Origin of the sequence: Bradyrhizobium canariense (assembly GCF_019402665.1) — a bacterium.
Taxonomy (GTDB): domain Bacteria; phylum Pseudomonadota; class Alphaproteobacteria; order Rhizobiales; family Xanthobacteraceae; genus Bradyrhizobium; species Bradyrhizobium canariense.
This window is the reverse complement of sequence record NZ_VSST01000082.1, coordinates 1-54,398: the sequence shown is the minus strand read 5'-3', so window position 1 is coordinate 54,398 and position 54,398 is coordinate 1. Positions and strand designations below refer to the sequence as shown.

At 63.9% G+C, this 54,398-nt stretch carries 60 protein-coding genes and 2 pseudogenes (1 of these 62 running past the window's edge); 33 read left to right on the top strand and 29 right to left on the bottom strand.

Annotation, left to right across the window (positions count from 1 at the left end):
* The 6 genes from rnr to FXB41_RS34710 all read left to right on the top strand — a co-directional run.
* Positions 1-995, top strand: the 3' end of a protein-coding gene (gene rnr, locus FXB41_RS34735) for a ribonuclease R (protein WP_219684939.1). The gene continues 1,360 nt to the left of window position 1, outside the view; only the last 995 of its 2,355 coding nucleotides appear in the window; the start codon falls outside the window, past its left edge; the stop codon is at positions 993-995.
* Positions 989-1,423 carry a DUF983 domain-containing protein gene (locus FXB41_RS34730; protein ID WP_007603299.1) on the top strand — a complete coding sequence of 145 codons (435 nt, stop codon included), beginning with the start codon at positions 989-991 and terminating at the stop codon, positions 1,421-1,423. The genes rnr and FXB41_RS34730 overlap by 7 nt, the downstream gene beginning before the upstream one ends.
* A 32-nt stretch (positions 1,424-1,455) precedes the next feature.
* Positions 1,456-2,205 (top strand): NUDIX hydrolase, encoded by a 750-nt coding sequence (locus tag FXB41_RS34725; RefSeq protein ID WP_219684938.1) that lies wholly within the window; start codon positions 1,456-1,458, stop codon positions 2,203-2,205.
* Positions 2,206-2,452: 247 nt separating this feature from the next.
* Positions 2,453-3,778 (top strand): LLM class flavin-dependent oxidoreductase, encoded by a 1,326-nt coding sequence (locus FXB41_RS34720; RefSeq protein WP_219684937.1) that lies wholly within the window; start codon positions 2,453-2,455, stop codon positions 3,776-3,778.
* Between the two features lie 124 nt (positions 3,779-3,902).
* A complete protein-coding gene (gene rpmG, locus FXB41_RS34715; RefSeq protein WP_007603295.1) occupies positions 3,903-4,070 on the top strand; it encodes a 50S ribosomal protein L33 in 168 nt (55 codons plus the stop codon).
* Between the two features lie 256 nt (positions 4,071-4,326).
* On the top strand, positions 4,327-4,881 hold the full coding sequence (locus FXB41_RS34710) for a hypothetical protein (RefSeq protein WP_219684936.1): 555 nt from the start codon (positions 4,327-4,329) through the stop codon (positions 4,879-4,881).
* 227 nt (positions 4,882-5,108) lie between these two features.
* Here FXB41_RS34710 and plsY read toward each other — a convergent pair.
* A pseudogene (gene plsY / locus FXB41_RS34705) lies at positions 5,109-5,778 on the bottom strand (glycerol-3-phosphate 1-O-acyltransferase PlsY).
* Between the two features lie 437 nt (positions 5,779-6,215).
* Here plsY and FXB41_RS42245 point away from each other — a divergent pair.
* A complete protein-coding gene (locus FXB41_RS42245) occupies positions 6,216-6,494 on the top strand; it encodes a DUF7957 family protein (protein WP_473367965.1) in 279 nt (92 codons plus the stop codon).
* A 77-nt stretch (positions 6,495-6,571) separates the two neighbouring features.
* Here the strand turns inward: FXB41_RS42245 and FXB41_RS41830 are convergent.
* Positions 6,572-6,956: pseudogene (locus FXB41_RS41830) on the bottom strand (MFS transporter); the annotation flags it as partial.
* Positions 6,957-7,016: 60 nt separating this feature from the next.
* Between FXB41_RS41830 and FXB41_RS34695 the strand changes: the two are divergent.
* Positions 7,017-7,769: a DUF6064 family protein gene (locus tag FXB41_RS34695; protein WP_246649430.1), complete on the top strand. Its 753-nt coding sequence runs from the start codon at positions 7,017-7,019 to the stop codon at positions 7,767-7,769.
* A 66-nt stretch (positions 7,770-7,835) separates the two neighbouring features.
* Positions 7,836-8,285, top strand: a complete 450-nt coding sequence (locus FXB41_RS34690) for a DUF6789 family protein (protein WP_219684934.1) — start codon at positions 7,836-7,838, stop codon at positions 8,283-8,285.
* 13 nt (positions 8,286-8,298) lie between these two features.
* Here FXB41_RS34690 and FXB41_RS34685 read toward each other — a convergent pair whose 3' ends face one another.
* On the bottom strand, positions 8,299-9,537 hold the full coding sequence (locus tag FXB41_RS34685; RefSeq protein ID WP_219684933.1) for an MFS transporter: 1,239 nt from the start codon (positions 9,535-9,537) through the stop codon (positions 8,299-8,301).
* Between the two features lie 129 nt (positions 9,538-9,666).
* On the opposite strand from FXB41_RS34685, the gene FXB41_RS34680 reads away from it, so the two are divergent.
* The 5 genes from FXB41_RS34680 (at position 9,667) to FXB41_RS34665 (ending at position 12,324) form a co-directional block, all read left to right on the top strand.
* Complete coding sequence (locus FXB41_RS34680; protein ID WP_219684932.1) at positions 9,667-10,275, top strand: TetR/AcrR family transcriptional regulator; 609 nt, start codon at positions 9,667-9,669, stop codon at positions 10,273-10,275.
* Between the two features lie 253 nt (positions 10,276-10,528).
* Positions 10,529-10,747 (top strand): hypothetical protein, encoded by a 219-nt coding sequence (locus FXB41_RS34675; protein WP_007603284.1) that lies wholly within the window; start codon positions 10,529-10,531, stop codon positions 10,745-10,747.
* A 775-nt stretch (positions 10,748-11,522) separates the two neighbouring features.
* Positions 11,523-11,723, top strand: coding sequence for a hypothetical protein (locus FXB41_RS34670; protein WP_007603283.1), 201 nt, complete (start codon positions 11,523-11,525; stop codon positions 11,721-11,723).
* Complete coding sequence (locus tag FXB41_RS41225) at positions 11,720-11,926, top strand: GDCCVxC domain-containing (seleno)protein (protein WP_246649429.1); 207 nt, start codon at positions 11,720-11,722, stop codon at positions 11,924-11,926. The genes FXB41_RS34670 and FXB41_RS41225 overlap by 4 nt, the downstream gene beginning before the upstream one ends.
* Positions 11,927-12,051: 125 nt before the next feature.
* Positions 12,052-12,324, top strand: coding sequence for a hypothetical protein (locus FXB41_RS34665; RefSeq protein WP_219684931.1), 273 nt, complete (start codon positions 12,052-12,054; stop codon positions 12,322-12,324).
* Between the two features lie 375 nt (positions 12,325-12,699).
* On the opposite strand, the gene FXB41_RS34660 is transcribed toward FXB41_RS34665, so the two are convergent.
* The 3 genes from FXB41_RS34660 to FXB41_RS34650 form a co-directional block, all read right to left on the bottom strand.
* Complete coding sequence (locus FXB41_RS34660; RefSeq protein ID WP_219684930.1) at positions 12,700-12,846, bottom strand: hypothetical protein; 147 nt, start codon at positions 12,844-12,846, stop codon at positions 12,700-12,702.
* A 445-nt stretch (positions 12,847-13,291) separates the two neighbouring features.
* Entirely contained in the window at positions 13,292-14,665 is a 1,374-nt protein-coding gene (locus tag FXB41_RS34655; protein WP_007603275.1) for a PleD family two-component system response regulator, read from the bottom strand.
* A gap of 14 nt (positions 14,666-14,679) precedes the next feature.
* On the bottom strand, positions 14,680-15,045 hold the full coding sequence (locus tag FXB41_RS34650; protein WP_007603272.1) for a response regulator: 366 nt from the start codon (positions 15,043-15,045) through the stop codon (positions 14,680-14,682).
* A 240-nt stretch (positions 15,046-15,285) separates the two neighbouring features.
* Between FXB41_RS34650 and FXB41_RS34645 the strand changes: the two genes are divergently transcribed.
* The 3 genes from FXB41_RS34645 to FXB41_RS34635 are packed head-to-tail and all read left to right on the top strand — an operon-like array spanning position 15,286 to position 17,290.
* Positions 15,286-15,597, top strand: coding sequence for a DUF3572 domain-containing protein (locus FXB41_RS34645; RefSeq protein ID WP_219684929.1), 312 nt, complete (start codon positions 15,286-15,288; stop codon positions 15,595-15,597).
* Positions 15,594-16,883 carry a DNA polymerase IV gene (locus FXB41_RS34640; RefSeq protein ID WP_219684928.1) on the top strand — a complete coding sequence of 430 codons (1,290 nt, stop codon included), beginning with the start codon at positions 15,594-15,596 and terminating at the stop codon, positions 16,881-16,883. The genes FXB41_RS34645 and FXB41_RS34640 overlap by 4 nt, the downstream gene beginning before the upstream one ends.
* Complete coding sequence (locus FXB41_RS34635; RefSeq protein ID WP_219684927.1) at positions 16,883-17,290, top strand: ACT domain-containing protein; 408 nt, start codon at positions 16,883-16,885, stop codon at positions 17,288-17,290. The genes FXB41_RS34640 and FXB41_RS34635 overlap by 1 nt, the downstream gene beginning before the upstream one ends.
* Before the next feature lie 41 nt (positions 17,291-17,331).
* Here the strand turns inward: FXB41_RS34635 and FXB41_RS34630 are convergent, their stop codons facing one another.
* On the bottom strand, positions 17,332-17,733 hold the full coding sequence (locus tag FXB41_RS34630) for a RidA family protein (protein WP_219684926.1): 402 nt from the start codon (positions 17,731-17,733) through the stop codon (positions 17,332-17,334).
* A 64-nt stretch (positions 17,734-17,797) separates the two neighbouring features.
* Positions 17,798-18,643, bottom strand: coding sequence for a cell envelope integrity EipB family protein (locus FXB41_RS34625; protein ID WP_007603264.1), 846 nt, complete (start codon positions 18,641-18,643; stop codon positions 17,798-17,800).
* 232 nt (positions 18,644-18,875) lie between these two features.
* Between FXB41_RS34625 and FXB41_RS34620 the strand changes: the two genes are divergently transcribed.
* From FXB41_RS34620 to FXB41_RS34605, 4 genes are read left to right on the top strand one after another with little or no spacing between them, the layout of a single operon-like run.
* Positions 18,876-19,343, top strand: coding sequence for a RidA family protein (locus tag FXB41_RS34620; RefSeq protein WP_007603263.1), 468 nt, complete (start codon positions 18,876-18,878; stop codon positions 19,341-19,343).
* Positions 19,344-19,348: 5 nt separating this feature from the next.
* A complete protein-coding gene (locus FXB41_RS34615) occupies positions 19,349-20,095 on the top strand; it encodes a glycerophosphodiester phosphodiesterase (protein ID WP_219684925.1) in 747 nt (248 codons plus the stop codon).
* Between the two features lie 54 nt (positions 20,096-20,149).
* The gene (locus FXB41_RS34610; RefSeq protein WP_083870077.1) at positions 20,150-21,391 is read left to right on the top strand and encodes a GNAT family N-acetyltransferase; all 1,242 of its coding nucleotides are present in this window, start codon (positions 20,150-20,152) and stop codon (positions 21,389-21,391) included.
* 52 nt (positions 21,392-21,443) lie between these two features.
* The gene (locus FXB41_RS34605; RefSeq protein WP_007603258.1) at positions 21,444-21,872 is read left to right on the top strand and encodes an HIT family protein; all 429 of its coding nucleotides are present in this window, start codon (positions 21,444-21,446) and stop codon (positions 21,870-21,872) included.
* A 92-nt stretch (positions 21,873-21,964) separates the two neighbouring features.
* Here the strand turns inward: FXB41_RS34605 and tsaA are convergent, their stop codons facing one another.
* From tsaA to FXB41_RS34585, 4 genes are all read right to left on the bottom strand, one after another.
* Positions 21,965-22,456 (bottom strand): tRNA (N6-threonylcarbamoyladenosine(37)-N6)-methyltransferase TrmO, encoded by a 492-nt coding sequence (gene tsaA, locus FXB41_RS34600; RefSeq protein WP_007603257.1) that lies wholly within the window; start codon positions 22,454-22,456, stop codon positions 21,965-21,967.
* Between the two features lie 31 nt (positions 22,457-22,487).
* A complete protein-coding gene (locus FXB41_RS34595; protein ID WP_219684924.1) occupies positions 22,488-22,838 on the bottom strand; it encodes a branched-chain amino acid transport AzlD family protein in 351 nt (116 codons plus the stop codon).
* Positions 22,835-23,575, bottom strand: coding sequence for an AzlC family ABC transporter permease (locus FXB41_RS34590; protein WP_219684923.1), 741 nt, complete (start codon positions 23,573-23,575; stop codon positions 22,835-22,837). Before FXB41_RS34590 ends, FXB41_RS34595 begins: the two co-directional genes overlap by 4 nt.
* Before the next feature lie 117 nt (positions 23,576-23,692).
* Positions 23,693-24,640, bottom strand: coding sequence for a lytic transglycosylase domain-containing protein (locus FXB41_RS34585; RefSeq protein WP_219684942.1), 948 nt, complete (start codon positions 24,638-24,640; stop codon positions 23,693-23,695).
* Positions 24,641-24,754: 114 nt separating this feature from the next.
* On the opposite strand from FXB41_RS34585, the gene FXB41_RS34580 reads away from it, so the two are divergent.
* A complete protein-coding gene (locus FXB41_RS34580) occupies positions 24,755-25,795 on the top strand; it encodes a TRAP transporter substrate-binding protein (RefSeq protein WP_219684922.1) in 1,041 nt (346 codons plus the stop codon).
* A gap of 55 nt (positions 25,796-25,850) precedes the next feature.
* Here FXB41_RS34580 and FXB41_RS34575 read toward each other — a convergent pair whose 3' ends face one another.
* Positions 25,851-26,051, bottom strand: a complete 201-nt coding sequence (locus FXB41_RS34575; RefSeq protein WP_007603252.1) for a hypothetical protein — start codon at positions 26,049-26,051, stop codon at positions 25,851-25,853.
* A gap of 606 nt (positions 26,052-26,657) precedes the next feature.
* On the opposite strand from FXB41_RS34575, the gene FXB41_RS34570 reads away from it, so the two are divergent.
* Positions 26,658-27,296 (top strand): HAD family hydrolase, encoded by a 639-nt coding sequence (locus FXB41_RS34570; protein ID WP_219684921.1) that lies wholly within the window; start codon positions 26,658-26,660, stop codon positions 27,294-27,296.
* A gap of 5 nt (positions 27,297-27,301) precedes the next feature.
* Here the strand turns inward: FXB41_RS34570 and FXB41_RS34565 are convergent, their stop codons facing one another.
* Both FXB41_RS34565 and FXB41_RS34560 read right to left on the bottom strand, forming a co-directional pair.
* A complete protein-coding gene (locus tag FXB41_RS34565; protein ID WP_219684920.1) occupies positions 27,302-28,342 on the bottom strand; it encodes a phenylacetaldoxime dehydratase family protein in 1,041 nt (346 codons plus the stop codon).
* Between the two features lie 26 nt (positions 28,343-28,368).
* The gene (locus FXB41_RS34560; protein ID WP_219684919.1) at positions 28,369-29,385 is read right to left on the bottom strand and encodes a carbon-nitrogen hydrolase family protein; all 1,017 of its coding nucleotides are present in this window, start codon (positions 29,383-29,385) and stop codon (positions 28,369-28,371) included.
* Positions 29,386-29,581: 196 nt separating this feature from the next.
* On the opposite strand from FXB41_RS34560, the gene FXB41_RS34555 reads away from it, so the two are divergent.
* Positions 29,582-30,538: an AraC-like ligand-binding domain-containing protein gene (locus FXB41_RS34555; RefSeq protein WP_219684918.1), complete on the top strand. Its 957-nt coding sequence runs from the start codon at positions 29,582-29,584 to the stop codon at positions 30,536-30,538.
* A gap of 24 nt (positions 30,539-30,562) precedes the next feature.
* Here FXB41_RS34555 and FXB41_RS34550 read toward each other — a convergent pair whose 3' ends face one another.
* A complete protein-coding gene (locus FXB41_RS34550; RefSeq protein WP_219684917.1) occupies positions 30,563-31,465 on the bottom strand; it encodes an amino acid ABC transporter substrate-binding protein in 903 nt (300 codons plus the stop codon).
* A 19-nt stretch (positions 31,466-31,484) separates the two neighbouring features.
* Positions 31,485-32,807, bottom strand: coding sequence for an aspartate aminotransferase family protein (locus tag FXB41_RS34545; RefSeq protein ID WP_219684916.1), 1,323 nt, complete (start codon positions 32,805-32,807; stop codon positions 31,485-31,487).
* Positions 32,808-33,027: 220 nt separating this feature from the next.
* Here FXB41_RS34545 and FXB41_RS34540 point away from each other — a divergent pair, with 220 nt between their 5' ends.
* From FXB41_RS34540 to FXB41_RS34520, 5 genes are all read left to right on the top strand, one after another.
* Positions 33,028-33,933 carry a LysR substrate-binding domain-containing protein gene (locus FXB41_RS34540; RefSeq protein ID WP_219684915.1) on the top strand — a complete coding sequence of 302 codons (906 nt, stop codon included), beginning with the start codon at positions 33,028-33,030 and terminating at the stop codon, positions 33,931-33,933.
* A gap of 117 nt (positions 33,934-34,050) precedes the next feature.
* Positions 34,051-35,076: an aldo/keto reductase gene (locus FXB41_RS34535; protein ID WP_219684914.1), complete on the top strand. Its 1,026-nt coding sequence runs from the start codon at positions 34,051-34,053 to the stop codon at positions 35,074-35,076.
* Between the two features lie 86 nt (positions 35,077-35,162).
* Positions 35,163-35,324, top strand: coding sequence for a hypothetical protein (locus FXB41_RS34530; protein WP_219684913.1), 162 nt, complete (start codon positions 35,163-35,165; stop codon positions 35,322-35,324).
* 148 nt (positions 35,325-35,472) lie between these two features.
* Positions 35,473-36,894: an MFS transporter gene (locus FXB41_RS34525; RefSeq protein WP_051058504.1), complete on the top strand. Its 1,422-nt coding sequence runs from the start codon at positions 35,473-35,475 to the stop codon at positions 36,892-36,894.
* Between the two features lie 129 nt (positions 36,895-37,023).
* The gene (locus tag FXB41_RS34520; RefSeq protein WP_219684912.1) at positions 37,024-37,473 is read left to right on the top strand and encodes a PEGA domain-containing protein; all 450 of its coding nucleotides are present in this window, start codon (positions 37,024-37,026) and stop codon (positions 37,471-37,473) included.
* A 123-nt stretch (positions 37,474-37,596) separates the two neighbouring features.
* On the opposite strand, the gene clpA is transcribed toward FXB41_RS34520, so the two are convergent.
* Together clpA and clpS are read right to left on the bottom strand one after the other, a co-directional pair.
* Entirely contained in the window at positions 37,597-40,002 is a 2,406-nt protein-coding gene (gene clpA, locus FXB41_RS34515) for an ATP-dependent Clp protease ATP-binding subunit ClpA (RefSeq protein WP_007603241.1), read from the bottom strand.
* A gap of 284 nt (positions 40,003-40,286) precedes the next feature.
* On the bottom strand, positions 40,287-40,619 hold the full coding sequence (gene clpS / locus FXB41_RS34510; RefSeq protein ID WP_018455182.1) for an ATP-dependent Clp protease adapter ClpS: 333 nt from the start codon (positions 40,617-40,619) through the stop codon (positions 40,287-40,289).
* Positions 40,620-41,106: 487 nt separating this feature from the next.
* Between clpS and FXB41_RS34505 the strand changes: the two genes are divergently transcribed.
* Positions 41,107-42,408 carry a vWA domain-containing protein gene (locus FXB41_RS34505; RefSeq protein WP_219684911.1) on the top strand — a complete coding sequence of 434 codons (1,302 nt, stop codon included), beginning with the start codon at positions 41,107-41,109 and terminating at the stop codon, positions 42,406-42,408.
* 75 nt (positions 42,409-42,483) lie between these two features.
* On the opposite strand, the gene FXB41_RS34500 is transcribed toward FXB41_RS34505, so the two are convergent.
* Entirely contained in the window at positions 42,484-42,822 is a 339-nt protein-coding gene (locus FXB41_RS34500; RefSeq protein WP_219684910.1) for a phasin family protein, read from the bottom strand.
* A gap of 386 nt (positions 42,823-43,208) precedes the next feature.
* Here FXB41_RS34500 and FXB41_RS34495 point away from each other — a divergent pair, with 386 nt between their 5' ends.
* Positions 43,209-45,056: a D-alanyl-D-alanine carboxypeptidase gene (locus FXB41_RS34495; protein ID WP_219684909.1), complete on the top strand. Its 1,848-nt coding sequence runs from the start codon at positions 43,209-43,211 to the stop codon at positions 45,054-45,056.
* A 223-nt stretch (positions 45,057-45,279) separates the two neighbouring features.
* Here FXB41_RS34495 and FXB41_RS34490 read toward each other — a convergent pair whose 3' ends face one another.
* The 4 genes from FXB41_RS34490 to FXB41_RS34475 all read right to left on the bottom strand — a co-directional run bounded on the left by FXB41_RS34490 (position 45,280) and on the right by FXB41_RS34475 (position 49,073).
* Entirely contained in the window at positions 45,280-46,005 is a 726-nt protein-coding gene (locus FXB41_RS34490) for a DnaJ domain-containing protein (RefSeq protein ID WP_219684908.1), read from the bottom strand.
* Between the two features lie 70 nt (positions 46,006-46,075).
* Complete coding sequence (locus FXB41_RS34485) at positions 46,076-46,825, bottom strand: vWA domain-containing protein (protein WP_219684907.1); 750 nt, start codon at positions 46,823-46,825, stop codon at positions 46,076-46,078.
* Between the two features lie 121 nt (positions 46,826-46,946).
* Entirely contained in the window at positions 46,947-47,807 is an 861-nt protein-coding gene (locus FXB41_RS34480) for an alpha/beta fold hydrolase (protein WP_007603233.1), read from the bottom strand.
* A gap of 342 nt (positions 47,808-48,149) precedes the next feature.
* Complete coding sequence (locus tag FXB41_RS34475) at positions 48,150-49,073, bottom strand: division plane positioning ATPase MipZ (RefSeq protein ID WP_007603231.1); 924 nt, start codon at positions 49,071-49,073, stop codon at positions 48,150-48,152.
* Positions 49,074-49,354: 281 nt separating this feature from the next.
* Between FXB41_RS34475 and panC the strand changes: the two genes are divergently transcribed.
* Entirely contained in the window at positions 49,355-50,206 is an 852-nt protein-coding gene (gene panC / locus FXB41_RS34470) for a pantoate--beta-alanine ligase (RefSeq protein WP_219684906.1), read from the top strand.
* On the opposite strand, the gene FXB41_RS34465 is transcribed toward panC, so the two are convergent.
* The 5 genes from FXB41_RS34465 to FXB41_RS34445 form a co-directional block, all read right to left on the bottom strand.
* On the bottom strand, positions 50,203-50,643 hold the full coding sequence (locus tag FXB41_RS34465; protein ID WP_085395609.1) for a DUF1489 family protein: 441 nt from the start codon (positions 50,641-50,643) through the stop codon (positions 50,203-50,205). The genes panC and FXB41_RS34465 overlap by 4 nt on opposite strands.
* 42 nt (positions 50,644-50,685) lie before the next feature.
* On the bottom strand, positions 50,686-51,651 hold the full coding sequence (locus FXB41_RS34460) for a hypothetical protein (RefSeq protein ID WP_007603228.1): 966 nt from the start codon (positions 51,649-51,651) through the stop codon (positions 50,686-50,688).
* A 159-nt stretch (positions 51,652-51,810) separates the two neighbouring features.
* Positions 51,811-52,014 carry a hypothetical protein gene (locus tag FXB41_RS34455; protein ID WP_007603227.1) on the bottom strand — a complete coding sequence of 68 codons (204 nt, stop codon included), beginning with the start codon at positions 52,012-52,014 and terminating at the stop codon, positions 51,811-51,813.
* Positions 52,015-52,192: 178 nt separating this feature from the next.
* Positions 52,193-52,561 carry a YidB family protein gene (locus FXB41_RS34450; RefSeq protein WP_219684905.1) on the bottom strand — a complete coding sequence of 123 codons (369 nt, stop codon included), beginning with the start codon at positions 52,559-52,561 and terminating at the stop codon, positions 52,193-52,195.
* Positions 52,562-52,647: 86 nt separating this feature from the next.
* Complete coding sequence (locus FXB41_RS34445) at positions 52,648-53,310, bottom strand: glutathione S-transferase family protein (protein ID WP_219684904.1); 663 nt, start codon at positions 53,308-53,310, stop codon at positions 52,648-52,650.
* A gap of 124 nt (positions 53,311-53,434) precedes the next feature.
* Here FXB41_RS34445 and FXB41_RS34440 point away from each other — a divergent pair, with 124 nt between their 5' ends.
* The gene (locus FXB41_RS34440; protein ID WP_219684903.1) at positions 53,435-54,148 is read left to right on the top strand and encodes a DUF599 domain-containing protein; all 714 of its coding nucleotides are present in this window, start codon (positions 53,435-53,437) and stop codon (positions 54,146-54,148) included.
* The last annotated feature ends 250 nt before the right edge of the window (positions 54,149-54,398 follow it).

Below are 54,398 nucleotides of genomic sequence, written 5' to 3'. Positions count from 1 at the left end.
CCGACAGGCTCGACGCGCACAAGCTGATCGAGGAGTTCATGATCCTCGCCAATGTCGCGGCAGCCGAGATGCTCGAGAAGAAATCGCTGCCGCTGATCTACCGCGTGCATGACGAGCCGACCCTGGAAAAGGTCCACGCGCTCGCGGAATTCCTGGAGACGCTGGACGTTCCCTTCGCGAAATCAGGCGCGTTGCGCCCCGCTCTGTTCAACCGCGTGCTGGCGCAGCTCGAAGGCCACGACCATTTTCCGCTGGTCAGCGAGGTCGTGCTGCGCGCCCAGGCACAGGCCGAATACTCCTCGGAGAATTACGGTCATTTCGGCCTGAACCTGCGCCGTTATGCGCATTTCACCTCGCCGATCCGCCGCTATGCCGACCTCGTCGTGCACCGTGCGCTGGTTCGCGCGCTCGGTCTCGGCGAAGGCGCGCTGCCCGACACCGAGACGCCGGAAACGTTGAGCGAAGTCGCAGCCCACATCTCGGTCACCGAGCGGCGCGCGATGAAAGCGGAGCGCGAGACCGTCGACCGCCTGATCGCCCATCACCTCGCCGACCGCATCGGTTCGAGCTTCCAGGGTCGCGTCTCCGGCGTCACGCGCGCCGGCCTGTTCGTCAAGCTCGCCGAGACCGGCGCCGACGGCCTGATCCCGATCCGATCCCTCGGCACGGAATATTTCAACTATGACGAGGGCCGCCACGCCCTCGTCGGCACCCGCAGCGGCACCATGCATCAGCTCGGTGACGTCGTCGACGTCCGCCTGATCGAAGCAGCTCCGATCGCAGGCGCCCTGCGCTTCGAGCTGCTGTCATCGACGGGTGAGACCGCGCCGCGGCACCGCAGGTCCTCCGGTCCGCAACGCCGCCCCTCGTTCAAGGCGCATCCGGGGCGCAGTCCCGACAAGAAGCGCAAGCCGGACAAGCCGAAGAAGCCCGGCAAGGGGAAAAAAGCCAAAGGACAAAGCAAGGGCAAGGGTCAGAAGGGTAAGGCATGGTGAGCACAGCCCCGAAGATCTGGACCCGCGAGACCGGCCTCGTCGAGAAGCGCGACGTCTTTGCTGCGATAAGGCGCGGCTTTCGCGGCCGCTGCCCGCGCTGCGGTGAGGGAAAGCTGTTCCGCGCCTTCCTGAAGACGGCGGATAATTGCGCGGTCTGCGGCCTCGATTTCACGCCGCATCGGGCCGACGATCTGCCCGCCTATCTCGTCATTGTCATCGTCGGCCATATCGTGGTGCCCAGCATCCTCTGGATCGAGACCAATTACACCACGCCGGTCTGGATCAGCTTCGCGGCCTATCTGCCCTTCACCTTCGTCGCCTCGCTGGCACTGCTGCAGCCGGTGAAGGGAGCCGTGGTCGGATTGCAATGGGCTCTGCGCATGCATGGGTTTGACGAGAACCCGACGGATGGTATTCCGCCGGTGTAAGCAAAATAAGCAAAAGTGGTTTGGGTGAGGACATGACGGATACGTCGCAGGCAACCGACAAGGCGAAGATCCACGAGGGCAAGGAAGCCGACCATCATCCCTATTTCCGCCCGCGGGATGCGGCGACACTGATCCTGGTCGACCGCAGCGGAGCCATTCCAAAAGTCCTTGTCGGCAAGCGCCACGACAAGGTGGTGTTCATGCCCGGAAAATTCGTCTTCCCCGGCGGCCGCGTCGACAAGGACGATTTTCGCGTGCCGTGCGCGGCGCCTGTAACCGCCGAGCTGGAAGCCAATCTCGCCAAGGGCAGTCCGAAGACTCCGGCCTCGCGCGCGAAGTCGCTGGCGATTGCCGCGATCCGCGAGGCCTGCGAGGAGACCGGCCTCTGCCTCGGGCGCAAGGCCGAAGGCAAAGCGAAACTGGAAGGCCCCTGGAAGCCGTTCGCGGATGCGGGCCTGCTGCCCGATCCCTCCAGCCTGTTCCTGATCGCGCGCGCGATCACCCCGCCCGGCCGCGTCAAGCGGTTCGACACGCGCTTCTTCACGGCGGACGCCTCCGCGATCGCCCATCGCGTCGACGGCGTGATCCATGCCGATGCCGAGCTTGTCGAATTGGTCTGGGTCGAGCTCGGCTCAAAGCCGCTCGCCGATCTGCATCCGATGACGCGCAATGTGCTCAACGAGCTCGACGCGCGCCTTGCCGCCGGCCCGCTCCGCCATGATGCGCCGGTGCCGTTCTTCCATTTCTACGGCGGCAAGATGCAGAAGGATATTTTGAGCTGACTGGCCGCGCGGGCCCACGTCTCTCCTCCGTCATTCCGGGACGCGCGTAGCGGCGAACCCGGAATCCATTCAACACCGTCCTTGCTGCTCGATGGATTCCGGGTTCGCCGCTACGCGGCGCCCCGGAATGACGCGAATGTGCTGAGCGCGCATCGAAAAACAAAATAATCTTCCCGCCTCCCCCGATGGCGGAGTTCCTGGGCATGCCTATGTCTTCCGGAACGACACCAAGAACGGACACCGGGCGATGGCACAACGGCAACTCAAGCTTGGCGCGTTCATGCGCCCGATCAGCATCCACACCGGCGCCTGGCGCTATCCCGGGGCCTGGCCGGACGCCAATTTCAACTTCGGCCACATCAAGACGCTGATCCAGAAGCTCGAGGCCGGCAAGTTCGACGCCTTCTTCATGGCCGATCACCTCGCCGTGCTGAACATGCCGGTCAATGCGCTGAAGCGCAGCCACACGGTCACCTCGTTCGAACCGTTCACGCTGTTGTCGGCGCTCTCCGCCGTCACCGAGCGGATCGGCCTGATCGCGACGGGCTCGACCACGTTCGACGAGCCCTATCACGTCGCGCGGCGCTTCGCCTCGCTCGACCATCTCAGCGGCGGGCGTGCGGGCTGGAACATCGTCACCACCTCGAACCCGGATGCGGCGCTGAATTTCGGCCTCGACGACCACATGGAGCACGCCGAGCGCTACAAGCGCGCCCGCGAGTTCTACGACGTCGTCACCGGCCTGTGGGATTCCTTTGCCGACGACGCCTTCGTCCGCGATGTCGACAGCGGCGTGTTCGTCGATCCCGCCAAGATGCATGTGCTCGACCATCACGGCAAATATCTGAAAGTGCGCGGTCCCCTCAACATCGCCCGCCCCGTCCAGGGCTGGCCGGTGATCGTGCAGGCCGGCGCCTCCGAGGATGGCAGGCAGCTCGCCGCTGAGACCGCTGAAGCCGTCTTCACCGGCGGCGGCAGTCTTGCCGACAGCCAGAAACTCTATGCCGACATCAAGGGCCGCATGGAGAAGGTCGGCCGCGATCCCGAACACCTCAAGATCCTGCCCGGCGCCTTCGTCGTGGTCGGCGACAGCGTCGACGAGGCCAGGGAGAAGCGCGCGCTGCTCGACAGCCGCGTGCATTACGACAGCGCCATCGCCTCGCTCTCGGTCGTCCTCGGCACGGATGCCTCCGGCTTCGATCCGGATGGACCGCTTCCCGAAATTCCCGAGACCAACGCCAGCAAGAGCGGCCGCCAGCGAATGGTCGATCTCGCCGCGCGCGACAAGCTCACGGTGCGCCAGCTCGCCCAACGCGTCGGCGGCTATGGCGGGCTATCCTTCGTCGGCACGGCCAAAACCATCGCCGACCAGATGGAGGAATGGCTGGTCGGGCGCGGCTCGGACGGCTTCAACATCATTTTTCCGTTCCTGCCCGCCGGCCTCGACGATTTCGTCGACAAGGTGGTCCCGGAGCTCCAGCGCCGCGGGATTTTCCGGAAAGAGTACGAAGGGCCCACTTTGAGAGAGAATCTGGGCCTGCCGCGGCCGAAAAACCGGTTCTTCGAGGCCTGATTGGCCCGATTTGAGTGCTTTTCGAGCCCTAAAATCTTGACATCAGGCGGTTTCTGGCTAGGTTGCCGGCCAACGCGGGCCATTTGGCCGGCTCCAGATTCCCTTCATTCCTGAGGTACTGAACATGGCCAAAGCGGTCACCATCAAGGTCAAGCTCGTGTCCTCGGCCGACACCGGCTTCTACTACGTCGCCAAGAAGAATTCGCGCACCATGACCGACAAGCTGGTCAAGAAGAAGTACGATCCCGTCGCGCGCAAGCACGTCGAATTCCGCGAAGCCAAGATCAAGTAAGCAAGATCGCGGAACGTAGAAGACTTTTGCGGGGCCCTTTCGGGCCCCGTTTTATTTTGGCCCCTCTGTCGTGTCCCGGACGCGCAGCAGCGCCCCGTGGACGTGACGCTGCGCTGCGACCGGGGCACGAGAGCTGAGCTCGGCGCAGCGAGTCATCGCCAGTTATTCTATCAACCCTCGGTTGCCCGCCTCCAAATGTATGTTACCGTGCACTTGCCGGGCGGAATGTCCGTCCCGGCTTTGGAAGGACATGGTCATGAGATTCTCATCAAGCCTTGTCGTGCCTTCAGCCGTCGCTGCCTTGTCGACCGTCTTGCTGTGCGCGCCGGCAGCGTCGCAAATCCCAACCGGCTCCGCCGCCACGATTCCCCCCGTCACGGTCGACGCGCCGAAACAGGTGGCAAGGCCGCATCTGTCGGAGCGGGGAGTAAACACAATTGCGCCGCGTCGGACTGTATCAACAGCTCGAACGCCAACCGCGCGCACGCCTTCCTATGCGCCGGGTTCTGTGATGGGGAGGATTGCCAGCCTGGAGAAAGTCGCCAGCAGCTGCAACGGCGGCTGTGCATCAAGCTTCCGGCACGGCAACGAGCCCTGGATTGGATGCAGCGAGTCGGGCGGTAACGTGAACTATGGACCTTTCTCGCCAACGTGCCGAGACACCATCACCCATAAATCCTACGTGGATTGCGTCGAGACGAAGGTGTTCCTGGGCGAGTTTCGAAACAGAGCCCACTGGTTTTGCAGCAGCCTGCAGGCCGGCAACAGGTTCAAGGTCGCCGATCTCAAGCGGTCAGGACGCACGCGTTAGTCCATGCTGCCAGCTGGTCGCGCGCGGGCACGTCGGATTCAGCGAAGCCAAGACAAACAGGATCGCGGGATAGACTACGGACTTTCGACGGGGCCCGGTGGGCCCCGTTTTGTGCGCTCTGGTGTCCCGGGCGCGCTGCGACGCGCAAGTCACCCGCACAGCGTTCAGGCCCGTTCGACGACCGGGCGTTGCGGCACCTCAATAAGCGGCCGCCGATGAGTCCTGTGCTAAACCTGCGCTTCCGCTTTCGTACCCTGGCCATTTCGAACCAGACGCGGCTCCGTTCCCGCCAAAAGCCTTTGGATGTTGGCACGATGGCGGATGATCACGTAGAGGCCGCCTCCGATCACCAGCAACCGATACGGCAATGGGTGCTCGACCGCGCAGACAAGAACAATTGCCGTCAACGCCGCGAGCATCGAGTTCAAGGAAACGATCCGGGTCATAGCCAGCACGAAGCCAAAGGCGGCTGCAGCCCCCAATCCCACGGGCCACGACATCGCCAGCAACACACCGAGCCCGGCCGCGGCCGACTTGCCGCCCGTGAAGTTCAGCCAGATCGATCGGCTATGTCCCAACAGCACGGCAATTCCAGCCAGACAAAACAGCCCATGGCACCCAGACCTGCAGATCAGACGCTGTCGCCGGCGGGGATAATTCCGCGTACAGCCAAGGACAGAACGAACGCGCGACGATAATGGCACCCACGCCCTTCAGCACATCGCCGACGAGCACGAACAAGGCAGGCCATTTGCCGAGAGTGCGCAAGACATTCGTTGCCCCGGTGGACCTGGAGCCATGCCTTCGGATGTCGATACCCCTGAGCAGTTTCCCCGCCAGATAGCCCGTGGGGACCGAGCCGAGAAGATAGGCGATCACCAACCCAACCGTATCCAAAAAGCCATGGGTCTTAGGTCCAGTTTGAACGCTGTTTTATCCCCGACTTCGTCTGACCGCCATGGGTCTGAAGAGGCCGCGGATGCTCGTGAGCACCCGCTCCGCTATGCCGTCCGCAACACTGGCACCGCTCGGCATTGGCCCGGGGTTGCGCCTTCGCAAGTTCGCTCTCATGTCCCGGACGCGCTGCAGCGTGAAACGCTGCTGCGCAGAGCCGGGACCCAGAAAGCAACACAGCACGATGCAGCGACATGGGCCCCGGTTCTGCAGCGCACCTTCGAAGTGACGCTGCGCTGTGTCCGGGCACGAGAGCTGGGCTAGGCGGGCTCCTGAAGCTGCCGTGTCTTCTAGACGCACAGGAGACACCACTGAGATCGGATGGCTTCACGAAGCTTGTCCTGATATGAAAAAACACCAGCCGGGATGGCCTCGCCGACATGAGAAGAATCCATAAGTCCGTTTGTCTTCCCAACGATGTCGGCCGAGTCATCGTCTTCGCGTGGAACCGAAAGTCTGAGCAAGACCAAAATCTGGTCTGTATTGAACCGGACGAGCGAGTGAGGTGGAAGGCGACCCTTCCAACCAAGGACGCAGGCGATTGCTTCGTGGATGCAGAACTTGAAGGTGATCTAATCCGAGCCAATAGCTGGAGCTGTTACACCGTTTGGCTCGATCCCCTGACGGGTGAGACAGTGCGAACACAATTCACTAAGTAGTGGGCGGTCTCCCGTGGTCGGATGCCCGCTGCAGTGCATGCCGCGATGAAGGCTAAGCCGTGCGCTTCCCCCTCCCCCTACGCCGTCCGCAACACCGGCGCCGGCGGCAGCGACGGACGGATCAGCGCGAACGCCACCTGCACGATGCCACCGGCCAATCCCAGCGCGACGCCGATGCGCCAGGCCATCGTATACGAGCCGAGCGCGTCGTAGACGCACCCCTCCGCCGTACGCCCCGAGGAAGCTGCCGATCCGGTGGCTCATGAAGGCGAAGCCCTGGATCATCGCCTGCCAACGCAGGCCGAACATTTCGGCGACGGCACCCGCGACCAACGGGCCGGCGCCCATCCACAGAAAGCCCATGATGGCGCCGAACAGCAGGGTCGAGGCAGGCGTCGCCGGCAGCATGAAGTACCAGGCCAGCGCCAGCAAGCGCAGGACGTAGATGCCGCCAAGCAGCGCGGCGGCTGCGACGGACAGCCTCCATGTCGCCCCTCGGCCACGAGTTGCCCCCGAGGGACGTTGATCCTCGTCAAGCAGCGAAGCAACGCAGTCCTCTACGCTCAAACGATCGGGCACGAGCGCACCATGCTTCCCTTCACCCTTGAGCAGTTCCTCAGCGTCTTCGCGGCCTACAATACGGCAATCTGGCCCGCGCAAATTTTTGCTTATGCGCTTGGCGCCATCGCCGTCGCCGCCGTTCTCTGGAAAGGCCGTGCCTCTGATCGCGTTGTCTCAGCCGTCCTCGGATTGATGTGGCTGAGCACTGGCATTTTCTATCACGGCGTCTTCTTCTCCTCGATAAACAAGGCCGCGTTCGCCTTTGGCGCCTTGTTCGTCATAGAGGGCGTGGCACTGCTCTACACGGGTGTCGTCCGCGGCGGCCTTCGTTTCGCGATGACTTTCGGGCTTCGAGCGGTGATCGGCGCGGGGTTTGTTCTCTACGCATCTCTCATCTATCCGATGATCGGAATTGCAGCGGGGCATTCTTGGCCGACGTTACCGATGTTCGGTGTAGCTCCTTGCCCTGTTACCATCTTCACCTTCGGTCTTTTACTTATGACGACCGACCGCTTGTCCTACTGGCTCCTGGTGATCCCCTTCATCTGGTCAATCATCGGCGGGAGCGCAGCTATCTTCCTGGACGTTCGGCAGGATTGGCTGCTTCTGATTAGCGGCTTCATTGCCGTTCCGATCGTCGTCGTCGGGAACCGACATACACCTACCGTACTAGCCGAGACGAGATTGACGCCCTCAACCGAATTGAGCCCCTGATTGCAACGTGTGGCAGCGACCGCGCGCCCATGTTGGAAAGCCACTTCCGAGAATGGACGACTTGGCATGCCTTCAGGCAACATGATTTGGAAGGCAGTTGTTGCAGGATTGTGCGGAAGCATCGCGCATTCGCTGCTGATGTACTTCAAGTTTTGGGCTGGACTGCTTCCATCATTCCAGCCCTATGAAAGCCTCCAAACGACGCTGAGCCATGTGACCGGCACGGCGATCCATCCAGTGGTGCCGTGGCTACTTTCATTCCTGAATGGCTCAACCTTCGTCAGTCTCGCCTTTGGACAGCTCTATCGATGGCTGCCAGGCAATATCGGAGCGATCAAAGGAATGGCATACGGCGTGCTCGGATGGGCGACCATGGGGTTGGTGTTCTTTCCCATGATCGGGCTAGGATTTTTCGGAGTGCAGGCTGGGCTTGGCATTTCGCCAGCACTGTTCTCGCTGGCGATGCTCGTGACTTACAGCGTCATCCTGGGCATCGTTTACGACGCGCTCAATTGAAGACGCGGCCCCCCTACGCCGTCCGCAACACCGGCGCCGGCGGCTGCGACGGCCGGATCAGCGCAAACGCGATCTGGATGATGCCGCCGGCCAACCCCAGCGCGACGCCGATGCGCCAGGCCATCGTATACGAGCCGAGCGCATCGTAGAGCACCCCTCCCCCATACGCGCCGAGAAAGCTGCCGATCTGGTGGCTCATGAAGGCGAGGCCCTGGATCATCGCCTGCCAGCGCAGGCCGAACATCTCGGCGACCGCGCCCGCCACCAGCGGGCCGACACCCATCCACAGGAAGCCCATGATCGCGCCGAACAGCAGGGTCGAGGCAGGCGTGGCCGGCAGCGTAAAGTACCAGGCGAGCGCGAGTGAGCGGAAGACGTAGATGCCGCCGAGCAGTGCGAGCTTGTTCCAGCGCTGGCCGGCCCAGCCGAAGAACAGCGAGCCAAGCACGTTGAAGCCGCCGATCATGCCCAGCGTCTGCGCGCTCAGCATCGGATCGAGGCCGCAGATCGCGAGATAGGACGGCAAGTGCGTGGTGAGGAACACGAGCTGCATGCCGCAGACGAGATAGGCGCAGCTCATCACCACGAAGGACGCGTTGCCGAAAGCGGTCTTCGCTGCAATCAACGCCGTGGCATCGACGATCTCGTCAGTCGCGGGCTTCGGCAGCGGGACCGCGTCGACGCGCCCGGCATACCAGGCCGCCGGGATCATCAGCACCGACATCACCACGAAGCCGGCGAGCCCGACGCGCCACCCGAATCCCTCGTTGAGCATCTGCCCGATCGGCGCCGATAGCAACGCGCCGAGCGAGCCCGCGCCCGAGACGATGCCGAGCACGGTGGAACGCACCGTTGCGGGCACCGCGCGCGCCGCCACCGACATCGCGATCGCAGCCGCGGTGCAGGCGAGCGAGGTGCCGATCAGCACGCCGGCGCCGATCATGATGGCGACGAGGCCGTTCGCGGTTGCCATCAGCACCAGGCCCGCGATGTACATGAACGAGCCCGCGATCATGATCGGACGGAAGCCGTAGCGCGTGGTCATCGCGCCGGCGAGCGGCTGGAGAAAGCCCCAGGCGAGGTTTTGCACGGCCAGCGCCAGCGTGAAGTCGGAGATCGACAGATGGATGTCGTGGGTCAGCGGCTGCATGAAGATGCCGAGGCTCTGCCGCAGCCCCATGCTCAGCGTCAGCATGATCGAGGCGCCGATCAGGATGGGCAATGTCGGGCGCAGGACCTGCAACAGGGGCATTTTCGTCTCCCTCATCGGCGCGGCGCGAGCGCCGTCGTCTGCAATATCGGTTGATTTTGGTTACACAGACCTGTGTACTTAGGCTATGGATAGCGTGCACTGTCAAGCGAACAGGACATTCACCGCCGCATGGCTCCCCCGCCCGCCCCACAGACGATGAAAGAGCGGATCCTCGAGACCGCCGACAAGCTGTTCTATCTGCAAGGCATTCGCGCCATCGGCGTCGACACCATCGCGGCCGAGATCGGCATCTCCAAGCGCACGCTCTACAACCACTTCCCCTCCAAGGACGCGCTGATCGCGGCCTATCTGGAGCGCCGCTTCGTGCAGCCCCGCCCCTCGGACAAGCCTCCGGCCGAGCAGATCCTCGCCACCTTCGATTCGCTGCAGCGCCGCTTCGCCGCAAAGGACTTTCGCGGCTGCCCATTCGTGAATGCAGTCGCCGAGCTTGGCCCGGCGGATCGTGCCGTGAAGAAGATCGCCATCGCCTTCAAGGAAAGCCGCCGCATCTGGTTTCGCGACCGCCTCAACGAGCTCGGCGTTACGAATGCAGAGGCGCTCGCAACGCAGCTCGTGCTGCTGGTCGACGGCTCCATCGCACAGGACCTCGTCCGCGACGACCCCGCAATGGCGCGTGCCGCGAAGGAGGCGGCGGCGGTGTTATTGCGAAATGCGGGGGTGGATGTGGGAGATGAGACTGCGGTGAAGCGAGGCAAACGGCCGGCCCGGCATCCCTGAAGTAGCTACGAGATCAGAACCCGATCCGCCCGCCGCAAGAAGGCCGGGCAGGCCAGCACGCACTCCAGCGGCCAACCCGTTGGCCAAGCTTCATTTCGATCTCTTGAAGGGAGCGCGCCGGTATCCCTGAGGGAGTAGCGAAGAGCGAACAGCTGGTGCCGCAACTTATGGCCGCACTTCGTGACCGAGCCTATTAACATAGTTAAACTTGATTTAACGTATTTAATCTTTCCGCCAGCCCCGGAGAGAACCCATGCCTGACCAGGACGACCGCCGCGAATTTCTAAAGACCTGCGGAAAGTTCGCAGCCGTGACACCTCCAACTATAACGCTGCTGCTCTCCACCTCCCTCACGTCCGATGCAATTGCTAAATCGGGTGCGAGCGCGGTCCATCACCACCACGGCAACAATGGCTGGGGTAACGGCGGCGGCGATGGCAGCCCCAACGGCAAGGACGACAGAGGCCGCTAAACATTTTTCGGCGGCACCACAGTTGAAACGGCTCGCCGGTCACCAATTTTTCCGACGCCATTCTTATATCGGTAATGCAGTCCAGTCGGGCCCCAGCTCTTCCCATTGCCCCCGGAGCTGGGGCTCATTTTTGTTCGGCTAGGAACGACTTGCCGATTGCCAAGTTTTCCCGTGCCCCTCCCCAAGGGGGCAGCTGCTTCGCCAAGGCAGCTCAACAGCCCCAGCTTCACCGCCCTGAAGCTGGGGTTCCTTTTGCTGTCTCAATTGCCTTCCGCCTGGCCGCATCTTCTTCAGCGCGTCATGGACGCGCTGGCCGAAGCCGCGACCCTGAAGCAGTGAGCCTGACGTATTGAAATCCGATGTTTACCTATGGTAGATTGCCATTTTTTCCCGATAGTTCTTTTTGTGCTGGGGAGAACATCCATGCGAAGCTCTCGCGCAATCCTTTATGTCCAACAACTTAGCGAACTCACTTCTCAGCTCTCAGAATTGGAATATCTTCGAGGTCTGGTCGAAGAAGCAGAGCGAAGCGCCCGCGCTGTGCCTCCATTACGCTTGACACATCCTGCTTCGCGCCGCCTTCGAAGTCGTGAACCAGGCGCCCTGTCTGTCCGCCTCCGTCGTCGCGCGCCACCAAGCTGGAATGCAGGAGCTATCAGCCCCCCTGACAACGACAACCAAGTCGACCAGACTTTGCTGGAGCGATTCCCCGACGGATGGTGGGCTTCCCCCTAAAGCCTCTCCAAGCGCTGCCCCGACGAAGGGATTTGATCCCATGCACCACATCCAGAGTACGCATATTGCCGCGATATTAAAACTGACCGCCCGGCAGCTTGAAGCACTTCGCAGCCCCCGAGAGATCCAAAAGGAATATTCCGAAATCCTCGTTTTGAGAGAGAAGATAAAACTGGTGACCGATCAGAAGAAGGCTCGCCGGCAATCCTTGCTCGGTGTCTGCCACGCGCCTGGTAAATGATCCTGAACTCCACGATCACGTGTCCCAAGTGCGGTCACGCTGCTGCCGAGGTCATGCCGACCGACGCTTGCCAGTTCTTTTATGACTGCAAACGCTGCGGCGAGCGTCTGAAGCCGCTCCCCGGCGACTGCTGCGTGTTCTGTTCCTTCGGCACCGTTCCCTGTCCGCCGGTTCAAGAGAACGGCACGGGCTGCTCTAGCTAGCTGCCCTGAAGGGAGTGGATGCAGCACAAGAGGAGTGGTGCGAGCGTTTTGCGGCATGCTTGACACGTCACGACAACCCAAGGGAGCATCTGGCGTTTTTTTTCATTCTTTTGGAGATTGCCACGATGACTACCATCCACATGGACTCGTCCGTCAGCCAGACCGCCACCCGCGCCGTTATGAACGGAGGAGTTCTGAGCTGCACAAAGACCAGCGACAAGGATGTTTATTCTCATTCGATCTGGGCGACCGAAAGCAACATCCGGCAGTTCACGATGCACGAAGGGGACAGCATCGTCATCCCGCCCGGTTCGAGCGTGACGACATGGATATTCCGCACGCGGCCGGGAAAATCGACTTGGACCATGGACTTCGAACTCAAGGAAAAGGCTGCCTGACGCGCCATATGAAACAGCCTCTCTCGGAAATCCGGGAGCGGTCACCTGAATGACCGAACTGAAAGGAACAATCGCCATTTCGGCGTAGTTGACCTTCTTTACACCGGAGAAGGTCATGAATCGAAAATCGCTTCTTCTTACAGCCGCACTGTCCTTCGCTGTTGCCGCACCGGTCCTCGCACAAGGCGGCGGAGGTGGTGGTGGCGCGGGTGGCGCGGCCGCGAGCGGCGGCGCGTCCGGATCATCCGCGAGCTCAGGTGCAGGCACTGGCACGTCTGGCGCCGCCAATGGAGGTCCCTCGGCCCCATCCGGCATGGGCACAAACGCAACCTCAACCGGCGCTCACACCAATAACTCTCCAACCAACCCGAACGTTCAGCCCCCGACGCAGAACGGCAACACCGCGAGCACACCGGCCGCACCGGGCAGCTCGGGCGCGGGCAGCACCGCGACCGGATCGACACAGATCGGCACGCCAAACGGGAGCGACAGGTCCGGCATCACGGCGACCAATGGTGCCAACAGCGATAACAGGGACCAGATGAGCCCCGCTGAGCAAGCAAGGACGGGGATCAAGACACTTCCGCAAGATCAAACTCCAGGAGCCGTCAGTGCGCCGGGCGTTGGCGTCGGTCATGCGGCGAACGGCTTGCCGATCGGTACGCCAGGTTCGGGGACCAGCAACGTCGATCAGAAGTAACCCGGACTTTCGGTCCACATGGATTCCATCGCTTGAGCCGAGACGCCGCGGCGTACTGGATTCCCCGCCTGCGCGGGGAATGACAGCAGAGTTCGTGGGATTTTCGGAATGCTAGCAGCATGCTCCTGTTTTGCCCGACGAGTCAAACGGCATTGCGGTCCAGCATCAGCCGTTTTGCGGCCGACGTAAGCCATTGATCCGACTAGCGTCGGCTACTGTGCATGGGGTTGTTTTCGCGTTTTTTTGCGCCGGCCTGTGCGAGCGGCCTCACGCCGCGTGCGACACCACGCGATTGCGGCCGTCGTGCTTGGCGCGGTACAGCGCAGTGTCGGCGCGCTTGAGGACGTCGCCAACCGCCTCGCCCTTCTGCTCCAGCGTGGTCAGGCCGATCGAGATCGTGACCTCGATGCGCTTGGTGCCCTTGTGGATCGCAAAGGGCTCGCCGGCGATCGAGCGGCGCAGGCGCTCGGCGACCATGCCGGCGACGTGGAGATCGGTCTCCGGCATCACGATGACGAATTCCTCGCCGCCGTAGCGACAGGCAAGGTCGATGCCGCGGATCGACTTGCGCACCCGCACGGCGAATTCGCGCAGCACGTCGTCGCCGGCGTCGTGACCGTAATTGTCGTTGATCGACTTGAAGTAGTCGATGTCCAGGATCATCAGCGCCAGCGGCTTGCCGCGGGTTGCGGCCTGCTCGGCGAGCGTCGCGAGATGGCTCTCCATGTAGCGGCGATTGTGCAGCCCGGTGAGCGCGTCCGTGATTGCCATCTCGATCGAGTTCTGCACGTTGTCGCGCAGATGGTCGGTGTAACGGCGGCGGCGGATCTGGGTGCGGGCACGCGCCAGCAGCTCGATCTTGTCGATGGGACGCAGCAGATAGTCGTTGACCCCGATCTCGAGCCCACGCAGCAGCCGCGTGGCGTTCTCGGGGTCGGCGATCGCCAGGATCGGCACATGCCGCGTGCGCTCCAGCGAGCGCGCCTGGCTGCACAGCCGAAGGCCGTCGAAATTGTTGAGGTCGAGCGAGACGATCAGCAGATCGTAATTGCCCTCGGCGGCGTGGAACAGCGCTTCCGTCGGGTTCGGCTCGACGTCGATGGTGTGCTCGGCGGCGAGGATCGTCGCCAGCCGCTCATAGGAGGACTGGCGGTCGTCGACCAGCAGGATGCGGCCGCCCTTGCCGGTGTCGGAGATTGCACTGCGCTCGGGCGCCTGCATGCCGATCTCGAGCGAAGTGATGGCGCGCATGCGCAGCTCGTCGGTCATCATCTTCAGCCGGGTCAGCGAGCGGACGCGCGCGATCAGCACGACATCGGAGACGGGTTTTGTCAGGAAATCGTCGGCGCCGGCTTCCAGCCCGCGGTTGCGGTCGGCCGGGCTGTCGAGCGCGGTGACCATCACGACGGGAATGTGGTGCGTGGCCGGATCGGTCTTGAGGCGGCGGCAGACCTCGAAACCGTCCATGTCCGGCATCATGACGTCGAGCAGGATGATGTCGCATTCGGCGCGGGCGCAGATCGCCAGCGCCTCGGTGCCGTTCGCGGCGGTCATGACGTCGAAATATTCGGCGGATAGGCGAGCTTCGAGCAGCTTGACGTTGGCAGGGACGTCATCGACGACGAGAATACGCGCGGACACTGTGAACTCACTTCCTATCCGATGAAACGTCGGACCGTCTCAATGAATTTGCCGACCGAGATCGGCTTGGACAAATAGGCTTCGCAGCCGCCCTCGCGGATGCGCTCTTCGTCGCCCTTCATCGCGAACGCCGTGACGGCGACGACGGGAATGCTGCGCAGCTCCGGATCGTCCTTGATCCAGCGCGTCACCTCCAGGCCCGAGACCTGCGGCAATTGGATATCCATCAGCACGAGGTCGGGCCGCATCTTGCGAACGAGGTCGAGCGCCTCGTAGCCGTTGCTGGTACCGGTGGTCTGGTAGCCGTGCGCCTCCAACAGGTCGCGGAAGAGCTTCATGTTGAGCTCGTTGTCTTCCACGATCAGGACGGTCTTAGCCATCCCGCCCTCCTGATTGGTCCGCAGACCGATGCATGTGACGCCTCAGGCGCCGGTCGCCGGCGCTTCGAAAACTGGATTCAAACTAGCCTCGAATTCGCTTGAGTTTCGTTAAACCCGAGGACCGACTTTCTGCGATGTGGTTTCCAGTTGCTTGTCGGGGTCACAAGACTCAGGAACGAGACTCGGGCATGGTGACCCCAAAGTAGACACCGAAAGTTAACGGAAAGGCAAACCGGCCACGTGAAAAAGCCTGTTCACAACCCGCGCGAAGTCGCTGAAATCGTTGCGCTTCAGGCGCTGTCTTTTGTCGCGAGCGAACCCGAGCGGCTGGGCCTGTTCCTGGCCGAGACAGGGGTCGGCCCGGAGATGCTGCGCAATGCGGCCTCGGACCCCAATTTCCTGCTCAGCGTGCTCGATTTCGTGATGCGGGATGACGCCACCGTGAAGGCCTTTGCCAGCGCTGCGGAACTGCATCCGACCAACGTTGCCGCAGCGCGGCAGGTTCTCGGCGACGCGCTCGGCGACCCCAATTGGGAGCGCGACGTGCCGTGACCTCCCTGGAGACGGCCGGGCCCCGCTGCTTCTGCCGGGATTGTTCGGCCGATCTGGATATCGGCGTTCGGCGTTGTTCCGCCTGCGGTTCCCCCCGCCTCGCCCGCCACCGCGCACTCGCAAGCCTGACCATCGCCCATATCGACTGCGACGCCTTCTACGCGACAGTCGAGAAGCGCGACAACCCCGACATCGCCGACAGACCCGTCATCATCGGCGGGGGCAAGCGCGGCGTGGTGTCGGCCGCCTGCTATATCGCGCGCACCTACGGCGTGCGCTCGGCCATGCCGATGTACAAGGCGTTGGAAGCCTGCCCGCATGCCGCCGTGATCCCGCCGGACATGGCGAAATATGTCCGGGTCGGGCGCGAGGTGCGCCAGGCCATGCAGGCCCTGACGCCGCTGGTCGAGCCGCTCTCGATCGACGAGGCGTTCCTCGATCTCTCCGGCACCGAACGGGTGCACGGCATGATCCCGGCCAAGGTGCTGGCGCGGTTCGCACGTGACATCGAGCGCGACATCGGCATCAGCGTCTCGGTCGGCCTCTCCTGCAACAAGTTCCTGGCCAAGATCGCCTCCGACCTCGACAAGCCTCGCGGGTTTGCCGCGCTCGACCAGGAGGAAGCGCGCTTGATGCTTGCGGAGAAGCCCGTCGGTTTCATCTTCGGCGTTGGACCCGCGACGCAGGAGCGTCTGGTGCAACGCGGCTTCCGCATCATCGCCGACCTGCAGAAGGCCGACGAGATCGAGATGATGCGGCAGTTTCCGAGCGACGGCCGCAGGCTGTGGCAGCTCGCGCGCGGCATCGACGACCGCCGCGTCGAGCCCGATCGGGGCGCCAAGACGATTTCGAGCGAGACGACGTTCGAGACCGACATCCGCGATTTCGCGACGCTGGAGAAGATCCTGTGGCGCCTCTGCGAGAAGACGTCGTCTCGCCTCAAGAGCAGCGAGCTCGCCGGCCTGACCGTCACGCTGAAGCTGAAGACCGCGGATTTCCGCCAGCGGACCCGCTCGCAGTCGATCACGGCCCCGACGCAGCTTGCCGCGAAGATCTTTTCGATCTGCCGCGAGATGCTGGCGAAAGAGATCGACGGCACCGCCTTCCGTCTGATGGGCGCCGGCGTCAGCGCGTTGCGCGAGGGTTCAGTCGCCGACGACACCGACATGCTCGACCGCCGCGCCGCCCACGCCGAGCGCGCGGTGGACAGCTTGCGCAAGAAATTCGGCAGCGCCGCAGTGATCCGCGGCATCGCGTATGAGGGGCCGGAAAAGGCGCAGGAGTGATGACAGGCGAACGCGACCTCGACGCGCTGCTGAGACACGTGAAGCCGGAGATGCGGCCAGGCATTTTCGTGTTCTGCACGATCCCGACAGGCCAGTCGATTCCCGCAGCGCTCAGCCCTTTGCTGACGTTCCGCGAGCAGGAAGGGACGACGCTCGTGATCCCACGCGAACAGGCCGAAGCGGCGGGACTACGCTACGCATTCGCATCGTGCCTGATCACCCTGACGGTTCACTCCGCACTCGATGCGGTGGGCTTCCTGGCCGCAATCACGGCACGCCTCGCCGCAGCCGGCATTAGCGTGAACGCCGTTTCGGCGTTCCACCACGATCATCTGTTTGTGCCGGCTGACAGGGCACACGAAGCGATGGTTCTTCTGCAAGACATGTCCAAGGCTACGCACTCGTAGCCCGGATCAAGCGCAGCGCAATCCGGGCTACGGGAAAGATCTCAATCCGCGACCGCCACCGCCTCGATCTCGATCATCCATTCCGGCGCGGCGAGCGCCGAGACGCCGACCAGCGTGCTCGCCGGCGGCTCCATGCCTTCGAAGAAGACCGAGCGAGCCTTGCCGATGATCGGGCGCAGCTCCGGCTTGTAGTTCACGACGAAGGTCGTGATCTTCACGATGTTGGCGTAGCTCGCGCCGGCTGCTTTCAGCGCGTGCCCGAGATTCTGCATCACCTGCGTGGTCTGCGCGGCGAGATCGCCCTCGCCGACGATCCGCCCTTCCTCGTCCACCGATACCTGGCCGGAGATGTAGATCGTCCGCGCCCCCGTGGCAGTGACGACATGCGAATAAGCGGGATTGTGATGCAGGCCGCTGGGGCGGAGATGATCGAGCTTGGGCATGATGCCTCCCGGATGTTTGTGGTTGGGAGGGAGCCTAGCCAGAGACCGCGTTGCAGGCCAGCCCTCAATTGCAGGGCTTGCTGTCCTTCGCGTCGAACTTGCCCATCGCGCCCGAAATCACAAAATCGTTGTAATCGAGCACGAGCTGGCGCGAGACGCCGTTCTCGTAGAGCTCGAACGCCATCGCATAGACCGGCGTCTGCTCGCCTTCCTTCTGCTGGGCCTCGCGGTCGAAATAGCTGACGGTGACGGGCCAGCGCTTGAGCGACTTCATGTGCTCATCTGACGTCGACGGATCGGGCGAACCTTCGCGCTCGGCCGGGATCGGCTGGCCGATCACGGTCAGCGTGTTGTAGACCTTCTGGCCATCGTCGGAGCCGTCATAGACGGAGAGCTCGAGCAGCGACTTGCCCTCCTTCGCGGCGGCAATGATGCGCTGGATCTGTTCGGTCGGAAACACGATCTTGCCGTCGAGCGTGAAATTCTTCGGCGCCGGCAGCTTCAGCTTGACGTTGATGTGGTCGCCGTCGCGCTCCGCCGAGCCGTCGACCCGGCCGGCATCCGCCTCGTTCATCCGCGTCTCGATCTTGAAGCGGTAGCTTTTGCCGCCAGCGTCCTCCCAGGAATTGGAGCGGAGATCGCTGAGCGTGACCTTGCCCTCGCCACTGTCGAGCTCGGAGACCTGGCGGAATTCGGAGGTGTAGCCCTCGCACGAACTTCCGGTGAAATTGTAGAGGATGCGGCCGCGCGCGCTGTTGATCGAATTGGAGCGCGATTTCACCAGGCTCAAATCATAGAGCGCCTGATGCGCGAGGAACGGACCGTTCGCGGCTAGCGCCCCGCCTCCGGGGCCGAGAGCGGCCGCCGCGAGCGCCGTCACACCGAGCGAAGTCCGGAAAAGGTGCAGCATGTCTGGTCCCTGGGGAAAGCGCAGATTCAACATTTTAATGAACGTTCCATTGCGTCGCAACTGAGGCCGTTTCACGTAAAGTTGCGACCTTTGCGTTGAACCTCCTGCCCTGCCTCAACAAAATGCCACCCCCGAGGGTTGCTTGCATGTGGCGGCACGATGGGCGAAACAGGGCCCGCCGGGCTGCGACGGATCTGCCCGGCGGATGGATTTTTGGACAACGAGGTCGGACATGGCGGGCACGGTCGAGCAGAAGCTGGCGGAACAGGGCATCAAGCTGCACGAGGCTCCCACCCCCGTGGCCAATTACGTGCCGTTCGTGCGCACCGGTAATCTGCTGTTCGTCTCGGGCCAGGTTTGCTTCGATCCCGCCGGCAAGCTGATCGCCAAGGGCAAGCTCGGCGCCGGCGTGACCATCGAAGAGGGCGCGGCGGCCGCCCGCGGCTGCGCCGTCAACCTGCTGGCCCAGGTCAAGGCGGCGCTCGGCGACCTCGACAAGGTCGTTCGCGTGGTGCGCCTCGGCGGCTTCATCAACTCGGCGCCGGACTTCCTGGACGGGCCGAAGGTCCTCAACGGCGCCTCCGATCTGATGGTCGCCGCCTTCGGTGACAAGGGCCGTCATGCCCGCACCACCGTCGGCGTCGCCTCCCTGCCCGCGGATGCGGCGGTCGAGGTCGAAGGCGTGTTCGAGGTCGCCTGAGGCGAATGCGCGCTCCTGATTGGTTGACAGCCCGCCCGGTCGCCCATCGCGGCCTGCACGACATTTCCCGCGGCATCGTCGAGAACATGCCGGGCGCGGTGCAGGCTGCGATTGCGGGCAATTTCTCGATCGAGGTCGACATCCAGCTCTCCGCCGACGGCGAGGCCATGGTGCATCACGACCATGCGCTCGGCCGCCTTACCGAGGCCACCGGCCCGCTGGTCGAGAAAACCGCCACTGAACTGAAGGCGCTCACGTTCAAGGACACGGCCGAGCGGATGATGTCGCTCAGCGACCTCTGCGGCCTGGTCGCCGGCCGCGTGCCGCTGGTGATCGAGGTCAAGAGCCATTTTGACGGCGACCGCAAGCTGGTGAAGCGGATGGCCGAGGTGCTGGCATCCTATGACGGCCCCGCCGTCGGCATGTCCTTCGACCCGGACCTGGTGCTGGCGCTGCGCGAGCTGTTGCCCTCCCGCCCCCGCGGCATCGTCGCGCAGCGGAGCTATCAGGACGAATACTGGGCTTACCTGACCCGGGAGCAGCGCGACAGCATGCTGTACCTGCGCCACGGCTTCCAGACCCAGCCGCATTTCGTCGCCTTCAGGGTCGACGACCTGCCCGCCCCCGCCCCCTGGATCGCCCGCAATGTGTTCGGCTGCGCCCTGCTCGGCTGGACCGTGCGTACGACCGAGCAGCGGACGCGGGTCGCACAGCATGCGGATCAGATGATCTTCGAGGGCTTCGTACCGTAGGCTTGATGTTTCCCACTCTTGAAGTCGCTGCTGCAATGCACGATCTTGGGCATGATGGCACCATCCGAAATCACCCTTGAGGCCGTACCTTCCATTGGCGAAGTATCGCCGGACGACTGGGACGCCTGCGCTAGTCCCGGCAAGTCTTGTAATGGGCATGGCAAGGGAACCTCATCCGGGCTTCCAGGCGATTCTCTCGGCCTCTCAAAGCCTGCCTATAACCCCTTCGTCTCCCACGCGTTTTTATCGGCCGTTGAGAAATCGGGTTCGGCCACGATCCGCACCGGCTGGGGGCCGCGGCATCTCGTGGCCAAGATCGACGGTCGCGTCGCCGGCGTCGTGCCCTGCTACCTGAAATCGCACTCGCAAGGCGAATATGTCTTCGACCGCGGCTGGGCCGATGCCTATGAGCGCGCCGGCGGGCGGTACTATCCGAAGCTGCAGGTTTCGGTTCCCTTCACGCCGGCCACGGGACCGCGGCTGCTGGTTCGCGAAGGCGTCGACCACGAGCGCATCACGGAGGCACTGGCGAGCGGGCTGGTGGCGCTGTGCGGCGTCAGCAAGGCTTCCTCGGTGCACGTCACTTTCGCCCGCGAAGCGGAGTGGAAGCTGCTCGCCAAGCACGGCTTCCTCCAGCGCACCGATCAGCAGTTCCATTGGCACAACGAAGGTTTTGCGAGTTTCGACGATTTCCTGGCGACGCTGAACTCACGCCACCGCAAATCGATCAAGCGCGAGCGGCGCGATGCACTGGCCGCCGGGGTCACGATCCACTGGCTCACGGGCAAGGACATTACGGAAGACGCATGGGATGCGTTTTTCATGTTCTACATGGAGACCGGCTCGCGCAAATGGGGCCGGCCTTATCTGACGCGGGAATTCTTCTCGCTGATCGGCGAGACCATGAGCGATGACGTGCTGCTGGTGATGGCCCGTCGCAACGATCGCTGGATCGCGGGCGCGATCAACTTCATCGGCTCGGACACGCTGTTCGGCCGCAACTGGGGTGCGGTCGAGCATCATCCCTTCCTGCATTTCGAAGTCTGCTATTATCAGGCGATCGACTTCGCCATCAAACGCGGGCTGGCGAATGTCGAAGCCGGTGCGCAGGGCGAGCACAAGATCGCACGCGGCTACCTGCCGCGGACCACCCACTCCGCTCACTTCATCGCCGATCCGGGCTTGCGCCGCGCCATCGACGATTACCTCAAGCGCGAGCGCGCCTATGTCGCGGAAGCCGGACGTGAGCTAGCCGAGCTCGGCCCGTTCCGCAAAGGCGCCGACGAGGCGCCTTGACGGTTCGTTGCGGCTGGTGACAGTAAGCGCAAAATTCCAGGGAGCCGCCGCCATGACCGCCTACGATCCCAACAACATTTTCGCAAAGATCCTGCGTGGCGAATTCTCCTGCCACAAGGTTTACGAAGATGAACACGTGCTCGCCTTCCTCGATATCATGCCGCGGGTACCTGGCCACACGCTGGTGATTCCAAAAGCCCCTGCCCGCAACATCCTCGACATCAAGCCTGACGACTACGCCCATGTCGCCCGCGGCGCGCACAAGATCGCTGCCGCAGCGATGACGGCGTTCAAGGCCGACGGCATCACCGTGCAGCAGTTCAACGAGGCGGCCGGCGGACAGGTGGTGTTTCATCTCCACATGCACGTGATGCCGCGCCACGACGGCGTGGCGATGCTTCCGCCCGCCAGCCGCAAGGAAGACGTCAAAGTGCTGGAAGAGAACGCGACCAAGCTGATCGCGGCGTTGAAGGCGGTTTGAGTCTCAGCTCCCGTAGCCCGGATGGAGCGAAGCGCAATCCGGGACCGTTCCCGCATTCCGCTTCGCTCCATGCGGGCTACGATGACCGCCTCTTACTCCGTCTGGAAATCCCCCGGCTGCGGCGCGGCCAGTGGCGTGAACTCGCAGCGATCCGGTTTGATGTCGATCAGCGGCGTGTTGTCGAGGCAATCGAGCCCGCGCACCAGAATCGCGTTGCCCTCGATGCCGACCAGCTTCACGATCGACGTCCCGATCGGATTGGGGCGCACCGGCGAGCGCAGCGAAAACGTGCCGCGGGTCTTTTCGTTGTTCTTCGGGCTTTGCAGGACGATGTCGCGGCGCGACTTGTCGAGCCAGTAGAGCACTTCGAGATTGCTGTAGAAATCGACACCTTTGATCGCCGGCACGAATGGCTCGAAGACCTCGAGCCGGCATATCGGGCCGTCATGCCGGCCCTGCCGCGGGGTCTCCAGCCGCGAGCTCCAGGGCGTGCGGATGCGGCCGATAAAGACGAGGCCGGCATCCTGCGTCGGCGGCAGCTCGATGGAGACTTCACCCTCGCGGAGCTCGTTTTCGCGAACCATATTTCCAAATCCCTGCTGTTCGCCGGCAGTTTTAGCCCAACCACCACTTGCCGGCCAGCATGAAGACTTCGCCCGCGACCACGCCCGCGAAGATCGAGCGGCGGGTCAGCAGGAAGACGACGAGGCCGGCGCCGACCGCACCGTAGCGTAAGGCATCGGGCACGCTCGCAAGCGCCCCAGGCGGCTCGCCCACGATCTGGGCGATGACGCCGGCCAGGATCGCGGTGGCGACCGCCCGTACCCAGACCAGAAGCTCGGAGCCTTCGTCGATGCCGCCGCCGAACCACAGGCCCAGCATGCGCCATATCTGGTTGGGAACAACGCCGGCGACGAACAGCACCGCCAGCGCTTGCCAGTCGCCAATGAGTTGCGCAAAGCTCATGCACGCACCTCCCGCCACCAATGCACGCCATAGGCGATGGTGCCGGCCACGAGGCCGCTGACGAGGATGTCGAGTCCGGAGTTCATTTTCGCGGCCAGCGGATACAGCAGAACCCCTAGCGCAAGTGCGACGACATCGGCGACCTCGCGGCTGTTGCGTGCGGTCGAGAACAGGAAGGACAGCGGCGTCAGCAAAAGGATCGCCGACCCAAGCGTCTGGGTCAGATTCGCAGCAAGGAAATAGCCGACCGTGTTGGCGGTGAGACACACCGAGACAAGACCGAAGCCAAGTCCGTTGACGAAGGCGATCCGGCGTTCACGCGGCACCTGCGGCAGGAAGCGATGGCATTCGACCCACAGTGTCACTGCAGTGAGATGCGCCGCGAAAAACAGCTCGCGCCGTTTCGTCGTCGGCGTGCGCATCAGCGGCAGCACCGAGACCACCATCGGAAACAGGCGAATGGCGCTGACGGTGACCGCGATCGCCGACTGGATGACCGTCGCGCCGGAGCCGAGCGTGGTGATCAGGATGATCTGCGCCGGACCTGCCCAGACGAACAGCGTCGAGCAGAGCGCCCAGAGCAGGCTGAAATGGGTGTCGTGGGCGAGCGCGCCAATGCCGAGATAGGTCGCGAACAGGACGAGGGTGAGGATCGTCTGCGTGATCGAGCGCAGTCCCCACGCAAAGGCGCGCCAGGGACTTTGCCATTGAGGTGAATCGAGCGGAGGAAGCGCCACGGGAGTCTTGGCCGGGTGAGGAATCGTGCCTGCATAACGGGCAATACGGCGGCGGGCGTCAAGAAAGCGCGCGGCGGGGCTGGCATGCACGCGTGGTTGCCATTCGGGGCGCGTCCCCTACCCGCTCACACCGCGGTTCTTCAGCACGAAGCATGCCCCGCCCGCCTTGCGGATGCGACCGCAGAGTTCATCCGCCTCGCTCCGCGTATCGGCGCCGATGCGCACCTGGTAGAAGGCGCGCGTGCCTCGGCTGCGCATCACTGAGCTCAGCAGGCTCGGATCACGTTCGCCGATCACGGCGCCCAGCCGCGTGACCGCGCGGGAATACATCGCCAGTGCCCGGTTGCGGTCAAAGCCCGCGGCGAGCTGCACGCCCCAGATTTTTGCGGCCGCCAGCTCCACATGCTGTTCGAGCTCGGCGACGAAAGCATTTGGCGCGCGCTTCAAAAGCGCCATCAGATCGCGGCAGCTCGTCGGTGGCGCGCTCGGCGGACCCTTGCCCGTTGCGCCTACCTTGGCCCAGGCATCGATGCTGGTGCCAGTGATGGCAAGAACGTAATTGCGGGTCTGCTCCGGCATGCTGCCGGTGCCGGCGAGCCATTCCTGCACCCGGCGCGGCCCGGCATTGTAGGCGGCCGCCGCCAGGCCGAGATTGCCGAACTGGTTGCGCAGCTCGTTCAGGAATTCCGCCGACTTCGGCAGCGCCTGCACCGGATTGAAGGGATTGAGCAGCCCGCGCTCGCTCGCGGTGCCCGGCATGAATTGCGCGATCCCCTGCGCGTGTTCGCCGCTGCGCGTCATGGGCCCCACCGCATCGGCCTGGAAGCGGCTCTCCTGCCAGATCACGCGGGCGAAGAACTCCAGCGGCAGATTGGCATCGCGCGCCGCGGCCTCGACGATCAGGCAGATCGATTCCCGCGTATCGCTCTCGCGCGCATCCGCGGGCTTCGCCGGCTGCACAGCGAGTTCTTCGACGCTGGGGACGGCGACGTCGGTTTTGGCGGGCGAACTGTCCCACGCAACAACCTGTGTCACCGAGACAAGCAGCGCGGGGATGATGCACATCGCAATCTGCACCCATCGCGTGCAGGCATGACGGTGGCGCGCCTCGGCGCGGCATGCGACAGTGTGATCTGCCATGTTGTGGCATCGTGCCATGGTTCGACGAGTTGCCAATATATGCTGCCTGACCTGCTTCTCCCAATGCGTTACCCCGCCAAACGGATCCGCGCGATCCTTGTCCTCGCCGCATTCATCCTGGGCGTCGCGCCAGCCGCCGCGCAGGTGACGTCCCAAGTCACCTCTCAAGTCAATTGGCGGATGACCACGGAATACCCTGAGAATAACATCTCCGGGATTGGACTCGCGACCTTCGCAAGCCGCGTCTCCGACCGTACCCACGGTTTCGTGACCGTGACGAACGCCTTCGATAACCAACTCAAGATCAACTCGGGCGAGATGCCGCGCGCGGCGCTGGACGGCCGGATCGCGGGCGGCGATGCCTTCGCGGGCGCGCTCTCGGGCCTCGACCCTGTGTTCGGATTGTCCACCCTGCCCTTTCTCGTGCAATCGGTCGACATCGCCCGCGCCACCAATCTGCGGGCGCGCCCGCTCTACGAAAAAGCACTCGCTGCGCGCGGCCTCAAGCTGCTCTATGTGACGATCTGGCCGGCCACGGGCCTGTGGTCGGAACGGTCGCTCGAAGGTGCCGACGACCTGCCGAAACTGAACTTGCGAACCTATGATGCCAATTCCACCGAGGTCATGCGCGCGGCCGGCGCGAACGCGCAATTCATGCCGATGGACGCGGCGCTCGCCGGACTGAGGGAACACCGGCTGAATGCCTTCCTCACCTCCGGCGACGGCGGTGCGGGGCGCAAATTGTGGGACTTTCTGCCGCATTTCACGGCCTTCAACTACGCGATGCCGATCTCGATCGCCTTCGTCCGCAGCGACGCCTTTGCCGAACTGTCCGAACCGATGCAGCGCGAGGTGCTGGCCGCGGCGGCCGAGACAGAACAGAGCCAGCTCGCGCTACTGACCCACCGCACCATCGAGAACTATGCGCGCATGCGCGACAATGGCGTCCATATCGCCGAGCCGGCGCCCGCGTTCCTTGTCACGGAGCTGCGGAAGGCAGCAAAGGACGCGATCGCCGCCTGGGGAACCCGGGCAGGCGCGGAGGCGACCGCAATCGTCGAATGGGCGAGACAGCAATGAGGGAGCGGTAGCGGAATCTGCAATCAACGTCCTGCCGGTGTCGCTGCCTACCGCCCTAGTTCTTGACCGGACCCGGGATTTCGCCCCGGATGGCGCGGTCGAGGGCATCGATCAGCGCCTGGATCTCGATGAACTTGTTGCGCGCTCGCTCGGCCGTGTCGCGCACAAACGGAGCGGCCAGCACTTTCGCATGCGCATCCCTGTCCTCGATCATGCGATCACGGGCCTTCTTCAGAGTTTCAAGTCGCTCGCTCATCCGGCCTCTCCTGAAAAAAATCGTCCCGATCTCTCGTCCGGATTCGCCATTAACAAGACGCGGCGAACGAGCAACCCTCAACAGCCGCGGCAGATGTTCTTCAGCTTCGCTGCGGTTCTGGCCTCTTCCGCAACGAACGGGTCCTTGTAGGCAGCACGGGACCCATCGTTCTCCGCAGCAGCGGGCTTTCTTTCCTTTGGAGGAAACGCAGCATCGTAGCAGGCGAGACGTCCGCTCGTGCTTTCGATCGCCCGGCAGTCCGGCCCTGCCGCGACAGCGCCTTGCGACAGTGTGCCAAGTATCAATATGGCAAGCATCAATGGGACGAGAAGCGCTCTCCGGCGGATCCAGTCGACCAGACGAAATCGAGTCATACACGCTCCTGCTTAGTCGGCGGGAGCGCTGGTGACCCTCAGTCACCGGTCGATGCCAATGGAAGGCGGTGATGGCGCGACTCTACGCTTCCCTCCCGCGAATAGCGAGCTTTAAGGGATACGCGGTATCAAGAAGGCGATTTTCGGCCTGACAATGGTTGCGCGTTTGCCTTGGTCCGCGGCCTCGTTTAGGTCAAGCAATAGGCGGCGGTATCAACACAGGCGTGGCGACATGGTGACAATCTATTTCGATCTCGACGGCACGCTGACCGACCCGAAGCCCGGGATCACGCGCTCGATCCAGTACGCCCTGGAGCGGCTGAACGTCGCGGTGCCGAGCGAGGACGAGCTGACCTGGTGCATCGGCCCGCCGCTGCATGCCAGCCTGCAAAAGCTCACGGGCAGCGCGGAACTCGCCGACCGGGCGCTGCTGCTCTATCGCGAGCGCTTCAGCGATGTCGGCCTGTTCGAGAACGAAGCCTATGCCGGCATCGTGGACACGCTGACAACGCTTGCCGCGACAACACCGCGCATGTTCGTGGCGACCAGCAAGCCCGCGGTCTACGCCACCCGTATCGTCGAGCATTTTGGCCTGAAACCGTATTTCGAGCGCGTGTTCGGTTCCGAGCTCGACGGCACGCGCGTCGACAAGCGCGACCTGCTGCGCTACGCGCTCGACGAAGCCAGGGTCGATCCCGCCAGCGCGATCATGATCGGCGACCGCAGCCATGACGTGGTCGGCGCCCGCACCAACGGCATGACCGCGATCGGCGTGCTCTATGGCTACGGCAGCGAGGCCGAGCTGCGGGACGCCGGCGCGCATCACATCTGCGCCGCGCATTCGGAGCTGCTCGGTCACTGCGTGGTCTAGGTCCATCAAGCGCTGACGGTCTCTACCGCCGCCAGCATGCCGGTCCTGGTGTGACAGTTCAGATACTCGAAGAACTGCTCGTCTGCAGCCGCCACAGTGACCTCGTGATAGAGCCGCAGTTTTGCTGAAGGGCCGAGCGTCGACAGGTACTTCATCGCAGCGCCGAATATCCTGACGTGGGTCGGATGCGATTCCGCCCACCGCTCCAGCGCCGCCAGGCTCTTCCACCAGCTTTGACCATAGGACTTTTCACTCGCGCTCCCGTCGGCTGCCAGCACGCCCATGTAACGGTTGGCGTAGCAGCCGATGCCCAGGCCCTCATCGCGCAGGAAATCCATGCCCTCGCGCAACACCGGTTCGACGTCGTCGAGATAGAGCTTTCGCTCCGAGGTCTCGGTATCGCTCCAATCCTGGCCTGATCGGATCAGGCAGAGATTGTCGTGCGCCTGCACGCGCAGCCGCGCGCCGTCGCGGATCAATTCGGGATTGCCGCCCGGCGACATTGGATCAGTCTGCGACAGCGGGATGCGATCACGCATGCCGCCCCAATAGGCGTGCTCCTGCACCTCGCCGCTCATGCCGCCGGCGATAGCGGCGACGCCCTCCGGCCGGCCGAGCGAGGAAAACAGCGTCTCGTGCCGCGCCACCGTGGGGCGCAGCACCTCGATGAAAGTGCCGATGCCCTCGCGCTGCGTTCCGGTCCAGGCCTCGCGCGCCGGTGCAAACCATTTGTCGAACCGCGCAATGTCGTCCCAATAGGCCACCGAGACGACGTTCTCGTAACCGGCCTGATCAACGTATTGCGCGCGGTCCCAATGCGAGGGCCTGCCTTCCGCGGCAAACCGTTCCGCGATGTCGGCGAGCGCGTCGGTCGCAGCCGCCGGCGCCGTGCCGCGATATTGAAGGCCGAAATAGGCCATCACGACCCGGTTCACCGCAGGCTTATAGCGCGCCACGAAGGACGGGTATGGCGGCTGGTAATCGTCCGGCACGCGCTTGTGGCGCGTGCGCGGGGTCTCGAGATGCAGAGGAATTGCGGATTCCATGAGCGTGCCTCCCTCGATTCCGGCGATCAGCTCGCCGCCGCGGCGATGTCCGTGGGCTCGACGGTGTCGACCGGCAGCGCAAACTGCTCGACGCGCTGGTAGCGCTTCTTGTTGAGCAGGAGCCGCGTCACGTCGGGGCGCGAATAATGCCCGGCTGGATCAGCGGCGTTCTTGGCGACACCGATGGCGCCAAGATCGATCTCGGCGATCAAGAGGCCCTCCTGGTCCGGCGCGAGCTTATCGCCGATCTGGCTGCCGTCGGGACCATAGATCGCAGCGAAGCCACCGCCGGCATGCAACAGCGCATGCTTGTCCGGTCGATCACACAGCTCGTCGATCATCGCTTGCGAGACCGTTGCGCAAGGGGCAAGCACGAAGCAGGAGCCCTCCACGGCATAGACGCGCGAGGCGGCGTTATTCACCTCGGCGCCGAGCGCCGGCGCGAACGGATCGTAGAGCGAAAAGCTCGGCCAGGCCGCGACATGGATCTGCTCGTTCTGGGCATACATCGCGTATTTCGACAGCGGCTGGAGATGCTCCCAGCAACACAGGGCGCCGATGCGGCCGATGTCGGGCCGCGCGTGCACGGCGAGATCGCTGCCGTCGCCCTCGCCATAGACCGTCCGCTCGGCATGGGTCGGCCGCAGCTTGCGGCGCTTTGCGATGGTCTCGCCATCGGGCCCGATCAGCCATTGCGCCAGATAAAGACTGCCGCCGTCGCGCTCGGAGAGGCCAAGCACGGCGGTGAGCTTGGCCTTGCGCACGGCATCGCGCAGCCGCTCGGCCTGCGGACTGTCATATGACAGCGAATTGTCGAAATAGCGCTGCACGAAGCCGCGGCCGATCGCCCAGGCCGGCGAATCCATCCAGATGTGCCAGGGGTAGCCGGGGATGAAGGCTTCCGGAAAGGCGATCAGCTTGGCGCCCTTCTCGGCGGCGTCCCTGATCAGGGCGATCGACTTGTCGATCGAGGCGTCGAGATCGAGCCAGGCAGGCGCCGCCTGCACCACTGCGACCTTGTATTTCGGATGTTCGATGCCCATTCCCACCTCCCTTGCCGGTTGATCGGAAGCCAGGTCCGATGCAGTCTATTGGGCCAGAGCCGGGCGGCGGGCGCTCGACCGCGGCGGAACAAAAACTCGACCGGACGGGATTCGCCGACCCGGTACGGGATTTGCCTTTCAGGCGGGACCTGCGCCGACACGCGATATTGCGGGATGTGAAAGGGAGGCTTTGCAGATGCCGATCCAGTTCACCACAGACGACAGCCCAGGCCACCGCCGCCTTGCGCTCTGGCAGGATATTGTCTGCGACGTCTTTGTCGGGCTCGACTGCAAGTCCGATCTTGGCAGCGCCTTTCGCGGCTCGGTCACCCGGGCGCCACTGGGCAAGGCGGAATGCTCCGAGGTCTGTTCCGACCGTCAGCACGTGTTGCGCACGCCCTCGCGCATCGCGCGCTCGGATCAGGATTTCATCCTGATCGCGCTCGGCAATCGCGGCACCGGCGGCGTGGTGCAGGACGGCCGCGAGGCCGTGGTGCACCCGGGAGAGTTTGCGCTCTATGACACCACCCGGCCCTACGAGCTGAAATTCGACGGCATCTTCACGCAGACCATCTTCAAGGTGCCGCGCGAGATGCTGCAGCGCCGGCTCAGCGCGACCGAAACCCTAACCGCCAGCGCTTTCGGACCAGACTCGGCACTGCAGAGGATCGCCTACGATTTCATCTACCGGCTTTGCCAGAGCGCGGATCAGATCGATCCGCACCACGCCGCCGCGCTGTCGGAACAGGCCGTCGATGTCCTGGCGATGGCGCTGGGCGAGCGGCTAGGCAAGACGCCGCTGCCGTCCTCGACCCATCGCTCCGCCCTGCTCTACCGATTGAAGGCGCATATCCGGGCTCATCTTGCCGATCCCGACCTCTCGCTGTCCGAGACCGCAGCGGCGCTCGGCATTTCGTCCCGCTATGTCAACGATCTCCTCGCCGACGAGGAAACCTCGTTCCAGCGCTACGTCCTCGGTGAGCGCCTCGCTCAATGCAGACGCGATCTCGTCTCCCCCGTGCTCGCTCACCGCCACATCAGCGAGATCGCCTTCGCATGGGGCTTCAACGACCTCTCGCATTTTGGCCGCGTCTTCCGCGAGCATTTCGGGATGTCACCGCGCGACTACCGGCAGAGCCAGTCGCGGCATTGACGCAAGGTCTGCCGAGAGCGTCGCCTACGGCACAAGCGCATCGCTGGGAGATGCGACGCGGGCCTTCATCGCTTCGCTCATGGGAAGCTGGAGGTTCTCCCCTTTCGGCGGAATCGGCGACTCGAACCACTTCGCGTAGAGCCTCCCGAATTCACCGGACGCCATCTTCTCCTTGATCGCGGCATCGACGACGGCCTTGAACTCGGGATCTTCCCTGCGGGTCACTAGCCCATAGTAAGAAGGCGCATAGGTGGCCGCCAACATCCGGAAAGCCCTGGGATCCGAGGCGTTCGCGACGAGACCGGCAACCAGGATATCGTCCTCGAACCACGCCGTGGCGCGACCCGTTCCCAGCATGAGGAGCGACTCGGCGTGGTCCTTGGCCTGCACGATCGTCACATTCAGCTTCTGGTCATCGAGGAGCTTCTTGGCGACGCCGAAATTCAGCGAGCCCTGCGTGATGACGACCGTCTGCCCGTCAAGTCCTTTCGGCTCCATCAGCTGCGACGAGGCCGACACCAGCCAGCGCGGCGATGCCACATAGGTCGCAACGGAGAACGCCACCTGCTTTTGCCGTTCGGCCGTATTGGTCGTGCTGCCGCACTCGACGTCGATGGTACTGTTCTGGAGCAGCGGGATGCGATTGGACGCATTCACCGGAACGTATTCGACCTCCAGCTCAAGCCGCTGCAACATGACCTTGACCTTGTCGGCCACTGCGGCACAGAGGTCGAGCGAGAGCCCGGTCGGTTTCTGATCTGCTCCGAGATAGGCGAACGGAATCGACGCCTCGCGGTAGCCGAAGCTGATCTTGCCGACCTCCCTGATCTTTTCCAAAGTCTGACTCGCCGCTTGCGCGGCCCCCATCTCGAGTAGCGCCAGTGATGCGGCGGCAATGGCGAGCTTCGGCGCGTGTACGCGGATCATGTCAGCCTCCAACCAGTTGCTAAGCAGTGGGATTTCGCGACAGCTCGTCGAGACTTTCTCTCAAAGCCCGATCAAGGATCTCAACAGCGCGGTCGATCTCCTCGGTCGAGACGGTCAACGGCGGCGCGATACGCCACACCGATCCGCGCTCGGGGCGGCGGCGGATGTTCATGCTCAGCCCGTACTCGAAGCACTTCTTCGTGGTGAGGCCGCCAAGCTGGTGGGCTGGGCGTCGGCTGTTGCGATCGCTGACCAGCTCGACGCCAAGCAGAAGGCCCATGCCTCTGATGTCGCCGATCTGCTCGTATTTCTGCTGGAGCCCTTCGAACCGGCCTCGCAGGTAGGCTCCCATCTCGTTGGCGCGTGCGACAAGTTTCTCCTCAGTGATCACGCGCAGCACCGCGAGCCCGACCTCGGCAAGCAAGGGATCGGACACGTGGCTGGTGTAATAGGTAAAGTGATCCTCGTGGAGCTTGCTCTCGATCGCCTCGGTGGTCGACACCGCCGCAAGCGGAAGCCCACCGCCGAGCGTCTTCGACATAGTCATGATGTCCGGAACGACCCCGAAATATTCGGATCCGGTCTTCTTTCCGATACGCCCGAAAGCAGTCTGGGCCTCGTCGAAGATCAGCAGCATGCCGCGCTCATCGGCCGCCTTTCGCAGGGCCTCCATGAACGCCTTCGGCGGCACCAGCACGCCGCCGGCGCTGATCACGGGCTCCGCGATGATCGCAGCACCCCTCCCGCTCGACTGCATGTCGAACATTTTCAGGGCGAGTTCGAGATTGGCGAGCGCAGACTCGTCATCGCTGTCCTTCGAGATGTAGGGCCGGTAGGCGTTCGGCTCCGGGATGACGAACACGCCGGGCGGCGGCACGCCATATCCCTTGCGGTCGCTCGCCATCGAGACCGAGGCCGCTCCGCCGGTGATGCCGTGCCACGAGCCGCCGAGAACGAGCACCTCGTAGCCGCCCGTGTACATCTTGGCCATCCGGAGCGCGACTTCGGTTGCTTCCGAACCGGTATTGATGAAGATCGAGCGTTTGAGATCGCCGGGCAGCCAATCCCTCGCCAGCACCTGGGCGAGCTCGGCGACCACTTCGGGGATCATCCCGCTGAAGAGATGGAAGGCCTTCTTTCCCGCCTTCTCCACCGCCGCGACGATGGCTGGATGGTTGTGGCCGATGGTGGCGCACATCTGGCCCGAGGTGAAATCGAGATAGTCGCGCCCATCGCTGTCGGTCACGATCGTCCCCTTCGCCGAGGTGAAGAGGTTCGGAAACACGTCTCCGCCATAGCGGACGAGGAATTCGTCGGCGGCCTGTTTCAGCGCTGAAGTCATGGGTTCTCCTCGGGCAAGCGGCAACGCCGCACAGCCGTGCGGTGTGGCGATGCACTCGCCGTTGTCGGGTCGGTCTTTTGGGGCACGAAGCTGTTGCTTCAGGGCGTTTGCGGTACAAGAATTGCCTGAGCAACAGATAAATTCGTACCGGGCAGACATGATGGGCGCCAGTTCAAAAAACTCAGCAGCCGATGAAGCGGGGTCAACACCGCGGTCGAGAATGCCGCCGCTCAAGGCGCTGTCGGCATTCGAAGCCGCTTCGCGCCACGGCAGCTTCAGCCGCGCCGCAGAGGAGCTCGGGGTTACGCCCTCCGCGATCAGCCACCACATCCAGAAGTTGGAGGATTTCCTCGGCGTTCGTGTTTTTTCGCGGCACGCCGGCCGCGCGGTGCTCACCAATGCCGGTCGCGTCTATGCCGCCGAGATCGAGCGCGCATTTGGAATGATCATGGGCGCGACGCGGCTGGTCGCGCCGCAGTCGCAGCGCAATCATCTGTTCATCGCGAGCGGCCCGAGCTTTGCCGCCAAATGGCTTCAGCCGCGGATCGGGAATTTCATCGGCGAGCATCCGGAGATCGGGATCAGGCTGTCAACTATCGCCGACTTGCGCGAGCTCGATACCATTCGCTTCGATCTCGCCATCGCCTATGGACGCCCGCCCGTCCTCAACGACCGGCAGATCGAGCCGCTCCTGGCTGAGCGTCTGCGTCCGCTCTGTAGCCCGCTTCTGATCGAGCAACTCGGACTTCACGAGCCCGGCGATCTTGCCCGGGCCACCTTGATTCATTCGTCGAACGCGCTGACCTGGACCGACTATCTGCGAAAGGTCGTCGGCACGACGATCAAGGCACGCCACGAATTGTGGTTCGATCGATCCACCATGGCCATCGACGCCGCGGTCGAAGGTCTCGGCGTCGTCCTGGAGAGCGAGATTCTCGCCGCCGACGAGCTGGAAAAGGGCACCCTAGTCGCGCCGTTCCATCAGCCCCAATTCGAGGTCGAGACCGTGTCTTATTATCTGGTGCGGTCCTCCGAGGCCAAAGGCCGCAGCCATGTCGACGCGTTCGAAGCCTGGCTGCGCGCGAAGATCACGGCTGCGAATTTGAAGGGGACAATCGTGGCGTAACGCGTGCGGCCCCAGCAGAGCCGCTATGTGAGCACGCAATAGGACACTGCGCGTGCTTGCTCTACCATCGGCACCAGGCCGCGGGGATCAATCAGCGGCCAGCCGAGGAGCAAATCGATGGAATACCGACGCTTGGGCCGCTCGGGCCTGATGGTACCCGCCTTGAGTCTTGGGACCGGTACCTTCGGCGGCGTTGGCCGCCTCGCTGCATGGGGCACGACTGACGCGACCGAAGCGCGGCGCCTTCTGGATATCTGTCTCGATGCCGGCGTGTCGATGTTCGACACCGCGAACGTCTATTCGCTCGGCGAATCCGAGCGCGTTCTCGGCGAAGCCATCAAGGGCCGCCGCGACAAGGTTTTGGTCTCGACCAAGGCGACGTTCCGCTTCGGCGACGGCCCCAACGACATCGGGTCGTCGCGGCAGCATCTGCTCACAGCCATCGATGCTTCGCTGAGCCGGCTCGGCACCGATTACATCGACCTGTTCCAGCTTCACGGCTTCGACGCCTTCACCCCTCCTGAGGAGGTGCTTAGCACGCTCGACGTGCTCGTGCGCGCCGGCAAGATCCGCTACGTCGGCGTGTCGAACTTTTCGGGCTGGCACCTGATGAAATCGCTTGGCGTTGCCGACAAGCATGGCTTCCCGCGCTACGTCGCCAACCAGACCTATTATTCACTGATCGGGCGCGACTACGAATGGGAGCTGATGCCGCTCGGCCTCGACCAGGGCCTCGGCGCGGTGGTCTGGTCGCCGCTCGGGTGGGGACGCCTCACCGGAAAGATCCGCCGCGGCCAGCCAAAGCCTGACGTAAGCCGCTTGCCCAAAACGGCCGAGTTCGGCCCACCCGTGCCGGACGAGCACGTCTACCGCGTCGTCGATGCGATCGACGAGGTCGCCAAGGAAACGGGCAAGAGCGTCTCGCAGATCGCGCTGAACTGGCTGCTACAGCGTCCGACCGTCTCGACGCTAATTATCGGCGCGCGCAACGAGACGCAGCTGCGCGAAAATCTCGGCGCGGTCGGCTGGTCGTTGACCAAGGACCAGATCGCCAAGCTCGATACGGCGAGCAAGGTGACGCTGCCCTATCCTTACTGGCACCAGCGCACGGCCTTCACCGACCGCAACCCGCCGCCGGTGTAGCGACCGCGCGCGGCGCAGTCCGGCTTGAGCTGCATCAATCCGGCCCGCGCCGACAGTGGCATCGTGCGCTCCCGCGAGGCCGCCCGATGCGCCGATTTGCCATGAAGGCCCTGTTCACCGCTCTCAATCTCAACCGCGCCGAGCGGAGCGGGATCGATTGGGACCGCATCATCCTGATCGCCTCGACCGCCGTGACGGTTGGGCTCGTCGCGCTCTATGTGTTCGGGAAGTCGACCTCGCGCTGGTGAGCCCGCGAAGGCCGTTCCGACCCATGCCCGCGGTGCCGGGAGACCCGCGCCGGGCGCAGGAACCGCCCGTATCCTGCCGGGTTGCGATGCATCTCGCAATTTCCTAGTCCGGAGACGAACCACGGCTCGAATCAAGCCCGCCGCCATCATGTCGCCAGCCCCCATGGAGCACGCCGACGGCCTGCCGCAGCCGCAGCGTGGCCAGGCGGTCCTGACGATTGCGCTCGGCATCATCATGGCAGTGGTCGACAGCGCCATCGCCAACGTCGCGCTGCCGACGATCGCGGCCGACCTCGATGCAAGCCCGGCGTTCTCGATCTGGATCGTCAACGGCTACCAGCTCGCGATCACGATCTCGCTGCTGCCGCTGGCTTCGCTCGGCGAGATCGTCGGCTATCGCCGCGTCTATCTGGTCGGGCTGGTGCTGTTCACGCTTGCCTCCGCATTCTGCGCGCTGGCGCACACGCTGCCGCTCCTCACGATTGCACGCATCGTGCAGGGGTTCGGCGCGGCCGGCATCATGAGCGTCAACGCGGCGCTGGTGCGCTTCACCTACCCCCGCAGCCAGCTCGGCCGCGGCATCGGGCTCAACGCCCTCGTCGTCGCCTTCTCGGCTGCGGTCGGCCCGACGCTCGCGGCCGGCATCCTGGCGTTCGGCAGCTGGCCCTGGCTCTTCGCCATCAACGTCCCGCTCGGCGTGGTGACACTGGTGCTGGGCTTGCGCAGCCTGCCGCACACCAGGCCTGCGAGCCATTCCTTCGACTGGCAGAGCGCGGGGCTGTCCGCGATCACTTTCGGCGTCGGCATCGCGGCCGTCGATAGCGTCGGTCATGGCGAAGCGGCGATCACCTGCCTCGTGCAGTTCGCCATCGCGCTCGTCGCCGGCGCACTGCTGATCTACCGCGAGACCCACATGGCCTCGCCGCTGCTGCCGATCGACCTGTTGCGCATCCCGGTGTTCGCGCTGTCGATTGCAACCTCGATCGCCTCGTTCTGCGGGCAGATGCTGGCCTTCGTCGCGATCCCCTTCTACCTCCAAAGCCGCTTCGGCTATTCGGCGGTGCATATGGGTCTCCTGATCACGCCGTGGCCGATCGCGGTCGCGTTCGCAGCACCCCTCGCCGGTCGCCTGGTCGAGCATTACCCGGCAGGCCTGCTCGGCGGCATCGGCCTCACGCTGTTCGCCTGCGGCCTCGCTGCGCTCGCCTTGCTGCCGGCGGCGCCCACGCCGCTCGATGTGATCTGGCGGATGGCGCTGGCCGGCGCCGGCTTCGGCCTGTTCCAGACCCCCAACAACCGCACCATGATCGCAGCCGCCCCGCGCGAGCGTGCCGGCGGCGCCAGCGGCATGCTGGGGACGGCGCGGCTGCTTGGGCAGACCACCGGCGCAGCGCTGGTCGCGCTGTTCCTCGGCCGCTATCCGATCGAGGGAACCAGGATCGCGTTGCTGACCGGCGTCGGCTTCGCGCTCTGCGGCGCGGCGCTGAGCATGTTGCGGCTGTCGCCCGCGGGCGCGCGCGGCGCCGAGCATGTTCGTGTGCAGGACGACCAGCGCCTGCGCGGTGACTAGCCGAGCCCACGCGCACGCTACCACCCTTCCTATACACAACCGGTGCGTAGCTTAACTATCTGAACCAATGACGTATTGCCCTCCCGCTGTGGTTGCGCTTCAATGGCGTCGGGGAATAAGGGGCACTTCATGCGATCATTTGGAATTGTGGCGCTCAGCGTCATGCTGGGCGGCTGCGCGTCTGTCACGCGCGGCACGACCGAAAATATCAGCATCTCATCAACACCGTCAGGCGTGGAAGCAATTGTCAGCGGAATGGAAGTTCCAACCACCTGCACCACGCCCTGCTCAGTGGTCGTCAAACGCAGCGCCGACATCTCGATTGCCTTCCAGAAGGAAGGCTATGAACCGCAGGTCGTTCCGCTCAGCCGAGACATACAGACCGGCGGAGCCGCCGGCTTTGCGGGCAATCTGTTGCTCGGCGGCGTCGTCGGCATGGGCGTCGATGCAGCGACCGGGGCGGCAACCGATCACAAGCCGAATCCAGTTATCGTAACCATGCAGCCCTCTGTCCCGCACGCAGCGCCGCGCGCTCCGAAAAAGCCGCGGCCGCCCCGCGCGCCGGAGGCTGGGACGTAAGGTCGGCACGACGGGATCGGCTACCTGAGCCTAGTTCCTGCCCGGCCCCGCCACGAGGCAACATCCAGCGCCAAACAAAAAGGCCGGCTCTGCAGCCGGCCCTTTCAATTCATCGCGTGCAGATCAAACCTTGACCAGCGGGCTCTTGGTCGGCCCCTTCGAGCCTCCGGGGCCACCGGGCTTGGACTTGCCCGGCGGGCGCTTGCGGGCACCCGGGAGCTTCTCCTGCTTCGGCGTGACCGGACCCTCGACGAACTCGAAGCCGATCTTGTCCTTGCTCTCGTCGGCCTCGTCCTTGATCAGAACGACGCGGACATGGCCGCCACCCTTGAGCTTGCCGAACAGCACCTCGTCGGCCAGCGGCTTCTTGATGTGCTCCTGGATCACGCGAGCCATGGGACGTGCGCCCATCTGCTCGTCGTAACCATGCTTCACCAGCCAGGTCTTGGCGGGCTCGGACAGCTCGATGGTGACGTCGCGATCGCCGAGTTGCGCTTCGAGCTGAAGCACGAACTTCTCGACCACCGTACCGATCACCTCGACGCTGAGATGGCCGAACGACACGACGGCATCGAGACGGTTGCGGAATTCCGGCGCAAACTGCCGGTTGATTGCCTCGTGGTCGTCGCCTTCCCGCTTCGAACGCGTGAAGCCGAACGCCTGCTTGGCGAGATCGGACGCGCCCGCATTCGTGGTCATGATCAGGATCACGTTGCGGAAGTTGACCTGCTTGCCGTTGTGGTCGGTGAGCCGGCCGTGATCCATGATCTGGAGCAGCACGTTATAGAGATCGGGATGCGCCTTCTCGATCTCGTCGAGCAGCACCACGCAATGCGGATGCTGGTCGACGCCGTCAGTGAGCAGGCCGCCCTGATCGAAGCCGACATAGCCGGGAGGCGCGCCGATCAGGCGCGACACGGTGTGCCGCTCCATGTATTCGGACATGTCGAAGCGCAACAGCTCGACGCCGAGCGACGCCGCGAGTTGCTTTGCGACCTCGGTCTTGCCGACGCCGGTCGGACCCGAGAACAGATAGCAGCCGATCGGCTTCTCCGGCTCGCGCAGGCCGGCTCGCGCCAGCTTGATCGAAGCGGCGAGCGATTCGATCGCCTTGTCCTGACCGAACACGGTGCGCTTCAGGGTCTGCTCGAGATGCTTGAGCACCTCGGCATCGTCCTTCGACACGCTCTTCGGCGGGATCCGCGCCATCGAAGCGATCGTGGTCTCGATCTCCTTGATGCCGATGGTCTTCTTGCGCTTGTTCTCGGCGACCAGCATCTGCGCCGCGCCGGATTCGTCGATCACGTCGATCGCCTTGTCCGGCAGCTTGCGGTCGTGGATGTAGCGTGAAGAGAGCTGCACCGCAGCCTCGATCGCCTCATTGGTGTATTTCAGCCGGTGGTAGTCTTCGAAGTACGGCTTGAGTCCCTTGAGGATTGCGATCGCGTCCTCGACCGTCGGCTCGTTGACGTCGATCTTCTGGAAGCGCCGCACCAGCGCGCGGTCCTTCTCGAAGTGCTGGCGGTATTCCTTGTAAGTGGTCGAGCCCATGCAGCGGATGGTGCCGGAAGCGAGCGCGGGCTTGAGCAGGTTCGAGGCATCCATCGCCCCGCCCGACGTCGCGCCCGCACCGATCACGGTGTGGATCTCATCGATGAACAGGATGGCGTTGGGATGCGCCTCGAGTTCCTTCAGCACCTGCTTCAGGCGTTCCTCGAAGTCGCCGCGATAGCGCGTACCGGCGAGCAGCGTGCCCATGTCGAGCGAGAACACGGTCGCAGCCGCCAGCACCTCCGGCACTTCGCTGTCGACGATGCGCTTGGCCAGGCCCTCCGCGATCGCGGTCTTGCCGACGCCGGCCTCGCCCACGAACAGCGGATTGTTCTTCTGCCGGCGGCACAACACCTGGATCGCGCGGTTGATCTCGGAATTGCGTCCGATCACCGGATCGATCTTGCCGTCGCGCGCCTTCTTGTTGAGGTTGACGCAATAGGTCTCGAGCGCCTCGCCCTTCTTCTTGGCGTCGTCGCTGCCCTTGGTCTCGGTCTCTTCGTCGACGCCGCGCACGGGGCGTGCCTCGGAGACGCCCGGTCGCTTCGCGATGCCGTGGCTGATGTAGTTGACGGCGTCGTAGCGCGTCATGTCCTGCTCTTGCAGGAAATACGCGGCATGACTCTCGCGCTCGGCAAAGATCGCGATCAGCACGTTGGCGCCGGTCACCTCTTCGCGACCGGACGACTGCACGTGGATTACCGCGCGCTGGATCACGCGCTGGAAACCTGCGGTCGGCTTGGCGTCGTCGGCGCCGTCCGTCACCAGGTTCTCGAATTCGGTCTCAAGATAATTGACGAGGCTCGTACGGAGCTTGTCGAGGTCGACGCTACAGGCGCGCATGACGGCGGCTGCATCGGAGTCGTCGATCAGGGAGAGCAAAAGATGCTCGAGCGTCGCGTATTGGTGATGACGCTCGTTTGCGATCGCCAGTGCACGATGCAGGGATTGTTCAAGGCTTTGGGAAAAAGTCGGCATTCGCGTCCTCTATGGCCCCCACCATCATGATCGCCATCGCCCGGTCAGGCAACAACAACCTTTGTCACATATAGTTATACAAGATCGCGGCGAAAGACCGGTTCCGCGACTCAGGCGGCTGCACAGCTGCGGTATTTTTCGATGCAAAACCCGTTCCGGTTTGGCACGATCGGCACCGGTCCGAAATTCCGTAGTTTTGCCGTCTGCAACGAACATCGCGCGCAGACATCACGCGGCAATCACACTGCGACATGCACAAGAACCGGCTGCGAACGCGCCGTGTCTTACTTCTTTTCCATCACGCATTGCAGCGGATGCTGGTGCTTGCGAGCGAAATCCATCACCTGCGTCACCTTGGTCTCGGCGATCTCGTAGGTGAACACGCCACACTCCCCGATCCCGTGATGATGTACGTGCAGCATGATCTTGGTTGCGGCCTCGGCGTCCTTCTGGAAGAATTTCTCCAGCACATGAACGACGAATTCCATCGGCGTGTAGTCGTCGTTCAGGATCAGCACACGGTACAGGTTCGGCCGCTTCGTCTTCGGCTTGACCTTGGTGATGACGGACGTGTTTGGCGCGGAGGGACCGCCCGAACGGTTCTCGTCGTTGCTCATCAGCGGAGCGTGGGCGGCGGCGGCCGCGGACGGATCTGGTCTGGAAGACAGTTGCGGCATGGCTCAGGCGTTCAAATTCCCCACGGAAGCGTATGGCGGTTCGCCGCGCAGCCCCGGCCTTCGGAGCTTCGCACAGGCGCACCGCCTTGTTGGATCGCCGCTTCCAGCCGGTCCGGTCCAAGCCGGATCGGCTTCACCGAATATGGGCCTGCCCCCGGCTCGCCGCAAGCGTGCGACAGCTGGGCCGATGCGGCCCCGGCGGTCCCGATTCCCGGTCCGGGCGATCCTTGCCAAGGTTAATCAATCCGGACTGATTTGACAAAAGCTTCCGCCCCGCCGGTTTAGAAGATGTTGACCAGGAACCCGGCCGGTAACGCGGCTGCGGCGGCTTCGCGCGGGTTATCTCCGGTTTTCTACGGACCCATTTACCCTGCCTTCAATGGCGTGGCGCGAAAACGGGCAAAGTCACAGATTTCCGGGAATCGTCATGTCTCGCCTGCCCCTCGTCAGCCGTATTGTTGGTCGACACCTCTCCCGGTTTGCAGCGGCCGAACAAGGCAATATCGCCGTGATTTTCGCTATCGCGCTGCTCCCGGTTCTAGGCTTCGTCGGAGCTGCAATCGATTACAGTCGCGCGGCCCAGGCTCGTTCCGCAATGCAGGCGGCCCTCGATTCGACCTCGCTGATGGTCTCCAAGGATCTGTCGTCCGGCACCATCACGACCTCGCAGATCAGCACCAAGGCGCAGGCTTATTTCAACGCCCTGTTCACCGCCACCAGCTCCCTGCCGTCGGTCAGCATCGCGGCCACTTACACCGCAAGCACCAGCATGGGCTCCACCATCCAGGTCACCGGCACCGGCACCTACACGACCACCTTCATGAAGGTCGCAGGTTTCCCGACACTCGACGTCGGCGCCGATTCCACCAGCGCCTGGGGTCTGGTGCGCATGCGCGTGGCCTTGGTGCTCGACAACACGGGGTCGATGGCGGACGACGGCAAGATGGCGGCGATGCAGACCGCCGCGAAGAGCCTCGTCGACCAGCTCAGCCCGCTCGCCAAGACCGATGGCGACGTCTACATCTCGATCGTTCCGTTTGCCAAGGACGTCAACGTGGGTGCCAGCAACTACAACAAGTACTGGGTCGATTTCATCGATTGGGACGCGGCCCGCGGCACCAGGTCCGCCAACCACAACAGGTGGACGGGATGCGTGGTCGATCGCGACCAGGACTACGACACCAAGAACACGACGCCCACGAGCGGCAACGCGGGAACGCAGTTCCCGGCCGAACAGTACTCCTACTGCGACACCGGCAGTTCATCCTATCTGCAGCCAATCATGCCGCTGAGCTACGACTGGAGTTCACTCAAGAGCCGGATCGACGCCATGAAGCCCACCGGTAACACCAACCAGGGCATTGGCCTCGCCTGGGGCTGGATGACGCTGTCGACCGGCGATCCCATGAACGCGCCGGCCAAAGACGCCAACTACACCTACAAGGACGCGATCGTGCTGCTCTCCGACGGTCTCAACACGCAGAACCGCTGGTACGGCAACGCTTGGCAAATCGACGCGCGGCAGAAGAAACTGTGCGACAACGCCAAGGCGGCGAACATCACGATCTATACGGTGCAAGTGAACACCGGGAGCGATCCGACGTCCAGCGTACTGCAATATTGCGCGAGCGGCACCGACAAGTTCTATCTGGTGACGAAGGCAGATCAGACCGTCTCGGTGTTCAAGGACATCGGCACGTCGCTGTCCAAGCTGCGCGTGGCGCGCTGAGATCGACACGCCACGACAAACAAAAAAAGCCCGGCTGCTTCAGCCGGGCTTTTGATTCCAGGACGTCAGGAAACGTTAGCTGGCGGCCGGAGTGAACTTCGACACGATGGTCTCGACCGGCTTGAACGCCTGCTTGGCGAGGTCGCCGTAAAGGCCTGCGATCTTCTGCGATTCCGCGACGAAGGACTCGTAGGCGGAACGGGCGAATTCGGTCTGCGCTTCGACGGCCTTGTCCAGCGACTTCACGCCGGAAAGCTTCTCGACGAAGGACTTGGTGTCTTCGAACGACTTCTTGGTGTAGTCGCCGTAGGCGCTGGCGATCGCCTGAAGGCCGTGCTGCATCGAGGTCGCAGAGGCGACGTACTGCTCGAAGTGCTCTTTCCCGTAGCCTTGAAAGTCTTCAACCTTGAACATTCGGAATCCTTTTCCCTAGCTCTCGTCGGGAAGCCCCGGCTCCCTGACTCTGCTCACAATTAGTGCAACGCACAAAAAAGTCAAGAATTTTGTGCGTCGCACAAATTACATACAAAATTCGCCGCGATTCCCGGGGTTTCCCGCAATGGTTCCTTAAGCTTTTGGAAACCGCAGCGCCCTACCTTGATTCCCTGGACGTGTTCTACTTCACAAGCGGCCAAAAGCCGTTGGAGAACATCACCTTAGCCAGAACAGCGGCTCAGGCCCAACGTCACCCGCGGCCAACACCTGCGGAGGACAGCCTGAGCAGGTAATGATCCAGGGTCCCATGGGCACAATTTCGCCTCACGAGCCGGTGATCAAGTCAGAAACGGGGACGGGGTTTCATGCTTCGTAAAAACTTGTCTTCCTCGCGCTTGGCGCGGGTTGGCGTTTTTGGGCTTCTTGCGGTTACCAGTGCGGTCATCTTCACCACAGATGCTGCCGAGGCGCGGCGCCACCGGCGTCACTATGCGCAACACCGCGTGCAGCGCGATGTGTCCGAAAGTTCCAGCCCGAAATTCGCATCGATCATCGTCGACGGCAATTCCGGCTCCGTGCTTCAGGCAACGAGCCCCGACGGGATCCGCCATCCGGCCTCGCTGACCAAGATCATGACGCTCTATCTGCTGTTCGAGCGTCTCGAGTCCGGGAAGATGAAGCTCGACACCGAGATGCCGGTCTCACAGCACGCCGCCGATCAGGATCCGACCAAGCTGAACCTGCGTGCCGGCCAGACCATCCGCGTCGAGGACGCGATCAAGGGTCTCGTCACCCGCTCCGCCAACGACGCAGCCGTTGTGATCGCGGAAGCGATTGGCGGCGACGAGGACGACTTCGCCCAGATGATGACGCGCAAGGCGCGTTCGCTCGGCATGTCCAGGACGGTTTACCGCAACGCCAACGGCCTTCCCAACGACGAGCAGGTCACGACCGCGCGCGACCAGGCCACGCTCGGCCGCGCCATCCAGGAGCGCTTTCCGCGCTACTATCGCTATTTCGCGACCTCGACCTTCAACTGGCGCGGACAGTCGATCCGGAACCACAATCATCTGCTCGGGAATGTCGAGGGCGTGGACGGCATCAAGACCGGCTATACTCGCGCCTCCGGCTTCAATCTCGTGACCTCGATGCGCCGCGGCAACCGCCACCTGATCGGCGTGGTGCTGGGCGGCCGCAGCGGCGGCTCGCGCGACGCCATCATGCGCAACCTGCTCGCGGAGAACCTCGATAAGGCCGCGACCACCCACACCGTCGCCGCGGTCACCGAGCGCAACGGTTCCGATGCCGCTGCCGAAGTCGCCGATGCGTCGGATACCCCGACCCGCTCCGCTCCGCAGGTCCAGGCTGCGGCTGCCCCTGCTCCCGAAGCAGCCCCGTCGCGTCTCGCCGCGCGCCTCTCGACGCTTGCGGCTGCGACTGCCGCGGTGCCGCCGGCTCAGCCCAGATCTGAAGCCAACAGGCCTGAAGTTCGGCCGACAGAATCCAGGATCGAGCCTGCGCCGCTCACCAATGGCGTGATCTCGAGCCAGCCGCTCTCGATCATCCCCGGCTCGTCCGAGCCGATGAAGCCGGTCAGGGTCAAGACCGTCCAGGTCAAGGCCGGCGCCGTGAAGGTCGCCTCCGCCGCCCCGGCTCAGATCGCACCGCAGGTCACGAGCACGATCGCGTCCCGTTCCGACGTCGCCGAAACCTCCGGCGCCGTCGTCGCCCGGGCAGACCTCATCAACAAGCCTGAGGTCGCCAGCCAACCGGAAGCTCCGAGGGCCGAGATCGCCCGTACCGAGCTGCCGCGGCAGCCGGCGGGCTTCGGCACCGGCAACGGCGTCCTCGGCGTCTTACCGGCCGCAACCGCCGCCGCACCTGCCCCGGCTGCTGCGAAGCTCGCGTCAGCCGACCCGGCGCTGCAGCCGATCATGAGCGCCACCATGAAGCCGGTCGTCACCCACAGCGGCTGGATCGTCCAGGTCGGCGCGCTCGAGAGCGAGAACGAAGCCCAGCAGCGCATCGACGCGGCGCGCAGCTCGGCTCGTGGCCTGCTCAGCAAGGCCGACCCGTTCACCGAGCCGGTCGTCGCGAAAGACAATCGCAAGCTCTACCGCGCCCGCTTCGCCGGGCTCGACCGCGACCAGGCCGAAGCCGTCTGCCGCACCCTGAAGCGCGCCGATATCTCCTGCATGACCGTCCGCAACTAATCTTTCGCACCACTCCAATGAAAATGCCCGCGCCTAGCGCGGGCATTTTCATTTTCGGGACGCGGTGGCCGACGAGGCTGTTCCACGACAACCTCTCGTCAAGGATTTACGGTTAAAACTTTACGCAAGGGATCGACCACGCCGACAATGGCGGGCATCGGGCGACGGCAAACAGAGCAAGCAGAGCTCACACGGGACGAGCGTTTGTAGCGTGGTGCCGGAGTTAGCCGTTATGCGTGCGAAGCAGAGTATCCTTGGCCTCGTTTACACGGGCAGCGAGATACGTCGAGCCCCCCTGGTCGGGATGCAGTTTCTTCATCAGGGACTTGTGAGCCCGGCTGATGTCGTCACGCCCCGCCCCCGGCTGCAGGCCAAGGATCTGATAGGCCTCCTCCGTCGTCATTTTGCCGGTCGCCACCGTGCGGCGCTGCCCCCCTGCCGCGTCGCCCTGCGCGTTCTGACGCCAAGCGGGAAACCGGCGGTCCAGATAGCTTTCAAGTAGGGCCACGCTCTCGGCGTCGAACGCCGGGACCATTGCCAGCAGGGCCGCGAGATCGAACTCATCGAGATTGCGCCCGGCGTGAGGCCCGGCGACGATCCGGCCTCCGAGCTGGCCGGAATCGTGATCGAGCCGCATATCCAGGAATTGCGAGCGCACGCGCGAGGCCTGACCGGCCGGGCGCGTCGCGCCCCCGCCGAACAGCCCGCCGATATTGCCGAAGCCGGCGTTTGCCATCGGTGTCCAACCCAGGAGCCCGGCACCGAATATCCCGAGCGGGATCGCCACCACCAGTTCGCCCTTCAAGCCAGTGAACGCTGCGACAGCCAGCGCGACCACGCCGCCACCGAACCTGATCGCGCGTGCCAGCACCGCTGGGTTGGCCGAACGGAACATCTGGAGCAGCAGATAAAGGGTAATAACAGCGATAGCGCCGGCAATCAGGGTCATGGCCGGAATATAGTCGGCCTATCGCCAAAAAGCATCGTGTCCTTGCGCCCCCGCCGACCGCGCGCCAGCGCTACTTCATCTGGCCGATCAGCCTGGCCGCGCCACTTGCGGTCTTCGCCAATTGCAACAGCGCCTCGCGTCCGCCGGCCGCGTAGGCGGCGGCTGCGCGCAACAGCTCGCGCAACTGCGCCGCCGCGCCCGGATCGAACCGGCACCAGGCACCGCCTGTCAGACGCGCGATCTCGCGAAAGGCCTGCTCGGCCACTGAGTCATGGCCTTCCTGAAATACGAACACAGGCACCTTGAGCATGCCGAGCTCGCCTGCCTTGGCGCAGAGCTCGTCGACGTTCTCCTCCATGGCGTCGCCGACGAAGACAACGGCGCGCACGCCGGATGCGACCGCCTCGCGCCGCGACTCGCTCAGCACCTTGCCGATCTGGGTGTCGCCGCCACGGCAATCGATCTTGCCCATCAGCGTCGCAAGCCTGGCGCTGTCGGAGATCCATCCCGTGGCGCGGCACTCGTTGAAGCCGCGATAGTAGACGAGCCGGATGTCGAGACTGCCGAGCGCGGCGGTCTCACGGAACATGTCGGCCTGAAGCGCGCAGGCCATGTCCCAGGTCGGCTGCCGGCTCATCGTCGCATCCAGCGCGAAGATCAGCCGCCCTTTCGCACCGGGCGCATGCGGTGACAGCGCGCGCGCGCTGGCGACGAAGGCGGCAATGTCCTCAGATGTCGAGGTCCCCGCCTGCGGCACAGCGCCATCTGGTTGTGCCGAGACGGCATCGCGGCCGCGCGGTTTGATGGGCTCGCCGGACATTCCTTGACCCTTGCGTGAGCGGCTAATGTGGTCAGCGCATGCAGCCAGGTCAATGTGCAAAGCTCCCGCAGGCGGCAGCCGGCGGAGGCTTTGAAAATCGCTATCGACGACGAGGAAGGCGTCAGCTCTTGGCAGGCGCCATCAAAGCGACCGGCCCGGGCTCGAGAATCTTGGGCGGGGACGATTGCGTGTCGACCGGCGCCACTTCGCTGTCGGTCGCGCTCAGGAACTTGTCGAGCATGCCCTGGATCGAGTTCTTGGCCGCGTCCGGACCGGTGTCGCGCATGTCGTTGTGCTGGAATTCGGTCTTCACGACCTGGATGCCGGCCTTCTCGCATTCCTCGTCGGTCGGGATCACGCCCGCATCGGCCTTGAACTGCGGATCGGTGGAGCGGAACGACAGGATCTTGAACTTGCCGGCGGTGACGAAGGGCACGCGAAGATTGTCGAGCGTGACGACCTTCTTGACCTCATCCGGATACTGCTTGGCGAAATACATCGTGATGTCGCCGCCCATGGAGTGGCCGACCATCGTCACCTTTTCGTAGTCGGCGTTGGGCTGAACCTTCTTCATCTCCTGCATGGCGAGATGGATGTTGGCGACGCCGCGCAGGATCTGCGGCAGTCGGCCAACATAGATCTCACCGGGCTTGGTCACCATCGGAGGATCGGTCGGCAAATCATGCTGCGGGCTGACGACGAGGTAGCCGCGCGCGGCGAAAATGTTGGCGAGGAAGCCGTACTCGGTGTTCTTGACGGTGTTGCCGTGGTTGATCACGGCGACCGGCATCGTGATCATGCCGGCATTGGCCTGCATTTCCTTGTCACGACGGATCGCGATATCGACGGGCACCGCACGGTTGTCGCGCGAGGCATCGTAGAAGGTGATGGTCTCGTGCCTGATTGCCCACTTGCTCGCCGTGAAATAGGCGACGCCACAGAGGGCACTGACCGAAACCAGAACGGCAATTCCACGCTTCATTTTCGTCCTCAGCCTCAGGCTCTTGCGGCCTGAATCCCTGTTGAAAATCGTGTTCTTCCGGAGCTCTTCGGCCCCTGGTCGCCTATTCCCTAATATATGTCACAGCCGCGTGACAGGAAGGCTAAATATTGTGAACCATCAGCCCTTTCATTGTGCGGCGCACACGTTTCTTGGGCACCCGGTTCTCATACGGCTACGTCAGGGTGCACGTCACCTTCCGACGCAACCTGTCTCGATCGGGTTCAATTTTGCAGTAAACGCGGGGTGAAAACGGTTGAGTGCGGGCTCGGTTCCCGTGGGAACCGGCCGCTTGATCGACTGGAAGTAGCTATATACCGACGCCTAGGCGCCGAGGATGTCGTGGACCTCGAGCGGCTTGTCGACCTGATTGAACCACTCAGCGCGGTTGGCCGCGCGGCGGCGTCCGCGCTCGTCGAGCGGAAGCTTGAGCTGGCGGAGCAGGCTCGTCACCTCCTCCCGTGCGGTGAGATGGCCGAGATTGGGCCGCATGCCGAGGGTGGCCTCGTCGATCTCGTCCAGCGCGGTCAGGCCGCGCGGGAAGAACTCGCGATAGACGACGCGTTCGGCGAAGCCGTCGACGTAGCGGAAGCCGAGCCGTAGCGACAAATCCTTCAACCCCTCGGCAACGAGCTGCTTGTTGCGGGAGCCGAGCATCGACAGCCGGTTGCGCACCACGATCCAGTCGGTGGTCGCGCCGTCGAGCTGGCGGCGCTTGCGCCTGACATCCCGCACCATCTCGGCATAGTGGCTTTCGCCTGTCACCGCGTAATTGGCGGGATCGACGGTGCCGAGCACATCGAAATCGAGGAAGCTGTCGTTGATCGGGGTCACCAGCGTGTCGGCCATCGAGTGCGCAAGTCGCATCAAATAGCTGTCGGTGCCGGGCGTATCGATGACGATGAAGTCGAAACTGCTCTCGACCGCCGAGACCGCCTCCATGAACTGAAGGAACTCCGAATTCTCATTCTCGGCGACCTGCATGGTCTCGCCGAGCTTGATGCAGCGATGCAGCGGCAGTTCGAGGTCGAGCTTGGTGCGGCGCGCCCAGGCGGAACGGTTGTTGATGTAGTGAGTAAAGCTCTGCTGACGGCAGTCGAGGTCGATGGTGGCGACGCGCTGGCCGGCTTTTAGAAGCGCGACCGCGATGTGCAGGGCGGTGGTCGACTTGCCGGAGCCGCCCTTCTCGTTGCCGAGCACGACCACATGCGCCGAGCCGGACTGGCCTTGGCTAGCTTGCACAAGCATCGCGATCCTCAACACCCCTAACGAATATCTTCGAGTTGGCCGCGTCTGCGGTCAAGTGAAATGCGTGACAGGCAATACAAATCGCGGCGCGCCGTCCTTCGTCATGAATCGTCGCGCCGCTTCGCGTCTGTGATCCAGCCCACAATGTCGCGACGCTTGCGCAGCTTTGCGCGGGATGCTGTGCCGCATCCGGATGCGTGGCGTCCATGGTCGCCGCTTGTTAAGGTTAGCCTGCCGGGCGCCGGGACGCGCTCGCCGATTCCCAACCCCGTCGAGTTCTGATGTCACGCAGCCCCTTGATCGCCCGCACGGTCCCCACCTTGCGACGCGCCGTCGACAATCTTCGCAAGCGAAAGGCCACGATCGCGCTGGTCCCGACCATGGGAGCGCTCCATGACGGTCATGTGTCGCTGGTGCGCCTGGCCAAGCGGCGCGCGAGCCGCGTCGTGGTGTCGATCTTCGTCAATCCGACCCAGTTCGCCCCGACCGAGGACTTTGGCGCCTACCCGCGCACCTGGAAATCCGACATCGCCAAGCTCGCCGCCGAGGACGTCGACATCGTCTGGCACCCCGGCGCCGAGGCCATGTATCCGCAGGGCTTTGCCACCCGCATCGTACCGGAGGGACCGGCGCTGGCCGGCCTCGAGGACCGCTTCCGCCCGCATTTCTTCGGCGGCGTCGCCACCGTCGTCGGCAAGTTGTTCACGCAGTGCCGGCCGGATGTCGCGATCTTCGGCGAGAAGGATTTTCAGCAGTTGCGGGTGGTGGCGCAGATGGCCCGCGACCTCGACCTCGGCGTCAAAGTGATCGGTTCCCGCACCGTGCGCGAGCGCGACGGGCTCGCGATGTCCTCGCGCAACGTCTATTTGTCGCCACGGGAGCGGCAGACCGCAACGACGCTGTACCGCGCCATGAAGGAGAGCGCCGGGCGCATCCGCGCCGGCGAAGCGGTCGCAGCCGCAATGGCGCGCGGAGCCGCGATGATCACCGCGGCCGGCTTTGAGCTCGACTATTTCGAGGTCCGCCATGCAGCGACTTTGGCGCCTGTCGCCTCGCGCAAGGACGGGCCGTTGCGCATCCTGGTCGCGGCCAAGCTCGGCACGACCCGGCTGATCGACAATATCGCGGTTTAGAGCAGCCCGAGATCGCGCAGCTCGCGCCGCATCGGCTCCGGCATCGCCGCGATCGAGCCGGCGGCGGACTTGCCGAGATCGGGCGGCACGGAATCGTCGGCAAGGTAGCGCCAGCCCTGGAACGGGCGCATCGGCCGCGGCGACACCGGAATCACCTTCGGCTGCATCACGATCCGGCAGCGGCCGATGCCGTCCTTGTCGCGGAACGGCTCGATGCCGATGATCTTTTCGCGTGCGGCGACCTCGCCCTTGATCACCCAATAGAGCGAGCCCCCCGACAAGATCTCGGCGTCGCGCTTGGGCACCATGCGGGTGATGTGGATGTGATGTTGCGGCAGACCCTTCTTCTTGGCGGTCTGTATCCGTTCGGCCGTCCACTCCTTCAATTCCTTGACGGATTCGCAGCCGACGGCGAGCTTGATCAGATGTAGTGGCATGCCCCAGCATTAGCCGGGCAGCCCCGCATTTGGAATGCCGATCTACTCGTTATCCGCAGCCGGGGGAGCCGCGGCCGGCGGCGTGAGCGGAACCGGTGCTGCCGCTGGTGCCCGCGCAGCCTTCGGCGCAGGCGGCTTCTTCGCGGCGGGAGCTGCGGCCTGTGCCGAGGCCGCTGCCGGGGGGCGCGGAGCCGCCGCGTTCGCGGTGGGCGCCGCCTGACGCGTCGGCGGCTCCGGATTCATGATGCTGACCGGCGGCGTCGACGAGGCACTCGGGAACTCCGCACTGGTCGGCTTGCCCGTCGGCATCGACGGCGGCAGTCCGGCAAGGGCGGCAGTGGCGGGCAACGATTGCGCTGCTGCAGGCGCATTCCAGGTCGGGGCGTAGCGCGCGACCAGCGTGTCGTAGAGATGGGAATCCATGTTGGCGGCGACCTGCTGCTGGTCGGTCAGCGAGCGGAAGGCCGCGCAGTCGAACTGCGTGCAGCCGTCGCGTACGACCAGCACCTGCGCGACCAAGCCATAGCGATCACGTTCCAGCGATTTGCGCAGCACCTTGATGTCGGGCGTCAGGCTCTTCTCGGCGGTCGCGGCATCGCCGAGCGCCATCAGCCGGTCGATCCTGGCCGCGGTCGTGGAGACGGCCGCAGCGGCCACGTCCGGCGCGCCGAACAGCGCCTTCTCGCAGCCGATGGCCACGGCATCGCCGGCGAGATCGTCGAGACAGGACAACGCCGGCAGGCTCGCGGTCATCGCGGCCTGCGCGCGCGCCTCGGTCGGGGTGGTCTGCCCTGCCGGTCCATCGACGCGCACAACAGCAGCCATCGCGATGGTGATGGCGAGCAGCGTAACAACGGTCAGCGCGCCGTTGGCGACCGACCGCTCGGCGCGCTGCAGCGTGACCAGGAGGATCAGTCCGAAGAAGCCGGCAGCCGCCAGCATCATCCACATTGGAAAGGCCGGCGAGCGCCAGATTTGGTCGAGCGACGAGGCCCATGCCCAGTTCATGCGCGACGTCCCCTCACGCGAGCAGAGAGCGAATGGTCAAAGCGAGCACCGAGAGTCGGCAGCTGCCCCCGGCCCACCTTTTGAAGGTGAAGCGGGCCTTTTGACGGCGGCAGAATACAAATTCCCGGGGACGCGCCAATGCGCGGGTAGCGTCGGTCTTCAGGACAGCGCGAGCTGGCTTTCCTTGGCGACGCGTTCAAAAGCCTCGGTCGAGCTCTTGATCCGGTACTGGCAGTCGTCACCATCCGTCGGCAGCAAGCGGATGATCTCATACGAGCCGCTGGCAGCAGGGCGTGCGACATTGCTGGCCGTGAACAACACGCGCGATCCAATAGGGAATTTGTGCTTCAACACCCTCTCCATCACTCAAACAACGCCTGCCACGCCCGTGGTCCCACTGCGTCGGCCGGCCGGAAACCCGGCCGCTGTATAGCATGCGGCGGGCTTTTTTGGCCAGCAGTATGCGACATGGCAAACGTGCAAATTTTGCAGTTATTTCAGAGTGATGCCGCCAGCCGGTGATACCGCTGGAACCCGTTCCTCAGGCGCTATGGGGCAAATGGCCGTCGGGGCTTGCGTGATCCACGGCTTTGGGCAGTTCCTGGGCCAGAATCTGGCCCAGCTGGTCGACCGGGATGTTGTAGCGCGCAGCCAATTGGCGGACGGTGTCGCTGCCGAGCACGGTGCGGAGCTGGTCGGCCGAGATCGGCAGGTTCTGGCCGTTGCCGAGCCAGGATTTGACCTGGTCACCGAACCCGGCCTGCTGGAGCTTTGCGACGATCGCGCCGAGGCCGCCCTGATTGTTGCTGCCGAGCACCTCGCTCAGCACAGTCGGCAACACGGCTGCCCCGAGCTGGCCGAGCGCGCTCCGCAGCGCCGGGTTGTTCTCCAACGAGTCCAGGATTCCCATGATAACCCCTCTCCTTGCCCGCAGCTCCCCGCGATTGAGCGCCGTCACGCGCCGTGCCGTCAAGCCGCGCTCAATCACATTCGCGACTACACGTTCTCGAACTTTTCGATGACAAGCGTTTCGGCGAGCCCGTCCCGGGTCCATTCCTGCAACGCCGGCAGCGCCAGCATTGTGTCCATGTAGGCCTTGGTCTCCGGCGTGACCTCGATCGCGTAGGTGCGGAAGCGGTGCACGACCGGGGCATACATCGCATCCGCCGCGCCGAAGCGCCCGAACAGGAACGCTCCGTTGGCGCCATACCGGGTCCGGCACTCCCGCCAGATCTCCTGCACGCGCACGATATTGGCTTCGGCGTCCGCCGACAGCGTCACGGGGCGCACCGGGCGGTGCAGGTTCATGCCGCATTCGTTGCGAAGGGCCATGAAGCCGGAATGCATCTCGGCGCACACCGAACGAGCATGGGCGCGGGCGGCGGCGTCGTCCGGCCACAGCTTCACTTCCGGGTAGCGCTCGGCGATGTATTCGATGATGCTGAGCGAATCCCACACCGTGATGTCGCCGTCGACCAGCACCGGCACCTTGCCGGCGCGGCTGAACGAGATGATCTGCTCCTTGTCCGCGGGATTGTCGGTGTAGAGCGGGAGGAGGGTCTCCACGAACGGGATGTCGTTGGCGCGAAGCGCGAGCCAGGGCCGCATCGACCATGACGAGTAATTCTTGTTGCCGATTGCGAGTTTCAGCGCAGCCATGTCATCAGTCCTTCCCGATACGCCTTGAAGCGAGCCACTTTTAACGCCATCGCCTGCCGCCAATCAATCGTTGCTGCACCTCGCCATGCGTGGCAAGCGTTGCGATCCTCTCCAGGAGACTGACATGAGCAGGCATTGGGTCGACATCACAGCCGTCGGCTTCTTCATCATCGAATGGCTGGTCTACGCGCTGACGCTGGAGCATTCGGCCTATGGCCGCGACAGCCTGTCGGCGCGCATGAACCGCTACCGCGAGGTGTGGGTGCGCCGGCTGCTCGACCGCGACGCGCGCATGGTCGACATGCAGATCATGGCCTCGCTGCAGAACGGCACCGCCTTCTTCGCCTCCACTAGCCTCATCGCGCTCGGCGGCGCGCTGGCGCTGCTGCACGCGACCAACGACGCGATCACGATCTTGAGCAAGCTGCCGATCGATCTCAGCACCTCGCCCGCCATGTGGGAGCTGAAATGCGTCGGCCTTGTCCTGATCTGCGTCTATGCCTTCTTCAAATTCGCCTGGTCGTACCGCCTGTTCAACTATGTCGCGATCCTGTTCGGCGGCATGCCGGCGGCCTCGCAGCGTGACACGCCGGAGGCCGAAGCTCATGTGATCCGTACCTCGCGCCTGTTCGAATCCGCCGGCCGCCATTTCAACCGCGGCCAGCGCGCCTTCTTCTTCGCACTCGGCTATCTCGGCTGGTTCGTCAGCCCCTGGGTGTTGTTCGTCACCACGGCAGCCGTGGTGATCGTGACCTGGCGGCGGCAATTCGCCTCGAGCGCGTGGGAGGCGATGGCGCCGGAGTTGGTGGATGGTGATGAGATGAAGCGCGGTCGTTGACTCGCGCGTGTCCCGCACGCGACGGAATGCGCATTCGTAGGATGGGTAGAGCGAAGCGAAACCCATCACGCTTCTTCTTCGCGGAAGCATGATGGGTTCCGCAAGTGCTCTACCCATCCTACGCTTTCCAGACACAGCTTTGCATCCTCGCGGCGCGTTTCGCCCGAGCTTTGCTTGGTCGCTCCACCCTCAAAGCCAAGAGGGCGCAGGGAAGGCCGGGTGCTGACCTCGCACCCGCGGTCCGCTGCGC

Coding starts and splice junctions, on each gene's coding strand:
- FXB41_RS34575 (WP_007603252.1), bottom strand. CDS start 26,051: ATGAGCGAGCGACTTGAAACTCTGAAGAAGGCCCGTGATCGCATGATC.
- rpmG (WP_007603295.1), top strand. CDS start 3,903: ATGGCCAAAGCGGTCACCATCAAGGTCAAGCTCGTGTCCTCGGCCGAC.
- FXB41_RS34535 (WP_219684914.1), top strand. CDS start 34,051: ATGGAATACCGACGCTTGGGCCGCTCGGGCCTGATGGTACCCGCCTTG.
- FXB41_RS41225 (WP_246649429.1), top strand. CDS start 11,720: ATGATCCTGAACTCCACGATCACGTGTCCCAAGTGCGGTCACGCTGCT.
- FXB41_RS34635 (WP_219684927.1), top strand. CDS start 16,883: ATGACAGGCGAACGCGACCTCGACGCGCTGCTGAGACACGTGAAGCCG.
- FXB41_RS34445 (WP_219684904.1), bottom strand. CDS start 53,310: ATGGCTGCGCTGAAACTCGCAATCGGCAACAAGAATTACTCGTCATGG.
- FXB41_RS34595 (WP_219684924.1), bottom strand. CDS start 22,838: ATGAGCTTTGCGCAACTCATTGGCGACTGGCAAGCGCTGGCGGTGCTG.
- FXB41_RS34585 (WP_219684942.1), bottom strand. CDS start 24,640: ATGTGCATCATCCCCGCGCTGCTTGTCTCGGTGACACAGGTTGTTGCG.
- FXB41_RS34520 (WP_219684912.1), top strand. CDS start 37,024: ATGCGATCATTTGGAATTGTGGCGCTCAGCGTCATGCTGGGCGGCTGC.
- FXB41_RS34560 (WP_219684919.1), bottom strand. CDS start 29,385: ATGGGCATCGAACATCCGAAATACAAGGTCGCAGTGGTGCAGGCGGCG.
- FXB41_RS34440 (WP_219684903.1), top strand. CDS start 53,435: ATGAGCAGGCATTGGGTCGACATCACAGCCGTCGGCTTCTTCATCATC.
- FXB41_RS34610 (WP_083870077.1), top strand. CDS start 20,150: ATGGCACCATCCGAAATCACCCTTGAGGCCGTACCTTCCATTGGCGAA.
- FXB41_RS34665 (WP_219684931.1), top strand. CDS start 12,052: ATGACTACCATCCACATGGACTCGTCCGTCAGCCAGACCGCCACCCGC.
- FXB41_RS34710 (WP_219684936.1), top strand. CDS start 4,327: ATGAGATTCTCATCAAGCCTTGTCGTGCCTTCAGCCGTCGCTGCCTTG.
- FXB41_RS34650 (WP_007603272.1), bottom strand. CDS start 15,045: ATGGCTAAGACCGTCCTGATCGTGGAAGACAACGAGCTCAACATGAAG.
- FXB41_RS34625 (WP_007603264.1), bottom strand. CDS start 18,643: ATGCTGCACCTTTTCCGGACTTCGCTCGGTGTGACGGCGCTCGCGGCG.
- FXB41_RS34495 (WP_219684909.1), top strand. CDS start 43,209: ATGCTTCGTAAAAACTTGTCTTCCTCGCGCTTGGCGCGGGTTGGCGTT.
- FXB41_RS34555 (WP_219684918.1), top strand. CDS start 29,582: ATGCCGATCCAGTTCACCACAGACGACAGCCCAGGCCACCGCCGCCTT.
- FXB41_RS34720 (WP_219684937.1), top strand. CDS start 2,453: ATGGCACAACGGCAACTCAAGCTTGGCGCGTTCATGCGCCCGATCAGC.
- FXB41_RS34620 (WP_007603263.1), top strand. CDS start 18,876: ATGGCGGGCACGGTCGAGCAGAAGCTGGCGGAACAGGGCATCAAGCTG.
- FXB41_RS34480 (WP_007603233.1), bottom strand. CDS start 47,807: ATGAAGCGTGGAATTGCCGTTCTGGTTTCGGTCAGTGCCCTCTGTGGC.
- FXB41_RS34490 (WP_219684908.1), bottom strand. CDS start 46,005: ATGACCCTGATTGCCGGCGCTATCGCTGTTATTACCCTTTATCTGCTG.
- clpA (WP_007603241.1), bottom strand. CDS start 40,002: ATGCCGACTTTTTCCCAAAGCCTTGAACAATCCCTGCATCGTGCACTG.
- FXB41_RS34465 (WP_085395609.1), bottom strand. CDS start 50,643: ATGCCACTACATCTGATCAAGCTCGCCGTCGGCTGCGAATCCGTCAAG.
- clpS (WP_018455182.1), bottom strand. CDS start 40,619: ATGAGCAACGACGAGAACCGTTCGGGCGGTCCCTCCGCGCCAAACACG.
- FXB41_RS34525 (WP_051058504.1), top strand. CDS start 35,473: ATGTCGCCAGCCCCCATGGAGCACGCCGACGGCCTGCCGCAGCCGCAG.
- FXB41_RS34475 (WP_007603231.1), bottom strand. CDS start 49,073: ATGCTTGTGCAAGCTAGCCAAGGCCAGTCCGGCTCGGCGCATGTGGTC.
- FXB41_RS34460 (WP_007603228.1), bottom strand. CDS start 51,651: ATGAACTGGGCATGGGCCTCGTCGCTCGACCAAATCTGGCGCTCGCCG.
- FXB41_RS34450 (WP_219684905.1), bottom strand. CDS start 52,561: ATGGGAATCCTGGACTCGTTGGAGAACAACCCGGCGCTGCGGAGCGCG.
- FXB41_RS34550 (WP_219684917.1), bottom strand. CDS start 31,465: ATGATCCGCGTACACGCGCCGAAGCTCGCCATTGCCGCCGCATCACTG.
- FXB41_RS34505 (WP_219684911.1), top strand. CDS start 41,107: ATGTCTCGCCTGCCCCTCGTCAGCCGTATTGTTGGTCGACACCTCTCC.
- FXB41_RS42245 (WP_473367965.1), top strand. CDS start 6,216: ATGAGAAGAATCCATAAGTCCGTTTGTCTTCCCAACGATGTCGGCCGA.
- FXB41_RS34730 (WP_007603299.1), top strand. CDS start 989: ATGGTGAGCACAGCCCCGAAGATCTGGACCCGCGAGACCGGCCTCGTC.
- FXB41_RS34540 (WP_219684915.1), top strand. CDS start 33,028: ATGCCGCCGCTCAAGGCGCTGTCGGCATTCGAAGCCGCTTCGCGCCAC.
- FXB41_RS34545 (WP_219684916.1), bottom strand. CDS start 32,807: ATGACTTCAGCGCTGAAACAGGCCGCCGACGAATTCCTCGTCCGCTAT.
- FXB41_RS34455 (WP_007603227.1), bottom strand. CDS start 52,014: ATGGAGAGGGTGTTGAAGCACAAATTCCCTATTGGATCGCGCGTGTTG.
- FXB41_RS34500 (WP_219684910.1), bottom strand. CDS start 42,822: ATGTTCAAGGTTGAAGACTTTCAAGGCTACGGGAAAGAGCACTTCGAG.
- tsaA (WP_007603257.1), bottom strand. CDS start 22,456: ATGGTTCGCGAAAACGAGCTCCGCGAGGGTGAAGTCTCCATCGAGCTG.
- FXB41_RS34685 (WP_219684933.1), bottom strand. CDS start 9,537: ATGCCCCTGTTGCAGGTCCTGCGCCCGACATTGCCCATCCTGATCGGC.
- FXB41_RS34690 (WP_219684934.1), top strand. CDS start 7,836: ATGCCTTCAGGCAACATGATTTGGAAGGCAGTTGTTGCAGGATTGTGC.
- panC (WP_219684906.1), top strand. CDS start 49,355: ATGTCACGCAGCCCCTTGATCGCCCGCACGGTCCCCACCTTGCGACGC.
- FXB41_RS34630 (WP_219684926.1), bottom strand. CDS start 17,733: ATGCCCAAGCTCGATCATCTCCGCCCCAGCGGCCTGCATCACAATCCC.
- FXB41_RS34565 (WP_219684920.1), bottom strand. CDS start 28,342: ATGGAATCCGCAATTCCTCTGCATCTCGAGACCCCGCGCACGCGCCAC.
- FXB41_RS34485 (WP_219684907.1), bottom strand. CDS start 46,825: ATGTCCGGCGAGCCCATCAAACCGCGCGGCCGCGATGCCGTCTCGGCA.
- FXB41_RS34725 (WP_219684938.1), top strand. CDS start 1,456: ATGACGGATACGTCGCAGGCAACCGACAAGGCGAAGATCCACGAGGGC.
- FXB41_RS34605 (WP_007603258.1), top strand. CDS start 21,444: ATGACCGCCTACGATCCCAACAACATTTTCGCAAAGATCCTGCGTGGC.
- FXB41_RS34530 (WP_219684913.1), top strand. CDS start 35,163: ATGCGCCGATTTGCCATGAAGGCCCTGTTCACCGCTCTCAATCTCAAC.
- FXB41_RS34670 (WP_007603283.1), top strand. CDS start 11,523: ATGCACCACATCCAGAGTACGCATATTGCCGCGATATTAAAACTGACC.
- FXB41_RS34675 (WP_007603284.1), top strand. CDS start 10,529: ATGCCTGACCAGGACGACCGCCGCGAATTTCTAAAGACCTGCGGAAAG.
- FXB41_RS34615 (WP_219684925.1), top strand. CDS start 19,349: ATGCGCGCTCCTGATTGGTTGACAGCCCGCCCGGTCGCCCATCGCGGC.
- FXB41_RS34680 (WP_219684932.1), top strand. CDS start 9,667: ATGGCTCCCCCGCCCGCCCCACAGACGATGAAAGAGCGGATCCTCGAG.
- FXB41_RS34570 (WP_219684921.1), top strand. CDS start 26,658: ATGGTGACAATCTATTTCGATCTCGACGGCACGCTGACCGACCCGAAG.
- FXB41_RS34580 (WP_219684922.1), top strand. CDS start 24,755: ATGCTGCCTGACCTGCTTCTCCCAATGCGTTACCCCGCCAAACGGATC.